At 69.3% G+C, this 56,189-nt stretch carries 54 protein-coding genes, 2 tRNA genes and 2 pseudogenes (2 of these 58 only partly in view); 40 read left to right on the forward strand and 18 right to left on the reverse strand.

Going from position 1 to position 56,189, the window contains the following annotated elements:
* A protein-coding gene (locus tag OQ968_RS21035; protein ID WP_324681205.1) for a PQQ-binding-like beta-propeller repeat protein crosses the window boundary here: on the reverse strand, positions 1 to 212 show its beginning. It extends 1,066 nt beyond the left edge of the window; the window shows 212 of its 1,278 coding nt (coding positions 1-212); the start codon lies at positions 210 to 212; its stop codon lies off the left edge, out of view.
* A gap of 147 nt (positions 213 to 359) precedes the next feature.
* On the opposite strand from OQ968_RS21035, the gene OQ968_RS21040 reads away from it, so the two are divergent.
* On the forward strand, positions 360 to 1,097 hold the full coding sequence (locus OQ968_RS21040) for an acyltransferase (RefSeq protein ID WP_324681207.1): 738 nt from the start codon (positions 360 to 362) through the stop codon (positions 1,095 to 1,097).
* 13 nt (positions 1,098 to 1,110) lie between these two features.
* On the opposite strand, the gene OQ968_RS21045 is transcribed toward OQ968_RS21040, so the two are convergent.
* Positions 1,111 to 1,647 carry a DUF4333 domain-containing protein gene (locus OQ968_RS21045; RefSeq protein WP_324681208.1) on the reverse strand — a complete coding sequence of 179 codons (537 nt, stop codon included), beginning with the start codon at positions 1,645 to 1,647 and terminating at the stop codon, positions 1,111 to 1,113.
* Positions 1,648 to 1,824: 177 nt separating this feature from the next.
* Here OQ968_RS21045 and OQ968_RS21050 point away from each other — a divergent pair, with 177 nt between their 5' ends.
* Complete coding sequence (locus OQ968_RS21050) at positions 1,825 to 2,406, forward strand: hypothetical protein (protein ID WP_324681210.1); 582 nt, start codon at positions 1,825 to 1,827, stop codon at positions 2,404 to 2,406.
* Positions 2,407 to 2,409: 3 nt separating this feature from the next.
* Here OQ968_RS21050 and OQ968_RS21055 read toward each other — a convergent pair whose 3' ends face one another.
* Both OQ968_RS21055 and OQ968_RS21060 read right to left on the reverse strand, forming a co-directional pair.
* On the reverse strand, positions 2,410 to 2,901 hold the full coding sequence (locus OQ968_RS21055) for a TspO/MBR family protein (protein WP_324681212.1): 492 nt from the start codon (positions 2,899 to 2,901) through the stop codon (positions 2,410 to 2,412).
* Positions 2,898 to 5,009, reverse strand: a complete 2,112-nt coding sequence (locus OQ968_RS21060; RefSeq protein WP_324681214.1) for an MMPL family transporter — start codon at positions 5,007 to 5,009, stop codon at positions 2,898 to 2,900. The genes OQ968_RS21055 and OQ968_RS21060 overlap by 4 nt, the downstream gene beginning before the upstream one ends.
* A gap of 49 nt (positions 5,010 to 5,058) precedes the next feature.
* Here OQ968_RS21060 and OQ968_RS21065 point away from each other — a divergent pair, with 49 nt between their 5' ends.
* Complete coding sequence (locus OQ968_RS21065) at positions 5,059 to 5,577, forward strand: MarR family winged helix-turn-helix transcriptional regulator (RefSeq protein ID WP_324681215.1); 519 nt, start codon at positions 5,059 to 5,061, stop codon at positions 5,575 to 5,577.
* Between the two features lie 55 nt (positions 5,578 to 5,632).
* Here the strand turns inward: OQ968_RS21065 and OQ968_RS21070 are convergent, their stop codons facing one another.
* From OQ968_RS21070 to OQ968_RS21080, 3 genes are all read right to left on the reverse strand, one after another.
* Positions 5,633 to 6,877, reverse strand: coding sequence for a glycosyltransferase family 4 protein (locus tag OQ968_RS21070; protein ID WP_324681217.1), 1,245 nt, complete (start codon positions 6,875 to 6,877; stop codon positions 5,633 to 5,635).
* 82 nt (positions 6,878 to 6,959) lie between these two features.
* The gene (locus OQ968_RS21075) at positions 6,960 to 8,519 is read right to left on the reverse strand and encodes a glycoside hydrolase family 57 protein (protein WP_324681300.1); all 1,560 of its coding nucleotides are present in this window, start codon (positions 8,517 to 8,519) and stop codon (positions 6,960 to 6,962) included.
* A gap of 26 nt (positions 8,520 to 8,545) precedes the next feature.
* Positions 8,546 to 9,355 carry a class I SAM-dependent methyltransferase gene (locus tag OQ968_RS21080; protein WP_324681219.1) on the reverse strand — a complete coding sequence of 270 codons (810 nt, stop codon included), beginning with the start codon at positions 9,353 to 9,355 and terminating at the stop codon, positions 8,546 to 8,548.
* 194 nt (positions 9,356 to 9,549) lie between these two features.
* On the opposite strand from OQ968_RS21080, the gene OQ968_RS21085 reads away from it, so the two are divergent.
* From OQ968_RS21085 to mnmA, 6 genes are all read left to right on the forward strand, one after another.
* A complete protein-coding gene (locus OQ968_RS21085; protein WP_324681221.1) occupies positions 9,550 to 10,350 on the forward strand; it encodes an electron transfer flavoprotein subunit beta/FixA family protein in 801 nt (266 codons plus the stop codon).
* Between the two features lie 40 nt (positions 10,351 to 10,390).
* On the forward strand, positions 10,391 to 11,347 hold the full coding sequence (locus OQ968_RS21090; RefSeq protein ID WP_324681223.1) for an electron transfer flavoprotein subunit alpha/FixB family protein: 957 nt from the start codon (positions 10,391 to 10,393) through the stop codon (positions 11,345 to 11,347).
* 162 nt (positions 11,348 to 11,509) lie between these two features.
* Positions 11,510 to 12,355, forward strand: coding sequence for a GNAT family N-acetyltransferase (locus OQ968_RS21095; protein WP_324681225.1), 846 nt, complete (start codon positions 11,510 to 11,512; stop codon positions 12,353 to 12,355).
* Entirely contained in the window at positions 12,352 to 13,170 is an 819-nt protein-coding gene (locus tag OQ968_RS21100; RefSeq protein WP_324681227.1) for a lysophospholipid acyltransferase family protein, read from the forward strand. The genes OQ968_RS21095 and OQ968_RS21100 overlap by 4 nt, the downstream gene beginning before the upstream one ends.
* Before the next feature lie 33 nt (positions 13,171 to 13,203).
* Positions 13,204 to 14,385 (forward strand): cysteine desulfurase family protein, encoded by a 1,182-nt coding sequence (locus tag OQ968_RS21105; protein WP_324681228.1) that lies wholly within the window; start codon positions 13,204 to 13,206, stop codon positions 14,383 to 14,385.
* Positions 14,382 to 15,464 carry a tRNA 2-thiouridine(34) synthase MnmA gene (gene mnmA, locus OQ968_RS21110; protein WP_324681229.1) on the forward strand — a complete coding sequence of 361 codons (1,083 nt, stop codon included), beginning with the start codon at positions 14,382 to 14,384 and terminating at the stop codon, positions 15,462 to 15,464. Before OQ968_RS21105 ends, mnmA begins: the two co-directional genes overlap by 4 nt.
* Here mnmA and OQ968_RS21115 read toward each other — a convergent pair.
* Positions 15,461 to 16,072, reverse strand: coding sequence for a sensor domain-containing protein (locus OQ968_RS21115; RefSeq protein WP_420715971.1), 612 nt, complete (start codon positions 16,070 to 16,072; stop codon positions 15,461 to 15,463). The two genes, mnmA and OQ968_RS21115, sit on opposite strands and share 4 nt — an antisense overlap.
* A gap of 128 nt (positions 16,073 to 16,200) precedes the next feature.
* On the opposite strand from OQ968_RS21115, the gene OQ968_RS21120 reads away from it, so the two are divergent.
* The 12 genes from OQ968_RS21120 (at position 16,201) to OQ968_RS21175 (ending at position 25,975) form a co-directional block, all read left to right on the forward strand.
* The gene (locus OQ968_RS21120) at positions 16,201 to 17,229 is read left to right on the forward strand and encodes a methionine synthase (RefSeq protein WP_324681230.1); all 1,029 of its coding nucleotides are present in this window, start codon (positions 16,201 to 16,203) and stop codon (positions 17,227 to 17,229) included.
* A gap of 64 nt (positions 17,230 to 17,293) precedes the next feature.
* Positions 17,294 to 17,779: an SRPBCC family protein gene (locus tag OQ968_RS21125; RefSeq protein ID WP_324681231.1), complete on the forward strand. Its 486-nt coding sequence runs from the start codon at positions 17,294 to 17,296 to the stop codon at positions 17,777 to 17,779.
* Positions 17,776 to 18,111: a metalloregulator ArsR/SmtB family transcription factor gene (locus OQ968_RS21130; protein WP_324681232.1), complete on the forward strand. Its 336-nt coding sequence runs from the start codon at positions 17,776 to 17,778 to the stop codon at positions 18,109 to 18,111. The genes OQ968_RS21125 and OQ968_RS21130 overlap by 4 nt, the downstream gene beginning before the upstream one ends.
* Positions 18,112 to 18,141: 30 nt before the next feature.
* Positions 18,142 to 20,238 (forward strand): NAD-dependent DNA ligase LigA, encoded by a 2,097-nt coding sequence (gene ligA / locus OQ968_RS21135; protein ID WP_324681233.1) that lies wholly within the window; start codon positions 18,142 to 18,144, stop codon positions 20,236 to 20,238.
* A 37-nt stretch (positions 20,239 to 20,275) separates the two neighbouring features.
* On the forward strand, positions 20,276 to 20,884 hold the full coding sequence (locus OQ968_RS21140) for a TetR/AcrR family transcriptional regulator (protein WP_324681302.1): 609 nt from the start codon (positions 20,276 to 20,278) through the stop codon (positions 20,882 to 20,884).
* A 134-nt stretch (positions 20,885 to 21,018) separates the two neighbouring features.
* Positions 21,019 to 21,465: an MmpS family transport accessory protein gene (locus OQ968_RS21145; protein WP_324681234.1), complete on the forward strand. Its 447-nt coding sequence runs from the start codon at positions 21,019 to 21,021 to the stop codon at positions 21,463 to 21,465.
* A 6-nt stretch (positions 21,466 to 21,471) separates the two neighbouring features.
* Complete coding sequence (locus OQ968_RS21150) at positions 21,472 to 24,378, forward strand: MMPL family transporter (RefSeq protein WP_324681235.1); 2,907 nt, start codon at positions 21,472 to 21,474, stop codon at positions 24,376 to 24,378.
* 53 nt (positions 24,379 to 24,431) lie between these two features.
* A complete protein-coding gene (locus tag OQ968_RS21155) occupies positions 24,432 to 24,665 on the forward strand; it encodes a hypothetical protein (protein WP_324681236.1) in 234 nt (77 codons plus the stop codon).
* Positions 24,659 to 24,916, forward strand: a complete 258-nt coding sequence (locus OQ968_RS21160) for a type II toxin-antitoxin system PemK/MazF family toxin (protein WP_324681237.1) — start codon at positions 24,659 to 24,661, stop codon at positions 24,914 to 24,916. The genes OQ968_RS21155 and OQ968_RS21160 overlap by 7 nt, the downstream gene beginning before the upstream one ends.
* Positions 24,917 to 25,059: 143 nt before the next feature.
* On the forward strand, positions 25,060 to 25,290 hold the full coding sequence (locus OQ968_RS21165; protein WP_324681238.1) for a DUF167 domain-containing protein: 231 nt from the start codon (positions 25,060 to 25,062) through the stop codon (positions 25,288 to 25,290).
* A gap of 111 nt (positions 25,291 to 25,401) precedes the next feature.
* Entirely contained in the window at positions 25,402 to 25,632 is a 231-nt protein-coding gene (locus OQ968_RS21170) for a ribbon-helix-helix domain-containing protein (RefSeq protein WP_324681239.1), read from the forward strand.
* On the forward strand, positions 25,619 to 25,975 hold the full coding sequence (locus OQ968_RS21175; protein ID WP_324681240.1) for a type II toxin-antitoxin system PemK/MazF family toxin: 357 nt from the start codon (positions 25,619 to 25,621) through the stop codon (positions 25,973 to 25,975). Before OQ968_RS21170 ends, OQ968_RS21175 begins: the two co-directional genes overlap by 14 nt.
* Positions 25,976 to 26,005: 30 nt before the next feature.
* Here OQ968_RS21175 and OQ968_RS21180 read toward each other — a convergent pair whose 3' ends face one another.
* A complete protein-coding gene (locus OQ968_RS21180) occupies positions 26,006 to 26,662 on the reverse strand; it encodes an amino acid-binding protein (protein WP_324681241.1) in 657 nt (218 codons plus the stop codon).
* A gap of 73 nt (positions 26,663 to 26,735) precedes the next feature.
* On the opposite strand from OQ968_RS21180, the gene gatC reads away from it, so the two are divergent.
* The 5 genes from gatC to gatB all read left to right on the forward strand — a co-directional run bounded on the left by gatC (position 26,736) and on the right by gatB (position 32,544).
* On the forward strand, positions 26,736 to 27,035 hold the full coding sequence (gene gatC, locus OQ968_RS21185) for an Asp-tRNA(Asn)/Glu-tRNA(Gln) amidotransferase subunit GatC (RefSeq protein WP_324681242.1): 300 nt from the start codon (positions 26,736 to 26,738) through the stop codon (positions 27,033 to 27,035).
* Positions 27,032 to 28,513 carry an Asp-tRNA(Asn)/Glu-tRNA(Gln) amidotransferase subunit GatA gene (gene gatA, locus OQ968_RS21190; protein ID WP_324681243.1) on the forward strand — a complete coding sequence of 494 codons (1,482 nt, stop codon included), beginning with the start codon at positions 27,032 to 27,034 and terminating at the stop codon, positions 28,511 to 28,513. The genes gatC and gatA overlap by 4 nt, the downstream gene beginning before the upstream one ends.
* A gap of 93 nt (positions 28,514 to 28,606) precedes the next feature.
* On the forward strand, positions 28,607 to 29,638 hold the full coding sequence (locus OQ968_RS21195) for an ATP-dependent 6-phosphofructokinase (RefSeq protein WP_324681244.1): 1,032 nt from the start codon (positions 28,607 to 28,609) through the stop codon (positions 29,636 to 29,638).
* Positions 29,639 to 29,784: 146 nt separating this feature from the next.
* Complete coding sequence (locus OQ968_RS21200; protein ID WP_324681245.1) at positions 29,785 to 30,969, forward strand: MinD/ParA family protein; 1,185 nt, start codon at positions 29,785 to 29,787, stop codon at positions 30,967 to 30,969.
* A 45-nt stretch (positions 30,970 to 31,014) separates the two neighbouring features.
* Positions 31,015 to 32,544: an Asp-tRNA(Asn)/Glu-tRNA(Gln) amidotransferase subunit GatB gene (gatB, locus tag OQ968_RS21205; protein WP_324681246.1), complete on the forward strand. Its 1,530-nt coding sequence runs from the start codon at positions 31,015 to 31,017 to the stop codon at positions 32,542 to 32,544.
* Positions 32,545 to 32,549: 5 nt separating this feature from the next.
* Here the strand turns inward: gatB and OQ968_RS21210 are convergent, their stop codons facing one another.
* Entirely contained in the window at positions 32,550 to 33,680 is a 1,131-nt protein-coding gene (locus OQ968_RS21210) for a sorbosone dehydrogenase family protein (protein WP_324681247.1), read from the reverse strand.
* Positions 33,681 to 33,894: 214 nt separating this feature from the next.
* On the opposite strand from OQ968_RS21210, the gene OQ968_RS21215 reads away from it, so the two are divergent.
* Positions 33,895 to 34,734, forward strand: a complete 840-nt coding sequence (locus tag OQ968_RS21215; protein WP_324681248.1) for a DoxX family protein — start codon at positions 33,895 to 33,897, stop codon at positions 34,732 to 34,734.
* Positions 34,735 to 34,743: 9 nt separating this feature from the next.
* On the opposite strand, the gene OQ968_RS21220 is transcribed toward OQ968_RS21215, so the two are convergent.
* On the reverse strand, positions 34,744 to 35,082 hold the full coding sequence (locus OQ968_RS21220; protein ID WP_324681303.1) for a PH domain-containing protein: 339 nt from the start codon (positions 35,080 to 35,082) through the stop codon (positions 34,744 to 34,746).
* 289 nt (positions 35,083 to 35,371) lie between these two features.
* Here OQ968_RS21220 and OQ968_RS21225 point away from each other — a divergent pair, with 289 nt between their 5' ends.
* The 3 genes from OQ968_RS21225 to ilvC are packed head-to-tail and all read left to right on the forward strand — an operon-like array spanning position 35,372 to position 38,766.
* Complete coding sequence (locus tag OQ968_RS21225) at positions 35,372 to 37,222, forward strand: acetolactate synthase large subunit (protein ID WP_324681249.1); 1,851 nt, start codon at positions 35,372 to 35,374, stop codon at positions 37,220 to 37,222.
* Positions 37,219 to 37,731 carry an acetolactate synthase small subunit gene (gene ilvN, locus OQ968_RS21230; RefSeq protein WP_324681250.1) on the forward strand — a complete coding sequence of 171 codons (513 nt, stop codon included), beginning with the start codon at positions 37,219 to 37,221 and terminating at the stop codon, positions 37,729 to 37,731. The genes OQ968_RS21225 and ilvN overlap by 4 nt, the downstream gene beginning before the upstream one ends.
* A 33-nt stretch (positions 37,732 to 37,764) precedes the next feature.
* Positions 37,765 to 38,766 (forward strand): ketol-acid reductoisomerase, encoded by a 1,002-nt coding sequence (gene ilvC, locus OQ968_RS21235; protein ID WP_324681304.1) that lies wholly within the window; start codon positions 37,765 to 37,767, stop codon positions 38,764 to 38,766.
* Between the two features lie 97 nt (positions 38,767 to 38,863).
* Here the strand turns inward: ilvC and OQ968_RS21240 are convergent, their stop codons facing one another.
* The gene (locus OQ968_RS21240; protein WP_324681251.1) at positions 38,864 to 40,306 is read right to left on the reverse strand and encodes an NAD(P)/FAD-dependent oxidoreductase; all 1,443 of its coding nucleotides are present in this window, start codon (positions 40,304 to 40,306) and stop codon (positions 38,864 to 38,866) included.
* Between the two features lie 41 nt (positions 40,307 to 40,347).
* On the opposite strand from OQ968_RS21240, the gene serA reads away from it, so the two are divergent.
* Both serA and OQ968_RS21250 read left to right on the forward strand, forming a co-directional pair.
* Positions 40,348 to 41,934 carry a phosphoglycerate dehydrogenase gene (gene serA / locus OQ968_RS21245; protein WP_324681252.1) on the forward strand — a complete coding sequence of 529 codons (1,587 nt, stop codon included), beginning with the start codon at positions 40,348 to 40,350 and terminating at the stop codon, positions 41,932 to 41,934.
* A complete protein-coding gene (locus OQ968_RS21250; protein ID WP_324681253.1) occupies positions 41,931 to 42,941 on the forward strand; it encodes a 3-isopropylmalate dehydrogenase in 1,011 nt (336 codons plus the stop codon). Before serA ends, OQ968_RS21250 begins: the two co-directional genes overlap by 4 nt.
* A gap of 133 nt (positions 42,942 to 43,074) precedes the next feature.
* Here the strand turns inward: OQ968_RS21250 and OQ968_RS21255 are convergent.
* Positions 43,075 to 44,397, reverse strand: a pseudogene (locus tag OQ968_RS21255) (MFS transporter); the annotation flags it as partial.
* Between OQ968_RS21255 and OQ968_RS24935 the strand changes: the two are divergent.
* The 5 genes and pseudogenes from OQ968_RS24935 (at position 44,330) to OQ968_RS21285 (ending at position 48,196) form a co-directional block, all read left to right on the forward strand.
* Positions 44,330 to 45,561 (forward strand): annotated as a pseudogene (locus OQ968_RS24935) (ISL3 family transposase). The pseudogenes OQ968_RS21255 and OQ968_RS24935 overlap by 68 nt on opposite strands.
* A gap of 53 nt (positions 45,562 to 45,614) precedes the next feature.
* Positions 45,615 to 46,412 carry a fumarylacetoacetate hydrolase family protein gene (locus OQ968_RS21270; RefSeq protein ID WP_324681256.1) on the forward strand — a complete coding sequence of 266 codons (798 nt, stop codon included), beginning with the start codon at positions 45,615 to 45,617 and terminating at the stop codon, positions 46,410 to 46,412.
* A complete protein-coding gene (gltX, locus tag OQ968_RS21275; RefSeq protein WP_324681257.1) occupies positions 46,409 to 47,863 on the forward strand; it encodes a glutamate--tRNA ligase in 1,455 nt (484 codons plus the stop codon). The genes OQ968_RS21270 and gltX overlap by 4 nt, the downstream gene beginning before the upstream one ends.
* 116 nt (positions 47,864 to 47,979) lie before the next feature.
* Positions 47,980 to 48,051, forward strand: a tRNA-Gln gene (locus OQ968_RS21280).
* Positions 48,052 to 48,123: 72 nt separating this feature from the next.
* Positions 48,124 to 48,196, forward strand: a tRNA-Glu gene (locus OQ968_RS21285).
* Between the two features lie 74 nt (positions 48,197 to 48,270).
* On the opposite strand, the gene OQ968_RS21290 is transcribed toward OQ968_RS21285, so the two are convergent.
* Positions 48,271 to 48,774, reverse strand: a complete 504-nt coding sequence (locus OQ968_RS21290) for a PPOX class F420-dependent oxidoreductase (RefSeq protein WP_324681258.1) — start codon at positions 48,772 to 48,774, stop codon at positions 48,271 to 48,273.
* An 86-nt stretch (positions 48,775 to 48,860) separates the two neighbouring features.
* Positions 48,861 to 49,562, reverse strand: a complete 702-nt coding sequence (locus tag OQ968_RS21295; RefSeq protein ID WP_324681259.1) for an IclR family transcriptional regulator — start codon at positions 49,560 to 49,562, stop codon at positions 48,861 to 48,863.
* Positions 49,563 to 49,614: 52 nt separating this feature from the next.
* On the opposite strand from OQ968_RS21295, the gene leuC reads away from it, so the two are divergent.
* The 3 genes from leuC to OQ968_RS21310 all read left to right on the forward strand — a co-directional run bounded on the left by leuC (position 49,615) and on the right by OQ968_RS21310 (position 52,530).
* Positions 49,615 to 51,024: a 3-isopropylmalate dehydratase large subunit gene (gene leuC, locus OQ968_RS21300; protein ID WP_324681260.1), complete on the forward strand. Its 1,410-nt coding sequence runs from the start codon at positions 49,615 to 49,617 to the stop codon at positions 51,022 to 51,024.
* Positions 51,025 to 51,069: 45 nt separating this feature from the next.
* Positions 51,070 to 51,666 (forward strand): 3-isopropylmalate dehydratase small subunit, encoded by a 597-nt coding sequence (gene leuD / locus OQ968_RS21305; protein ID WP_324681261.1) that lies wholly within the window; start codon positions 51,070 to 51,072, stop codon positions 51,664 to 51,666.
* A 213-nt stretch (positions 51,667 to 51,879) separates the two neighbouring features.
* A complete protein-coding gene (locus tag OQ968_RS21310; protein WP_324681262.1) occupies positions 51,880 to 52,530 on the forward strand; it encodes an HU family DNA-binding protein in 651 nt (216 codons plus the stop codon).
* Between the two features lie 68 nt (positions 52,531 to 52,598).
* On the opposite strand, the gene OQ968_RS21315 is transcribed toward OQ968_RS21310, so the two are convergent.
* The 3 genes from OQ968_RS21315 to cofC form a co-directional block, all read right to left on the reverse strand.
* On the reverse strand, positions 52,599 to 53,546 hold the full coding sequence (locus OQ968_RS21315) for a bifunctional NUDIX hydrolase/histidine phosphatase family protein (protein WP_324681305.1): 948 nt from the start codon (positions 53,544 to 53,546) through the stop codon (positions 52,599 to 52,601).
* A gap of 71 nt (positions 53,547 to 53,617) precedes the next feature.
* Positions 53,618 to 55,810, reverse strand: a complete 2,193-nt coding sequence (locus OQ968_RS21320) for an RNA degradosome polyphosphate kinase (RefSeq protein ID WP_324681263.1) — start codon at positions 55,808 to 55,810, stop codon at positions 53,618 to 53,620.
* Positions 55,811 to 55,857: 47 nt separating this feature from the next.
* A protein-coding gene (gene cofC, locus OQ968_RS21325) for a 2-phospho-L-lactate guanylyltransferase (protein WP_324681264.1) crosses the window boundary here: on the reverse strand, positions 55,858 to 56,189 show its 3' portion. Its footprint extends 331 nt past the window's final position; only the last 332 of its 663 coding nucleotides appear in the window; its start codon lies off the right edge, out of view; it ends in the stop codon at positions 55,858 to 55,860.

Raw genomic sequence — 56,189 nt, forward strand, 5'->3', positions numbered from 1 at the left:
CGCGCGCTCAGCGCCGGCCCGGCCGCCAGGCTTCCCTTGACAGAGCGCGTCCACTGCAGCGAGAGCCTCGTGGCGCCGCCGGTGGCGGTGTAGCTGCTGTTGGCCGCGTCGGCGTATTGCGCGGGCCAGCCCTGCGACGGCGAGGCCTGCACCCACGAGTCGGTGTTGCCGCAACCGCCGAGCGCGGGCGTGAGCGCGGCCGCCAGCGCCACCGATGAGCAACGCCGAAGGCCTCGGAGGAGTTGTCGGGCGAGCACCTCGGTTTCCCAAATCCTTCCGCGGCCGTTCGGCTTGTTTCCAGCGCAGCGATCGAGTCCAGGTGAGGGTAACCCGCGGCGGCTCCGATAGGCTTTCCGGCCATGACGAGCATGTGGAATGCTCCGCTGCATCGCCGTTGGCGTGGATCGACGTTGCGCGACCCACGGCAGGCCAGGTTCCTCACGCTGGCCTCGCTGAAGTGGGTGCTGGCCAACCGCGCGTACACCCCGTGGTACCTGGTGCGCTACTGGCGGCTGCTGAAGTTCAAGCTGGCCAACCCGCACATCATCACGCGCGGAATGGTGTTCCTAGGCAAGGACGTCGAGATTCACTGCACGCCGGAGCTGGCGCAAATGGAGATCGGCCGCTGGGTGCACATCGGCGACAAGAACACCATCCGCGCGCACGAGGGCTCGCTGCGGTTCGGCGACAAGGTGGTGCTGGGCCGCGACAACGTCATCAACTGCTACCTCGACATCGAGCTCGGGGACTCGGTGCTGATGTCCGACTGGTGCTACGTCTGCGACTTCGACCACCGCATGGACGACATCACCATGCCGATCAAGGACCAGGGCATCGTCAAGTCGCCGGTCCGGATCGGGCCGGACACCTGGGTCGGGGTGAAGGTGACCGTGCTGCGCGGCACCACCATCGGCCGCGGCTGCGTGCTGGGGTCGCACGCGGTGGTTCGCGGCGTCGTCCCCGACTACTCGATCGCGGTGGGTGCGCCGGCCAAGGTGGTCAAGAACCGGCAGCTGTCCTGGGAGAGCTCGGCCGCGCAGCGCGCGGAGCTGGCGGCCGCGCTGGCCGACATCGAACGCAAAAAGGCGGCCCGCTAACCGATTTCGGGTGCTACGAGGGCTGGTCGTCGACCTTGAAGTTGAAGTTGACATCGCCGGCGTCGACGCTGGTGACGGTCACCGACACCCCGTACTTCTGGCCACCGCTGGTGAGTTGGCACCGCAGCGTCGCGCCCTCGACGCCCTTCAAGTTGTCCGGACATGTCACCGAATCGGGCTTTGTCCCCACCTGCTGAGTCACGTTGTCGCTGATCTGGCTGGCGACCTGGTTCTTGTCGACGGTCTCCACCATGTCGAACTTGACATCACGCCCGTTGACGCTGGTCACCGTCACGTTGACGTTGAAGGTCTGATTCTTGACCTTCATCTCGCAGTTCAGTTGCGCCCCGACCTTCGCCGGCAGGTCGCCCGGACAGTTCACCGAGTCGGGCTTGTTGCCGGCGGCGTCGGTCATCTTCGCCGTGATCTGGCTTGCGACATCTTTTTTGCCGACGGTTGACGTTCCGGTCGAGCACGAACACGCGCCGACGAGGGCCAGCAGGCTGGCCGCGGCCCCCGACATCACTAGCGTCCGAACGATCCGAGCCATGGCGCCTCCCGAGGGCTGACGGTGAATCGGCTGATGATCGCACGCCGGACGGCCACGGGTGGGCGGTTTTGGTAAACATGCGTCAAACAGCGATCTTGAACCCTCGGCTTTGCTGGCGCGGCCGCGCGGCGGTTCGTTACCGTACCTGGGACACAACAGCACTGGGGGGTGCCGCGGATGACGACCCGGACGATCGCGGTTGTGGTGCTCGCCGGCACGGTCGTCGCGGCGTGCGGCTCTACGTCCATCACGGCCTCGCCTTCCGGTATAACGTCGGGCACTCCGACGTCTGCGGCTCCCACCGACTACACCGGTCTGTTGCTTCAGGGCGGCGACGTCAGCTCGGAGCCGCCGAACGTTTTCACGCCGGCGGACCCGCCGGTCCAGAATCCCAACGCGGCGCCCGGGGCGGCGGTGGTGTTCAAGAACTCCGACGACAGCAGCCGGATCGGCGACACGGTCCTGGTGCTGACCGACGCGGGGGCCGCGACGAACGCGATGAGCGCGTCGGTCGCGTCGCTGGGCAACACGGTGACCGACGGTGACGCACAGCCGATTTCGGTGGGCGATGGCGGCACGATGGTGTCGGGCACGTCGCCGGACAAGACGCAGGGCGTGACCGTGCTGCTGTTCACCGAGGGCAGGGCGTTCGTCACGCTGGAATTCGACGGCGCGCCGGGCGATGTCGTGCCCGCCGACTACGCGCTCGGGGTCGCGCGGCGACAGGACGGCGCGGTCAAGGCCAGGCTGCCCGGCTGAGATTCAGCCGGTGTCGCGCCGGTTGAGCCACCAGATGTGGGCGGACAGAACGGTGGCGAAGCCGCACCACACCGCGTATGGCGAAAGCGCCAGTCCCGCCCGCGGTTTGGCCTGAGCGGCCCGACGGGCGAGGTCGGCGCTGCTGGCCGTCAGCGCGGCCGCGCCCAGCGCGGATGCTCCGAGCCTGTGACACCGGAAGAAAAGCCAACTCCATCCGGCGTTCAGCAGCAGGTTGACGCTCAACGCGGCCGCGTAGCGGCGCGCCTCATCGTCCCGCCCCGCCCGGCGGAACCCGTCGATCGCCGCCGCCGACGTGGCGGCGATGTCGCCGTAGAGGGCGGTCCAGACGACGGGAAAGGCGACACCGGGCGGCTGGTACGGCGGTTTGCGAAGCCGGGAATACCAGGCGGGGACGCGCCTTGGGCTGGCGATGCTTCCCGCGCCGGCCGCCGCGGCTACGGCCAGGGTCGTCGCGGCCAATGTCGATCTGCTCAAAGTGCGCTCCGTTCGTGTTCAGCCGGGTCCGCTTGCTGCTCAACGGGTTTGGCGTTGGTCGCGGGCCACCAGATGCGGTCGCCGATCAGGGCGAACAGCGCGGGGATGACGAGCGTGCGCACGACGAAGGTGTCGAGCAGGATGCCGAGGCCGACGATGATGCCCAGTTGGGTCAGCACGATCAGCGGCAACACCCCGAGCACGCAGAAGACCGCGGCCAAAACGATTCCGGCGCTGGTGATTACCCCACCGGTGGCCGACACCGCGCGGATCATGCCGGCGCGCGCGCCGCGCCGCGCCGCTTCTTCACGGGCGCGGGTGACCAGGAAGATGGTGTAGTCCACGCCCAGGGCCGCCAGGAACAGGAAGGCGAACAGGGGCGTGCTGTCGTCGAGGGCCGGGAAACCGAAGACGTGCATGCCGGCCCACCCGCCGAGGCCCAGTGCCGCCAGCGCGCCCAGAATGGTCGCCGCCAACAGCGTGGGCGGCGCGAGCGCCGACCGCAGCAACGCGTAGAGGACGACCAGGATCACCGCCAGGATCGACGGGATCAGCACCAGCCGGTCATGCGCGGCGCCGTCACGAACGTCGACCGCCTGCGCGTCGGGCCCACCCACCAGCACTCCGGCGATCGTGCTGACCGAATGCCGCAGCGCCGCAATCGTTTTGAAGGCACCGTCGGATGAGGGGCTGGCGTCCAGCACCACCGACCACTGCGTCAGGCCGGACGGGGATTGCTTGTCCTCGGTCGCCGAGACCACACCGGGGGTGGCGCGGATCGCCCGCTGCACCTGGGGCGCCGGGGCCGTGGGGGCGACGACCAGGGTGGGGTTGGTCAGCCCCGCCGGAAAATGCGCGGCCACAACGCGGTAACCCGACACCGAATCGGCCTGCACCCGGAACTGCTCGGTCTGCGTCAGGCCGATTCGGGTGCCCAGCAGTCCGGTGGCGAGGACCGCCAGAACCGCGATCGCGGCCGCCGCGACCACCGCCGGCCGGCGCGCCACCCGCTCGGCGACCCGGTGCCAGGCGCCGGAATCGAGGGGGGCCCCGGCGTCGGGCCGGGGGACGAAGGGCCAGAACAACCGTCGGCCGCACAGCGCCAACAGCGGCGGCAGCACCAGCAAAACCGATACCGCGGCGACGACCAGCCCGCACGCCGCCAGGGCGCCGAGGCTGCGCGTGCTCGGCGTCGAAGCGCACAGCAGGGTGAGCAATGCCAGGACCACGGTCGCGTTGCTGGCGACGATGGTGGGCCCGGCCATCCGCACGGCGCGGCGCAGGGCGTCGCGGTGTTCGCGCTGGCTCCGAAGTTCTTGCCGGTAGCGCGAGATCAGCAGCAGCGCGTAGTTGGTGCCCGCCCCGAACACCAGCACGCTGGTGATGCCGGAGGTGGCGCCGTCGAAGCTCAGCCCGGTCAGCGACGCCACCGCGGTGCCCGCCGCCGCCGCGACCCGATCGGCGAACCCGATCACCAGCAGCGGCACCAGCCACAACACCGGCGAGCGGTAGGTGGCGATCAGCAGCAGCGCCACCACCGACGCCGTCACCGCGAGCAGGGTGACGTTGGCGTGGGTGAACGCGCTGGCGATGTCGGCGCCGAACGCCGGGCCCCCGGTGACGTGGGCCTGCAGTCCCGCGGGCAAGCCGGTCGTCGCGGCGGCGCGCAGCGCGGTGACCCCGTCGCTCAGCGCCAACCCCGACAGGTCGGACCTGATGAGAACCGCGCCGATGGCCGCCTTGCCATCGGCCGACACCATCGGCGGGCCCGGCCCGATCGCGCCGAACGGATGGGTGAGCGCCCGCATGCGGTCGCCGGCCGCCTGGGCGGCGCTGACATCGGCGGGGCCCAGCCCGGCGCCGTCGACGCGGCTGACCACCAGGATGAGCGCGACCCGGTCGCCCCCGGGGAATTGCCGGGCCAGGTCCTGCACCTTGGCGGAGTCCGAGCCGGTGGGCACGGTCAGCGGCGCCTGGCCCGCCGACGCGTTGCCACCGATCAAGACCGTGAGGCCGAGGCCCAACGCGACGAGGCCCAGCGCCAGCAGCCACGAACGCCGGTCCGTCACGGCGCGAGCCAGCCCCTGCCACACCACGGCCGCCAGCATTTCAGCGAATTAAACATTAATCAACTGAAATGAAGGGCCGGATGCGGATATGCTGCACAGCGCTATGGACGCTCTGGACTCTGGCGAGCCGCCCGTCGGCCGGGAGGCGCTGGAGTCGCTGATGTCGGCCGACCTGCGGGAGATGTCGACCGAATCCGACCAGATCGGCCGGTTGTTCGCGGTGTCACAGCGGCTGCGGCCCACCGATTTCCGCGCGTTGCTGCACATCATGGTCGCCGAAACCGCGGGCAAGCCGATGACGTCGGGTGAGCTGACCGAGCGGATGGGCCTGTCCGGGGCCGGGATCACCTATCTGGTGGACCGCCTGATCGAATCCGGCCACATCCGCCGCGATTCGCACCCGGACGACCGGCGCAAGGTCATCCTGCGCTACTCGGACCCGGGACTCGGCACCGCCCGCTCGTTCTTCAACCCGCTTGGAGCGCATACCCGCGACGCGATGAGCGACCTGCCCGACGCCGACCTGGCGGCCGCGCACCGCGTCTTCACCGCGCTGATCGCCGCCATGCGGCGCTTCCAGGGCGAGCTGGGCGCCGTCCCGCACTGACGTGTTTGCTTACCGACACGCGGCCAGGGACACCGGCAACGCTTGGGCATGCCCGCTATCGGTCGGGCAGGGCGTGCTCGACGATCGGCAGCCGCGGCTGCGGTTGCCGCTCACGGCGTTTGGCCGCCAGATACACCTGGGCCGTCTCGTTGGCCACGGTCCGCCAGTCGAAGTCGGAGGTGAGCCGTTCGCGGGCGGCGCGGGCGCGCCGCTGGGCGCCGTGCGGGTCGTCCAGCACCGTGCGCACCGCCGCGGCCAGCCCGGCCACATCGCGGGGCGGGCACGACACGCCGGTCTGGCCGTCGATCACCGCTTCGCCGAGACCGCCGATGTTCGACGTCACCAGCGGGGTGCCGGCCGCGGCGGCCTCGAGGGCGGCGAGGCCGAAGGGCTCGTAGTGGCTGGGCAGCACCGCGGCGTCGGCCCGGTGCAGCAGCGCGAGCAGTTGGTCGTGATCGCAATGCCCGACGAACCGAGTTGCCTTGAGCACCCGGTGTTTCCGGGCCCGCTCGACGAGCCAGTCCTGCTGGGTGCCGTCGCCGGCGACGGTCAGCGTGGTGCCCGGATGCGTGCGCCTGATCCGCGGCAGCGCGGCGATCACGTCGTGCACACCCTTCTCGTACTCCAGGCGCCCGACATACAGCAGCTCGGCGGGTCCGGTGCGCGGGCGGCGTGGCGCGAAAGGCCAGCGCGCGGCGTCTATGCCGTTGCGGATCACCGTCGTCTCTGCCAAACCGGGACCGAACAACTCGGTGATCTCGTCGGCCATCGACGCCGAACAGGTGATCAGCGAATCGGATTCACGCACCAGCCACGACTCGACCGCGTGCACCTGGCGGCTGATCGATCCGGAAACCCAGCCCGAATGGCGCCCGGCCTCCGTCGCGTGGATCGTGGAAACCATTGGCACGTCGTAGTGTTCGGCGAGCGCGATGGCGGGATGGGCGACCAGCCAGTCGTGGGCGTGCACCACGTCGGGCCGCCAGGGCCGGTCGGTGCCGTATTTCTTCAACCGCAGGCCGGCGCGGACCATCGCGTGGCCCATCGCCAGGGTCCAGGCCATCATGTCGGCGCCGAAGCTGAACTCGTGCGGATCCTGTGCGGCCGCGATGACCCGGACGCCCTCGCTGAATTCGTCGGACGACGGGTGCGTGCTGGGATCGGTGCCGGACGGCCGCCGCGACAGCACGACGACGTCGTGACCGGCCGCGGCCAGCGCGGTCGACAGGTGATGCACGTGCCGGCCCAGCCCGCCGATCACCACCGGCGGGTACTCCCACGACACCATCAGGACCTTCATTTGCGGGCCCGCCAGTGTCCCCAAAATGCCGCGAATACAGGCGTTTCGACGTACATATGAGGACGCTCGCGGAAACGAAGCCTCATCTCGGCAGCCGCCGGGCATCCAGGGCGCCGAACAGGCCGTCGGCGCGGTTCCAGCCGTCGGCCAGCCGCTCGGCGGTCTCGCGCCGGCCCGACGCCATAGCCCCGGCGATCTCGCGGGTGGCGTGCGCGTGCAGGTGGGCGCGGTAACGGGCATAGTCGGCGGCCGAGTCCTTGCTCACCATGAACGGCCAGTCGCTGGACACGGTGAGCAGGGTCTCGCGCAGGATCTGATCGGCGACGCGATCGCGGGGCAGCGGCCCGTCCAGCGACGCCGTCTGGGATAGCGCCTTGTCCACGGTGCTCAGCGCGGTGTCGACCACCTCGGTATTGAGCTGGACCAGGTCGGCCACCTTCTCCCCGGCCCACACCTGCCAGTCCTTGCCCGAGCCCCACGAGCTCGGCGGCAGGGCGACCGGATCGCCGACGAACCCGCCGGCCAGCGCGTCGCGCAGCGTACCCACCCGAACCCCGGCGGCGGGCAGGGCGCGCAGCACCCGCTGCAGCCACGTCGGGCCCTCGTACCACCAGTGGCCGAACAGCTCGGTGTCGAACGCGGCGACCACGTGGGCGGGCCGCCCGATGCGCTCGGACTCGGATAGCAGCCGGTTGCGGACCACATCGACGAAGTCGGCGACGTGGACGTCGACGGCGCGGTCGGCCCGCTCGGGGTCGTACGGCGCCTTGGCCTCCGAGGACACGTTGCGGCCGGTGACCCGGGCCGGCTTGAGCCCGGTGAGGTGGTCGTAGGTGTGGAAGTCGCGGTAGGCGGCGTGGCCGGGGTAGCCGGACTTCGGCGACCACACCCGGTAGCTGACCTGCAGGTCGCGCCCGAACGCGACCACGCCGGTGTCGCCGACGGGCCGGCCCAGCGCGGTGTCGCCGTGCAGCGACGGGCCGTCGACCATGAAGTGGGAAATGCCGGCAGCCGCGTACTCGGTTTCCAGGCCCGGGGCGTAGGCGCATTCGGGCGCCCAGATGCCGCCCGGGGTGTGGGCCAGCCGCAGGGCCGCGTCGGCCAGGCCCTCGCGCAGCGCGAACTCGCGCAGCCGCGGCGCGAGCAGCGGCTGGAACGGGTGGGCCAGCGGCCCGCCGAGCAGCTCGACGGTGCCGGCGTCGAGCAGGCCGCGCAGCAGCGGGCTGCCGCCGTGCCGCCACAGTGTGGCGAAATCGTCCAGCGCCCGGTCGGCCTCGGCGCATTCGCGAATCCCGAAGGCCCGCAACGCCTCCGGCGCGCAGGACTGGTAGCCGGCCGACTTGGACCGGGGAGCGGAGCGCACGCTGGCCGCCTCGGCCGCCCGCAGCCGCCAGTTGGCCAGCCAGTGGTGCATGCCGTCCAGGCAGTACGGGTCGTCGAGCTGCGCGTTGACCACCGGGGTGACGCCCAGGGTGAGCAGGTTGTGCCGATCCTCGTCGGCCAGCGTGCGCAGCACCCGCAGCAGCGGGAGGTAGGACGCGGCCCAGGACTGGTAGAGCCATTCCTCGCCGACCGGCCAGCGCCCGTGGTGCGCCAGCCACGGCAGGTGGGTGTGCAGCACCAGGGTGAACAGCCCGGGCACCCGGTCGCCCCCGGAAGTCGCAGCGGTCACGGGCGCACCGCGATCGCGATGAGATCGAGGCTGTCGTCGATGTCGCGGTCGCCCGCCGCGATCAGGTCGAAGTCGTCGGTGGTGACGGCGGCGACGTCGGCGGCCAGCCCGGGCGGCCAGGGCGCGTCGGCCACCGCGCGGGCGATCTGCGCGTCGATGATCGAGCCGCCGTGTCTTGTGTCCATCTCGCACAGCCGCGGGCCGTGGAACAGCCCGTACGTGACCACGTCGGCGAAACCGCCGTCGACCAGCAACTCGGTCATCTCGTCGGCGTTCAGTTCGCGGGTGTGAAACGGGTTGACCGGGGTGTCGCGGCCCGGGGAGAAGGTGATTCGGTTGGGCGTCGACATCATCAACCGCCCGGACGGCCGCAGCACCCGTGCGCATTCGGCCACGAACCGGGGCTGGTCCCACAGGTGCTCGATCACCTGGAGGTTCACCACGACGTCCACCGACGCGTCGGGCAACGGCAGCTCGGCCAGGTTTGCCCGCATGACTTCCACCCCGGGGTAGCGGCCGCGGACGTGCGCCACGGCGGCCTCGTCGTAGTCGACCGCGACGACCCGGCGGGCGACGCCGGCGATCAGGTCGGCGCCGTAACCTTCGCCACATCCGGCCTCGAGCACGTCGCGGCCCGCGCACCGCGGGGCCAGCCACCGGTACACCACCTCGTGCCGGCGAAACCAATAGTTCTCGATGTCCAGACCGGGGATGGTGCGCTCGCCTGTCAGCGTCAATACCACGTCGACCGCCGGCGAGGTGTCGCCGGGGAGGCGTTGCGGGACGTCGGGGACGAATGCGCTCATTGCATAGGCAGGCTAACGCGAAGTGTCCGTTTCGCGAACCGGGCCGAGGGAACCTGCACTACGACCCGCTATGGTGTGAGAGCAGACCGCACAAACTTGCCGGGTAGTAGTACCGCCGTGCGTTGCTAAGACGCTACCGAGTTCTCGCAGTCGCGCACTGCGGGGGCTCCCTTCGAGGAGGACGAACCACACTCATGACGAACATCGTGGTCCTGATCAAGCAGGTCCCAGACACCTGGTCGGAGCGCAAGCTCACCGACGGCGATTTCACGCTGGACCGCGAGGCCGCCGACGCGGTGCTGGACGAGATCAACGAGCGCGCCGTCGAGGAGGCGCTGCAGATCCGGGAGAAGGAGGCCGCCGACGGCGTCGAGGGGTCGGTGACCGTGCTGACCGCGGGGCCCGAGCGCGCCACCGAGGCGATCCGCAAGGCCCTGTCCATGGGCGCCGACAAGGCCGTCCACCTCAAGGACGACGGCATGCACGGGTCGGACGTGATCCAGACCGGGTGGGCGCTGGCGCGCGCGCTGGGCACCATCGAGGGCACCGAGCTGGTCATCGCCGGTAACGAGGCCACCGACGGCGTCGGCGGCGCGGTGCCGGCCATCATCGCCGAGTACCTCGGCCTGCCGCAGCTCACCCACCTGCGCAAGCTCTCGCTCGAGGGCGGCAAGGTGATCGGCGAGCGCGAGACCGATGACGGCGTGTTCACCCTGGAGGCCTCGCTGCCCGCGGTGGTGAGCGTCAACGAGAAGATCAACGAGCCGCGCTTCCCGTCGTTCAAGGGCATCATGGCCGCCAAGAAGAAGGAAGTCACGGTGCTGACCCTGGCCGACATCGGGGTGGAGAGCGACGAGGTCGGGCTGGCCAACGCCGGGTCGACGGTGCTGTCGTCCACGCCGAAGCCGCCCAAGACCGCGGGTGAAAAGGTCACCGACGAGGGCGAGGGCGGCAACCAGGTCGCCCAGTACCTGGTCGCCCAGAAGATCATCTAGCCGTCCCATCACGAGACTCACGAGAAGAGCGACATAACCCATGGCTGAAGTACTGGTGCTCGTCGAGCACGCCGAAGGCGCCCTGAAAAAGGTGACCGCCGAACTGATCACCGCCGCCCGCGTGCTGGGCGAGCCGGCCGCCGTCGTGGTCGGCACGCCGGGCACGGCCGCGCCGCTGGTCGACGGGCTGAAGGAGGCCGGCGCCGCCAAGATCTACGTCGCCGAGTCCGACGTCGTCGACAAGTACCTGATCACCCCCGCCGTCGACGTGCTGGCCGCGCTGGCCGAGTCCAACGCGCCCGCCGCCGTGCTGCTGGCCGCCAACGCCGACGGCAAGGAGATCGCCGGCCGGCTGGCCGCCCGGATCGGCTCCGGGCTGCTCGTCGACGTGGTCGAGGTGAAGGAGGGCGCCAAGGCGACGCACTCCATCTTCGGTGGCGCGTTCACCGTCGAGGCGCAGGCCAACGGCGACACCCCGGTGATCACGGTGCGGGCCGGCGCCATCGACGCCGAGCCGGTCGCGGGCGCCGGTGAGCAGGTCACCGTCGAGGTGCCCGCCCCCGCCGAGAACGCCACCAAGGTCACGTCCCGCGAGCCCGCGGTCGCCGGTGACCGCCCGGAGCTGACCGAGGCCACCATCGTGGTCTCCGGCGGCCGGGGCGTCGGCAGCGCGGAGAACTTCAGCGTGGTCGAGGCGCTGGCCGACTCGCTGGGTGCGGCCGTGGGCGCGTCGCGCGCCGCCGTCGACTCGGGCTACTACCCGGGCCAGTTCCAGGTCGGCCAGACCGGCAAGACGGTGTCGCCGCAGCTCTACATCGCGCTGGGCATCTCCGGCGCGATCCAGCACCGCGCGGGCATGCAGACCTCGAAGACGATCGTCGCGGTCAACAAGGACGAAGAGGCGCCCATCTTCGAGATCGCCGACTACGGCGTGGTGGGCGACCTGTTCAAGGTCGCTCCCCAACTCACCGACGCGATCAAGGCCCGCAAGGGCTGAGTTCCCGCGGTTCCCGCGCGAACAGACGTAAAGGCCCCCACCGCCTCGGCGTGTCGGGGGCTTTTGCGTCTGCTGGGCCGAACGTATCTCGTCATCTGACGTGCACCGACATGTCACGGCGGCGATGCCGACTCGCTGATCGGCTGCGCCACGTTGGATGGCATGAGCATCGCTTCCGTCCTGATACCCAGCGACAAGCCAGAGGCGATCGGTCCGCCCGGACCGCGCTATTCGCTGTTGCTGTCCACCGATCCGACCCTGATCGAGGCGGCGCAGCGGCTCCGGCACGAGGTGTTCAGCGGCACCCCCGGCTTCGCCCCGCCGGGGGACGCCGACGGCCTCGACCGGGACCGGTTCGACGAGTACTGCGACCACCTGCTGGTCCGCGACGACGACACCGGCGAGCTGGTGGGGTGCTACCGGATGCTGGCCCCGGCGGGCGCCATCGCCGCCGGGGGACTGTATACGGCGACGGAGTTCGACGTCCGCGCGTTCGATCCGCTGCGGCCGTCGCTGGTGGAGATGGGGCGCGCCGTGGTGCGCGACGGCCACCGCAACGGCGGCGTCGTGCTGCTGATGTGGGCGGGTATCCTGGCCTACCTGGACCGCTACGGCTACGACCACGTGACCGGGTGCGTGTCGGTGCCGATCGGCGAATCGGGACCCGAACCGCCGGGCAGCCTGCTGCGCGGGGTCCGGGACTTCATCCTGAGCCGGCACGCCGCGCCCCCGGCGTACCGGGTGCGCCCCCACCTCCCGGTGCGGGTCGGCGGGCGGTCCCTCGACGAGATCCCGCCGCCGCCGCGGCCCACGGTTCCGCCGCTGCTGCGCGGCTACCTGAGGCTCGGCGCGCAGGTCTGCGGCGAGCCCGCGCACGACCCGGACTTTGGGGTCGGCGACTTCTGCGTGCTGCTGAACAAGCAACGGGCCGATACCCGCTACCTCAGACGGCTGCGGTCGGTGTCGGCGGCCTCCCGAATGGCCGGCGCGATGGCGGGCGGCCGATGACCGCCGCCGGGCACTCCTGGCTGCCCCGCGCGACGTGCGACGGTGGCTGCGTCGGTGTCGGCCCCGCGTCCTCGCGGTGGCGGGTGGTGCTGCGGGTGACGCTTCGCGTCATGTTCGCGCTGCTGCTGGCGCCGGGCGCGCCGCTGCTGGCGGTGCCGGTGCCGGGGCAGGTGCGGGTGCAGCGCTTCTATTGCCGCGCGGTGCTGCGCTGCTTCGGTGTGCGTATCACGGTGTCGGGCAACCCGATTCGGAACTTGCCCGGCGTCCTGGTGGTCGGCCCGCACACGTCCTGGCTGGATGCCTTCGCCATCGGGTCGGTGTTGCCCGGGGCGTTCGTCGCCCGGGCCGACCTGTTCGCCGGGCCGCTCGGGCGCCTGCTCAGGGTCATCCCCATCGAGCGGGCCAGCCTGCGGCGGTTGCCGGGCGTGGTGGACATCGTCGCCCGCCGGCTGCGGGCCGGCCAGACCGTGGTGTGCTTCCCGGAGGGCACCACCTGGTGCGGCGTGGCGCGCGGTTCCTTCTACCCCGCGATGTTCCAGGCCGCGATCGATGCCGGCCGCCCGGTGCAGCCGCTTCGGCTGACCTACCACCACGTCGACGGCAGCGTCTCGACCGCCCCGGCGTTTGTGGGCGACGACACATTGCTGCGCTCGATCGGCCGGCTGCTCACCGTGCGTCGCACGCTGGCGCACGTTCGCGTGGAATCCCTGCAGCTGCCGGGCGTCGACCGGCGATCGCTGGCGCGGCGCTGCCAGTCGGCCGTGGGCGCCGGCGCGCCGCAGCGTCCGGGCCGGCGCCACGTGCTGGTGGCCTGAGCCCCCGGACCTGCCGGTATCGTGGGGCGCGTCATGGTCTACCTGGATCACGCCGCCACCACCCCGATGCACCCCGCCGCCATCGAGGCGATGACGGCCGCGCTGGGCACCGTCGGCAACGCCTCCTCGCTGCACACCAGCGGCCGCGCGGCGCGGCGGCGCATCGAGGAATCGCGGGAGCTGATCGCCGAGAAGCTGGGCGCGCGTCCCTCGGAGGTGATCTTCACCGCGGGCGGCACCGAGAGCGACAACCTGGCCGTCAAGGGGATCTACTGGGCGCGCCGCGACGCCGAGCCGCGCCACCGCCGCATCGTGACCAGCGAGGTGGAACACCACGCGGTGCTGGACTCGGTGAACTGGCTCGCCGAACACGAGGGCGCGCAGGTGACCTGGCTGCCCACCGCGGCCGACGGGTCGGTGTCGGCGGCCGCGCTGCGCGAGGTGCTGACCCGCCACGACGACGTCGCGCTGGTGTCGGTGATGTGGGCCAACAACGAAGTCGGCACGGTGCTGCCGGTCGCCGAATTGGCAGCCGTCGCAGCCGAATTCGGTGTTCCCATGCACAGCGACGCCATCCAGGCGGTGGGGCAGCTGCCCGTCGACTTCACCGCCAGCGGGCTGTCGGCGATGAGCGTGGCCGCGCACAAGTTCGGCGGCCCGCCGGCCGTGGGGGCGCTGCTGCTGCGCCGCGACGTCGCGTGCGCGCCGCTGTCGCACGGCGGCGGGCAGGAGCGCGACATCCGCTCCGGCACACCCGATGTCGCCGGCGCCGTCGGAATGGCGGCGGCGGCGCGGGTCGCGGTGGACGGGCTTGCGGCCAACGGCGCGCGGCTGCGGGCGTTGCGCGACCGCCTGGTCGAGGGCGTGCTCACCGGCATCGACGACGTCATCCTCAACGGCGCCGCCGACCCGCTGCGGCTTCCCGGCAACGCGCACTTCACCTTCCGCGGCTGCGAGGGCGACGCGCTGCTGATGTTGTTGGACGCCAACGGAATCGAGTGCTCCACTGGGTCGGCCTGCACCGCCGGCGTGGCGCAGCCGTCGCACGTGCTGATCGCGATGGGCGTCGACCCGGCCAGCGCCCGCGGATCGCTGCGGCTTTCCCTGGGCCACACCAGCGTTGACGCCGACATCGACGCCGTGCTGGAGGTGCTGCCCGGCGCGGTGGAGCGCGCCCGGCGCGCGGCCCTGGCCGCGGCGGGAGCGGCCCGGTGAGGGTCCTCGCTGCGATGAGCGGTGGCGTCGACTCGTCGGTCGCCGCCGCCCGGATGGTCGACGCCGGCCACGACGTGGTCGGCGTCCACCTGGCGCTGTCGAGTGCGCCCGGCGCGCTGCGCACCGGCTCGCGGGGCTGTTGCTCCAAGGAGGACGCGTCCGACGCCCGCCGCGTCGCCGACGTGCTCGGAATCCCGTTCTACGTCTGGGATTTCGCAGAGCGCTTCAAAGAAGACGTGATCGACGATTTCGTATCGTCCTACGCCCGTGGGGAAACCCCCAACCCCTGCGTGCGGTGCAATCAGCGCATCAAGTTCGCGGCGCTGTCGGCGAGGGCGCTCGCGCTGGGCTTCGACACGGTGGCCACCGGGCACTACGCCCGGTTGTCCGCCGGGCGGCTGCGCCGCGCCGTCGACCGGGACAAGGACCAGTCCTACGTGCTGGCCGTGTTGACCGCAGAGCAGTTGCGCCACGCCGCATTCCCGATCGGGGACACCCGCAAGCTGCAGATCCGCGCCGAGGCCGCCCGCCGCGGCCTGGCGGTGGCCGCGAAGCCGGACAGCCACGACATCTGCTTCATCCCGTCCGGCAACACCCGCGCGTTTCTGGGTGAGCGCATCGGTGTGCGCCGGGGCGCGGTGGTCGACGCGCACGGCGCGGTGCTGGCCACCCACGACGGGGTGCACGGCTTCACCGTCGGGCAGCGCAAGGGGCTTGGCATCGCCGGGCCGGGGCCCGATGGCCGCCCCCGCTACGTGACGGCGATCGACGCCGACACCGCGACCGTGCACGTGGGCGAGGCGGCAGATCTCGACGTGTTCGCGCTGCGGGGGCGGGCGCCGGTCTTCACCGCGGGGGCTGCGTTCTCGGGTCCCGTCGAGTGCGAGGTTCAGGTCCGCGCGCACGGTGAAACCGCCAGTGCGGTGGCCGAATTGGTCGGCGACGAGCTCGACGTGCGGTTGCGCAGCCCGCTGCGCGGGGTGGCGCCCGGCCAGACGCTGGTGTTGTATCGCCCGGACGCCGACGGCGACGAGGTGTTGGGCAGCGCCACCATCGCCCGCACCGGCCGCCGGCGCTAGCCCGGCACGTTGGCGACGATGTTCGTCATCACGATGTCGGACACCGTTTGCGGGAAGCCGCAGAACGTGACCTCCAGCAGGGCCACCGACAGCACCCGGTAGTCGCGGCCGCAGCCGCCGGGCCGCATGTGCAGCGAACTTCCGTCGGCCTTCCAATCGCCGACGAACAGCTGGCCGTCCGAGCCGTCCGCGCAGGTCCCGACGGTGCTCACCAGCGCGCCGAAGGCGCGCCGCGCGGTTGCCGCATCCGGATAGGCTGCGGCGCCCTCGGAGATCAGCGCGCCGTCGGGCGGGTCTTGAAAGGTGGTCTTGTGGAACTCCGCGACGTCGGGCCCGAACGTCGCCGTCTCGGCGAACAGGAACCGGCACTCCCGCGGGGTGTGATCCGCCAGCGCGTCGACGTCCACCGGCCTGGTGTCGTCCATCGTGGGGATGATCGTCAGGTGCTGGCCGGCGCCGGTGATGGCCTGCATCCGCGGCTGGTCCAGCAGGATCGCGTCGACGTTGACCCCCTGCACGCCCCGGTGGGCCCCGCCGAACGCCGGGACCGCCGCGCCGCCCACCACCCGGGTGCACGCCGCCGCCAGCAGCGCCGCGCCGCACAACATCAGCGGCCGCGCCAGTCTCCCCGTCAGCGACACGTTTGCACCCTTCTCGGCTCGAACCTACCCGCCCGACCCCGCGGCAGACACCCCTGGCGAGCGTTGCGCGGCGGGAGGTCGAATACGGTTGCCCGGTGAGTGTTTTCGCCAACGTCTTCGCGACGGCCAGCGGCGTCGGGTCGTGGCCCGGCACCGCCCCGCGGCGGGCCGCCGAGGTCGTCGTCGGCGAGCTGGCGGACGCGCTGGCGCACATCGTCGAGCTGCCGGCCCGGGGCGTCGGCGCCGACCTGCTCGGCCGCGCGGGCGCATTGCTGATCGACGTGGCCATCGACACGGTGCCGCGCGGCTATCGCGTCGCCGCCCGGCCCGGCGCGGTGACGCGCAGGGCGGTCAGCCTGCTCGACGAGGACTGCGACGCCCTGGAGGAGGCCTGGGAGTCGGCGGGCCTGCGCGGCGCTGGTCGCGTGGTCAAGGTGCAGGCGCCCGGGCCGATCACGCTGGCCGCCGGGCTCGAGCTGGCCAACGGCCACCGGGCGATCACCGATTCCGGCGCGGCGCGCGACCTGGCGGCCTCGCTCGCCGAGGGGGTCGCCGCGCATCGCGCGGCGCTGGCCCGCCGGCTCGACACCACGGTGGTGGTCCAGTTCGACGAGCCGTCGCTGCCGGCCGCCCTGGGCGGGGAGCTGACCGGGGTGACCGCGCTGAGCCCGGTCGCCGCGCTCGACGAGGCGGTGGCCGGCGCGCTGCTCGACACCTGCGTCGCGGCGGCGGGCGCCGAGGTGCTGGTGCACAGCTGCGCCCCGGGTTTGCCGTGGGATCTGTTGCGGCGCAGCGCTATTAGTGGGGTATCGGTGGACGCCGGCGCGCTGTGCGCGGCGGACCTGGATGGTGTGGCGGCGTTCGTCGAGTCCGGCCGCGCCGTCGTGCTCGGCGTGGTGCCCCCGAGCGCCCCGGACAAGACGCCGTCGGCGGAGGAGGTGGCCGGCGCGGTCGTCGCGGTGACCGACCGGCTCGGGTTCGGCCGCTCGGCGCTGCGCGGTCGCATCGGCGTCACCCCGGCGTGCGGCCTGGCGACGGCCACGCCGCAGTGGGCCCGCGCCGCGATCGGGCTCGCGCGGCGGGCCGCCGACGCGTTCGCCGACGACCCGGACGCCATCACATAGGCAACCAATTGGTTGCATATCGCGCGATGGCGTGCTTGGCTGAAAGGCAACCAGGAGGTTGCATATGAGTACTGATCGCATCGAGAAGCAAGCACTGTTGCGCGCCCCGCTGGACCGGGTGTGGCGGGCCATCAGCGACGCCGAGGAGTTCGGCCGCTGGTTCGGTGTCCGCTTCGACGGGCCCTTCGTCGAGGGTGCCTCCGTCGGCGCGGTGATCACCCCGACCACCGTCGACGACGAGGTCGCCAAGCGGCAGGAGCCGCACGCCGGGGTGCGCAGCACCTGGCAGATCGTCGCGATCGAACCGCGGCGGCGCTTCGCCTACCGCTGGCATCCGTGCGCGGGCGAGCCGGACGTCGACCAGGAGCCCACCACGCTGGTCGAGTTCACCCTGGCGGAGGCCGACGACGGGGTGCTGCTCACCATCACCGAATCCGGTTTCGACGCCATCCCGGCGGCGCGCCGCGCTTCCGCGTTCGACGCCAACAGCGAGGGCTGGGCCATCCAGGCCGACCTCGTGCGCCGCTACGTCGAGGGCGCCCGGGTGTGAGCGCGGCCGGCGCGGTCGGTGCGCCGCTGTTCGACGCGCTCGGCGACCCCAACCGGCTGCGCATCATCGTGCGCCTGTGCGACGCCGGGCCGTGCTCGACGTCGCAGGTCACCGCCGTCGTCCCGGTCACCCGGCAGGCGGCCAGCAAGCACCTGCAGCAGCTGCAGGCCGCGGGTCTGGTCACCAGCAGCCGGCGCGGGCGGGAACGCATCTGGACGGTGCGGACCGAACCGCTGGCCCGGGCCAGCGACTACCTGACCCAGTTGTCGCGGCGGTGGGACGCCGCGGTGGAGCGGTTGCGGGCTTTTGTAGAAGAAGATGTCGAGCAGTGAGGTGTCGGCGTCCTTCGATAGCCTGCGAAGGTGAGTTCGCCAGAGGATGATCCCGTCCCGGCCGAGGTGCGGCGCCGGTGGCGGGAGCTGGCCGACGAGGTGCGCGAACACCAGTTCCGCTACTACGTGCGCGACGCGCCGATCATCTCCGACGCCGAATTCGACGAGCTGCTGCGGCAACTCGGCGAGCTCGAGGAGCAGCATCCCGAGCTGCGCACGCCCGACTCGCCCACCCAGCTCGTCGGCGGTGCGGGCTTCGCGACGGACTTCATGCCGGCCGAGCACCTGGAACGGATGCTGTCCCTGGACAACGTGTTCAGCACCGAGGAGTTGGACCAGTGGGCCGCGCGGGTGCGCGCCGAGGTCGGGAAGGACGTGCCGTACCTGTGTGAGCTCAAGATCGACGGGGTCGCCCTGTCACTGGTGTATCGCGACGGGCGCCTCGTCCGGGCGGCCACCCGCGGCGACGGGCGCACCGGCGAGGACGTCACGCTGAACGCGCGCACCATCGACGACGTCCCGGAGCGGCTGACCGCCGGCGACGGCTACCCGATACCCGATGTCCTCGAGGTGCGCGGCGAGGTGTTCTTCCGGCTCGCCGATTTCGAGGCGCTGAACGCCGCGCTGGTCGAGGACGGCAAGACGCCATTCGCCAACCCGCGCAACAGCGCCGCGGGCTCACTGCGCCAAAAGGACCCCGCGGTGACCGCGCGCCGCAAGCTGCGGATGATCTGCCACGGGGTGGGCCACGCCGAGGGATTCCGGCCCGCCACCCTGCACGACGCGTACCTCGCGCTGGGGGTCTGGGGACTGCCCGTCTCCGAACACACCACCCGGGTGGAAAACGTGGCCGGCGTGCACGAGCGCATCGCCTACTGGGGCGAGCACCGCCACGACGTGGATCACGAAATCGACGGTGTGGTAGTCAAAGTCGACGATGTGACGCTGCAGCGCAGGCTCGGGTCCACGTCGCGGGCGCCGCGGTGGGCGATCGCCTACAAGTACCCGCCGCAGGAGGTGCAGACCAAGCTGCTCGACATCCGGGTCAACGTCGGGCGCACCGGGCGCGTCACGCCGTTCGCGTTCATGACGCCGGTGAAGGTCGCCGGATCCACGGTGGGGCTGGCCACGCTGCACAACGCCAGTGAGGTCAAGCGCAAGGGCGTGCTGATCGGCGACACCGTGATGATCCGCAAGGCCGGCGACGTCATTCCCGAGGTGCTGGGCCCCATCGTCGACCTGCGCGACGGCTCCGAACGCGAATTCGTGATGCCCACCAAGTGTCCCGAGTGCGGCACCAAGTTGGCCCCCGCCAAGGAGGGTGACGCCGACATCCGTTGCCCCAACGCGCGCTCCTGCCCGGCGCAGTTGCGGGAGCGGGTTTTTCACGTCGCCGGCCGCGGCGCGTTCGACATCGAGGGGCTGGGTTACGAGGCCGCCATCGCGCTGTTGCAGGCTCAGGTGATCGGCGACGAGGGGGATCTGTTCTCGCTCACCGAGGACGACCTGTTGCGCACCGAGCTGTTCACCACCAAGAGCGGTGCGGTGTCGGCCAACGGCAAGCGGCTGCTGGCCAACCTCGACAAGGCCAAGGAGGTGCCGCTGTGGCGGGTGCTGGTGGCGTTGTCCATCCGGCACGTCGGCCCCACCGCGGCCCGCGCGCTGGCGACCGAGTTCGGCAGCCTGGACGCCATCACCTCGGCGTCCACCGAACAGCTGGCCGCGGTGGAGGGCGTGGGCCCGACGATCGCCGAGTCGCTCGCCGAGTGGTTCACCGTGGACTGGCATCGCGCGATCGTCGACAAGTGGCGGGCCGCCGGGGTGCGGATGGCCGACGAGCGCGACGAAATCGTGCCGCGCACCCTGTCCGGGCTGACCATCGTGGTCACCGGCTCGCTGGCGGGCTTCTCGCGTGACGACGCCAAGGAGGCGATCGTGGCGCGCGGCGGCAAGGCCGCCGGTTCGGTGTCGAAGAAGACCGACTACGTCGTCGCCGGCGACTCGCCGGGATCCAAGTACGACAAGGCCGTCGAGCTGGGCGTGCCGATCCTCGACGAGGACGGGTTTCGTCGGCTGCTCGAGGAGGGACCGCCCGACGACGCGGACGCCGCCGAATCGGCGGAATGACGAGTACGGTACTGGACCGTACAGCCCCGCCGGGCCTATTGTGTGCGCTATGACCCAGACTGCCGATCGGTGTGGGGAGGCATCACCGTGGTCGCCCCGCGAAGCCGAGTTGCTGGCGGTGACTCTGCGGCTGCTGCAGGAACACGGCTATGACCGGTTGACTGTGGACGAGGTGGCCAGCGCCGCCCGCGCCAGCAAGGCAACCGTGTACCGGCGCTGGCCCTCGAAGGCCGAACTGGTGTTGGCCGCCTTCATCGAGGGCATCCGTCAGGTCGCGGTCGCGCCGGAGACCGGCACATTGCGGGGCGACTTGCTACGGCTGGGCGAGGTCTGCTGTCAGGAGACACGCCAGCTCGCCAGCACGATCCGCGCGGTGATGGTCGAGGTGTCGCGCAACCCGGCACTCAACGAGGTGATGCAACGTCAATTCATCGATCAGCGCAAGGCTCTCATACGGCACGTGCTGCAACAGGCCGTTGCTCGTGGCGAGATCAACCAGGAGGACATCACCGACGAACTCTGGGACCTGCTGCCCGGCTATCTCATCTTCCGGTCCATCATCCCGGGCCGGCCGCCCACCCGTCGCACCGTGCAGGTTCTCGTCGACGACGTCATCATCCCCGGCCTCACCCGATCCCGACGATGAATGTGTACGCTCGCGTCTCTTGTGCAGTACGGTTCAGTACCGTACTGTCAGACCAAGCGATCAACCGCTGAAGCGCCGGCAGCCGCCCTCCCATCGAGGTTGACCGCATCGCCCGATGATCGAAAGGCTAGCGGGTGAAGGGGATTTCGATTGCGACCATCGTCCGACGAGGCTGGATGGTGCTGGTCGCGGCGCTGGTGATCGCCCTTGTGGGATTCGCGATCGATCGCCTGCACGGAATCTTCGGCTCGCATTACAACACGTCGGCCAATAGCGGGCTTGCCAACGAGATCGTCCCGTTCAATCCCAAGCAGGTGGTTCTGGAGGTCTTCGGCTCGCCGGGCGCGGTGGCCACCATCAACTACCTTGATGTCAACGCCCAGCCGCAGGAAGTCAAGAACGCGCCGCTGCCATGGTCGTACACGATCACCACGACCGAGCCCGCGGTCGTGGGCAACGTTGTGGCACAGGGAAATGGCGACACCCTCGGGTGCCGCATCACCGTCAACGGCGAGGTCAAAGCCGAACGCACGGTCAACAAAGTCGATGCCTACACCTTCTGCCTGGATAAGTCTGGATAAGTCTGGATGAGCAACCATCAACAGTCGCGGCCCCGGGTGCCGCACACTATCCGCCGGCTCGCGCTGCCGATCCTGTTGTTCTGGGTGGCGCTGGCCGCCATCACGAACGTTGCGGTGCCGCAGCTGGAAGACGTTGGCAAAACACACAATGTGGCGCTGAACTCGCCCGACGCGCCATCACTGAAGGCGATCAAGCGCATCGGCCAAGCGTTCCACGAGTTCGACACCGACAGCTCGGCGATGATCGTCCTGGAAGGCGACAAGCCGCTCGGCGCGGACGCCCACCAGTTCTATGACGCGATGATCCGCAAGCTCGAGCGAGACCGCAAGCACGTCGAGCACGTCCAGGACTTCTGGGGAGACACCCTGACCGCGGCCGGATCCCAGAGCACGGACGGCAAGGCCGCCTACGTCCAGCTGTTTCTCGCGGGCAACCAAGGCTCGGCATTGGCCAATGAGGGCGTGGGCGCGGTTCGCGACATCGTCGAGCACATGCAACCACCGCCGGGCGTCAAAGCCTATGTCACCGGCGCGGCGCCACTGATCTCCGATCAGTTCGACGTCGGCAGCAAGGGCACCGCAAAGGTCACCGCGATCACCATCGGGGTGATCGCGCTGATGCTGTTCTTCGTATATCGCTCCGTCCTCACGACGCTCCTCGTTCTCTTCACCGTCCTCATCGAGATGTCCGCGGCCCGCGGGCTCGTCGCGTTCCTCGGGAATGAGGGAATAATCGGGCTGTCGACATACGCGACGAATCTGCTGACGTTGCTGGTGATCGCCGCCGGAACGGATTACGCGATCTTCTTCGTCGGCCGCTACCAAGAAGCGCGCGGGTCAGGCGAGGACAAGGAAACCGCGTACCACACGATGTATCGCGGAACGGCCCACATCGTCTTGGGTTCGGGCCTGACCGTCGCCGGCGCCGTGTTTTGCCTCAGCTTCACCCGGCTGCCCTATTTCCAAAGTCTGGGAATCCCGGCTGCGCTGGGCATCCTCGTCGCGCTCGTCGCCTCGCTTACCCTCGGACCGGCCGTACTCACCCTGGGCGCCCTGGTGGGCATCTTCGAGCCGAAGCGCGCGATGAGAACCCGGGGATGGCGGCGGATCGGCACCGCCATCGTTCGGTGGCCCGCTCCCGTCCTCACAGCGGCGTGCGCGCTGGCCCTGGTGGGTCTGCTCGCGTTGCCTGGATACAAGACGAGTTACGACACCCGCCCCTACATGCCCCAAAGCGCACCGGCCAATGTCGGTTACACCGCCGCCGAGCGGCATTTTTCGCGCGCTCGGCTGGAGCCCGAATTGCTCATGGTCGAAACGGATCATGACATGCGTAACCCGGCCGACATGCTCATCCTGGACCGGGTGGCCAAGGCGGTGTTCCACGTGCCCGGCGTCGCGCAGGTCCAGACCATCACCCGGCCGTTGGGGACGCCGATCGACCATAGCTCGCTCGCCTTCGTGGTCAGCAATCAGAGCGCGGCCCAGCGGCAAAACCTGACGTACCAGCGAGAGCGAGCGGACGACCTACTCAAGCAGGCCGGTGAATTATCGAAGACGATCAGCATTTTGAGGCAGCAGTACGTGCTGCAGCAGCAGCTGGCCGCCGCCACCCACAGCGAAACGCAAAGCTTTCACGACACGGTCGACACGATCAGGGACCTGCGCGACAAGATCGCCGATTTCGACGACTTCTTCAGGCCGATCCGTAGCTATTTCTATTGGGAAAAGCATTGCTTCGACATCCCCGCGTGCTGGGCGATCAGGTCCGTTCTGGACGCCCTGGACGGCATCGACCAGCTCACCGAAAAATTCGAAAATCTCACGGCCACTTTGGATAAGCTCGACGAGCTGCAGCCTAAACTAGTGGCGCTCATTCCGCCTCAGATCGATAGCCAGGAGACCAATCGCGCATTGACCTTGGCGAGCCACGCCACCCAGTCGGGTATCAACGCCCAGACGCAGGAAGCGATCGACAACGCGACGGCGCTGGGGCGCGCGTTCGATGCCGCAAAGAACGATGACAGCTTCTACCTGCCTCCCGAGGTATTCGATAATCCCGACTTCAAGCGTGGCCTGAAACTGTTCCTGTCGCCCGACGGCAAGGCCGCCCGCATGATCGTCACCCATGACGGCGACCCCGCGACGCCGGAAGGCATCTCACACATCGACCCGATCACCAAGGCCGCGCACGAGGCCCTGAAGGGCACGCCCATGGCCGCCGCGAAGATCTACGTGGGCGGAACCGCGGCCACGTACAAGGACATCCAGGACGGCGCCAAGTACGACCTGATGATCGTGGCCCTCGCGGCCCTGAGCCTGATCCTGCTGATCATGATGATCATCACGCGGAGCCTGGTTGCGGCGCTGGTCATTGTCGGCACGGTTGCGCTTTCGCTGGGCGCCTCCTTCGGGCTTTCGGTGCTGGTGTGGCAGTACATCTTTGGGGTCCAGCTGTATTGGGTGGTGCTCGCGCTGGCCGTGATCCTGTTGCTGGCAGTCGGATCCGACTACAACCTGCTGTTGATCTCGCGATTCAAGGAGGAGATCCATGCCGGATTGAAGACCGGGATCATCCGGGCGATGGCGGGCTCGGGGTCGGTGGTCACTTCGGCCGGCATCGTTTTCGCCGTCACCATGTGCGCGTTCGTGTTCAGCGGCTTTCAGGTCCTCGGTCAGATCGGGACCACGATCGGCCTCGGCCTTTTGTTCGACACATTGATCGTGCGTTCCTTCATGACGCCCTCCGTCGCAACGCTTTTGGGTCGGTGGTTCTGGTGGCCGCAGCGGGTGCGCCCGCGGCCGGCCAGCACGATGCTGCGGCCCTACGGCCCGCGCGCGGCGGTGCGTCAGTTGCTGCTGTGGGAGGACGGCGACCCAGCGGCTCCCAAATCACGCTCGGCCGCTGGGTGATCTGGCATCGTTGCGCGAATTCGCTGCCTCGCAGTCTGTCGCACAATGGCGTCATGGCTGACACCATCACCTTTCGGCCCGATGAGGATGCATCGCGGGCGCTTGCGGTCCTGACCAGGGACGGGACATCGATATCAGCGGCGGTTCGGGCGGCGCTCGTCGACGCCGCACGCCGAAAGGCCGCCGCAGCGATTCGCGCCGAGGCGGAGGAGCTCGCCGCTGACGAGGCGGACCGCGCCGAGGCGATTCGTGTGCTTCGCGACATGGCAACGCTGCGTGCGTGGTGACGTCTTCACGCTCCGTCGTGGTTCAATCCGACGACCTGCCGCAATCGACACGGCTCGTCGCGCCCACATCCACCTCAGCCAGGCCCGCCAGCCTTCGGCCCGAGGTCGAGATCGACGGCCGCATGACGCGCGTGGTGGCTGAACAAGCCGCGGCAGTGGATCCCAGCCGGCTAGGCAACAGTGCGGGTTATCTCAGTCTCGAAGAGATGCGCCGCGTTGATGCCGCCTTGCGGCTTGTGCTGGACCTGTAGCAAAGCGGGGTCCAATTCACATAATCCTGTTGGGGCACAAGGCAGTAGGGGCCATACATACTGGTTTGCGTCGTCCTCGCAGTCCGCATGGGGGCGCGGGCTGAGGAGACAGCGAGCGAGTCCGGACGGTAGCCTTGCACGGCATGATCGACTCCGTCGTCGTCGCCGTAAAGCCCGGCAGTCGCAAAGGGCCCCTTGTCGAGGTCGGTCCCAACGGAGAGTTGACGATCTACGTCCGCGAGCGACCGGTTGACGGCAAGGCCAACGACGCGGTCGCTCGGCTACTGGCGGCCCACCTTCAATTGCCAAGAAGCCGAGTCGAATTGGTATCCGGAGGCGGATCGCGGATCAAGCGTTTTCGCGTGAACCGTTGAGGCTGCAGTCCGGGACCCATTGCAGCCCAATAAACATGCGGAACGTCGGCAAAGCTGCCTAGACAGACTCCGATCAGTACTACCAAGGTAGCATTGTGGTAGCATTACCTCGTGAAGCTGAGCGTAAGTCTGTCGCAGGAAGAAGTCGCGCTGCTCGACGAATACGTCGAGCGAGCGGGCCTGCCGTCGCGCTCCGCTGGCGTACAGCGAGCGATTCGCATGCTGCCCTATCCGTCGCTGGAAGACGACTACGCCGACGCCTGGTCGGAGTGGTCGGCAGGCGGCGAGGAGGCAACTTGGGAGGCGACGGTCGGCGACGGATTCGGCGATGCTGCGCGGTGAGATCTGGCACGTCGACCTCGATCCCGCCCGGGGCAACGAAGCGAACAAGCAGCGGCCGGCGGTGGTGGTCAGTAATGACCGCGCCAACGCAACGGCAACGCGTCTTGGGCGAGGAGTCGTGACGGTAGTACCCGTAACAAGCAACATCGCCAAGGTCTACGCGTTTCAGGTTCTGTTGCCCGCTGCGGCGACGGGTCTCGCCGTCGATTCAAAGGCGCAGGTTGAGCAAATCAGATCGGTGGCAACCGAGCGATTACTCAGCCGGATCGGACGAGTCCCTGGGGCCTTTATGCGAGAGATCGATGAGGCGTTGAGGCTGCATCTCGAACTATGGTCTCCCTAGACGGTGGGGGTAGACCTCTAGTCGCTGCGGTCAGCGCAACATGGTGGCCACGATCCCCGCCAGATAACCCAGCCGCGCCACCTCCGACGGCCGGAATTCCGGGCCCGGGCGGCCCAGCACCACCGCCGTGTGCGCATCGCCCAACGGCGCGGCGACCATCGTGATGTCCATGTTGCGCCAAGCCTGCGGCACCCACTCGGCGGAACCGTCCAGCGCGACGGCCTGCTCGATCGGCAGCCACGGCGCCGAGTCCGCCTTGGTTTCCGGGGCGCCCGGGCTGGCGGCCAGGCGGTGCAGCTCCCCGCCCGAGCCGCGCAGCACCGCACACCAGCTCACCCGCAGCACCCGCGGCGCCTCGTCGACCAGGACCCGCAGCCGCGACGCGTTGTCGTCGGCCGCCGCGACATGGTCGAGCAGCTCCAGCTCGCGGTGCGCCTCCAGCAGCCCGGTGTGCGGACGCACGCTGTCCACCCGGACCCCGTGCAGCGATTCGGCGGCGGTGATCAACGTGTCGGGCATCGCCCCCGGCGGCAGGTCGATCACGAGATCGTCGGTCGCATAACCGGAGCGGCGCTCCACCACGTCGAGCGACAGGATGTCGGCGCCCACCGAACCGAGCGCGACCGCCAGCGAGCCCAGGCTTCCCGGGCGGTCCAGCAGCTCGATGCGCAACAGATACGACGGCACGCGCCCACTGTTGCACAGCGGGGCGTCCCCGGCATTTCGGCCGCACACCAGCCCGTGGGTAGGCTTTTCGCTCGTGTCCCAGATCTCCCGCGACGAGGTGGCGCACCTCGCCAGGCTGGCCCGGCTGGCGTTGACCGACGCCGAGCTGGACAGCTTCGCCGGCCAACTCGACGCCATCCTGACCCACGTCAGCCAGGTCCAGGCGGTCGACGTCACCGGCGTCGAGCCGACCGACAACCCGCTCAAGGACGTCAACGTCACCCGGCCCGACGAGACGACGCCGTGCCTGACGCAGGCCGAGGCGCTGGCCGCCGCGCCCGAGGCCGTCGACGGCCGCTTCGCCGTCCCCCAGATCCTGGGGGACGAGGAGTGACCGAAATCATCCGGTCCGACGCCGCGACGCTGGCGGCCAAGATCGCCGCCGGGGAGCTGTCGTCGGTCGAGGTCACGCGGGCTTGCCTGCAGCAGATCGAGGACACCGACGATCGCTACCACGCGTTCCTGCATGTGGCGGCCGACCAGGCGCTGAGCGCCGCGGCGGCCGTCGACAAGGCGCTGGCCGCGGGCGATCGGCCGCCGTCGGCGCTGGCCGGGGTGCCGCTGGCGCTCAAGGACGTGTTCACCACCACCGACATGCCCACGACCTGCGGGTCCAAGATCCTCGAGGGCTGGCGCTCGCCGTATGACGCCACCCTCACCGCCCGGTTGCGCGCCGCCGGCATCCCGATCCTGGGCAAGACCAACATGGACGAGTTCGCGATGGGCTCCTCGACCGAGAACTCCGCCTACGGCCCGACGCGCAATCCCTGGAACGTCGAGCGGGTGCCCGGCGGCTCCGGCGGCGGCAGCGCGGCGGCGCTGGCGGCGTTCCAGGCGCCGCTGGCCATCGGATCCGACACTGGCGGCTCGATCCGCCAGCCGGCCGCGCTGACAGCGACGGTCGGTGTCAAACCCACCTACGGCACGGTGTCCCGCTACGGCCTGGTGGCCTGCGCGTCGTCGCTCGACCAGGGCGGCCCGTGCGCGCGCACCGTGCTCGACACCGCGCTGCTGCACCGGGTGATCGCCGGGCACGACGCCCGCGACTCGACATCCGTCGACGCCGAGGTGCCCGACGTCGTCGGCGCCGCCAGGGCCGGTGCGGACGGCGACCTGCGCGGCGTGCGCGTCGGCGTGGTCAAGCAGCTGCGCGGCGAGGGCTACCAGCCGGGCGTGCTGTCGTCGTTCGAGGGTGCCGTGAAGCAGTTGACCGCCCTGGGCGCCGAGGTCAGCGAGGTCGACTGCCCGCACTTCGATCACGCGCTGGCGGCCTACTACCTGATCCTGCCGTCGGAGGTGTCCAGCAACCTGGCGCGGTTCGATGCGATGCGTTACGGGCTGCGGGTCGGCGACGACGGCACGCACAGCGCCGAGGAGGTGATGGCGCTGACGAGGGCGGCCGGTTTCGGCCCGGAGGTCAAGCGGCGCATCATGATCGGCACCTACGCGCTCTCGGCCGGATACTACGACGCCTACTACAACCAGGCGCAGAAGGTGCGCACGCTGATCGCCCGCGACCTGGACGAGGCCTACCGGTCCGTCGATGTCCTGGTGTCGCCGGCGACGCCGACGACCGCGTTCGGCCTGGGCGAAAAGGTCGACGACCCGCTGGCCATGTACCTGTTCGACCTGTGCACGCTGCCGCTGAACCTGGCCGGGCACTGCGGCATGTCGGTGCCGTCGGGACTGTCCGAAGACGACGGCCTGCCGGTGGGGCTGCAGATCATGGCGCCCGCGCTGGCCGACGATCGGCTGTACAAGGTGGGCGCGGCCTACGAGGCGGCCCGCGGCCCCCTGCCGTCGGCAATTTAGCGCCGAGCAGACACAAAAGCACCCAAAACGGCCCGTTTTGGGTGCTTTTGCGTCTGCTCGCGCCACTAACTGGCGGCAGGGCAAGATAAGGGCATGCGGATCGGAATTCTCACCGGGGGCGGCGACTGCCCGGGCCTCAACGCCGTCATCCGGGCGGTGGTGCGCACCTGCGACTCCCGATACGGCTCGTCGGTGGTGGGATTTCAGGACGGGTGGCGCGGGTTGCTGGAGAACCGGCGCATGCAGCTGGCCAACGACGACCGCAACGACCGGCTGCTGGCCAAGGGCGGGACGATGCTGGGCACCGCCCGCGTGCACCCCGACAAGCTGCGGGCCGGGCTGAACCAGATCAAACAGACCCTGGACGACAACGGCATCGACGTGCTCATCCCCATCGGCGGTGAGGGCACGCTGACCGCCGCGCACTGGCTGTCCGAGGAGAACGTGCCAGTCGTCGGCGTGCCGAAAACCATCGACAACGACATCGATTGCACCGACGTGACTTTCGGCCACGACACCGCCCTGACGGTGGCCACCGAAGCGATCGACCGGTTGCACAGCACCGCGGAATCGCACCAGCGCGTGATGCTGGTGGAGGTGATGGGCCGGCACGCCGGATGGATCGCGCTCAACTCCGGGCTGGCCTCCGGCGCGCACATGACGCTGATCCCCGAACAGCCCTTCGACGTCGAGGAGGTGTGCCGGCTCGTCAAAAGGCGCTTCCAGCGCGGGGATTCGCACTTCATCTGCGTGGTCGCCGAGGGCGCCAAGCCGATCCCCGGCTCGATCTCGTTGCGCGAGGGCGGAATTGACGAGTTCGGCCACGAGCGTTTCACCGGCGTGGCCGCCCAGCTGGGCGCCGAGGTGGAGAAGCGGATCAACAAGGAGGTCCGGGTGACCGTGCTGGGCCACGTCCAGCGGGGCGGCACCCCGACGGCCTACGACCGGGTGCTGGCCACCCGGTTCGGCGTGAACGCCGCCGACGCGGCGCACGCCGGCGAGTACGGCCAGATGGTGTCGCTGCGGGGCCAGGACATCGGCCGGGTGCCGCTGGCCGACGCCGTGCGCCAGCTCAAGCTGGTGCCCGAGAGCCGCTACGACGACGCCGCCGCGTTCTTCGGGTGATGGTCGGTTGAGCGAGCTGGATCGGGCAAACATCGGGTAGCACCGGCCTGACGATTGGCTGAATTTGCCCGCCGAAGTGCCCGGTCCCGGTGGCCGGGCACATTTTCGTGGTTTAACCGCGGGTCCCAAGGGGCTATACCGGGGCTATGAGCAACCGCGGTTCGGTTCGCGGAATGGTTCAGCAATCCGCCGGACCGGCGGGGGGAGCGGGCCCGCGAGGGCGCCCGTCACCTGCAGCTTCCAGGCGCGCCGACGCCGACCCGACGGCGGTCACCGCGCCGGAACCCTACCGTCGCGGCGCGGCCGAGCGCCGACAGCTATCCGGACCGGCCCAGCCGGCGCCGCCGACCGCGCCCGCCCCGCCGCGGCGGGTGCCCCCGCCGTGGTTTCGCCCCGAGCTGCTGCGCGGCGGGACCGCGCTCGACGGCCTCAACCGGCTTGACGAAGCGGATTCGGCCGGGTTCAGCTGGCGAGACCTGATCCGCCGCGTCACCGGAATCGATCTGGGTCCGGGCAAGGCGACGACGTACGAGCACGAGCTGGAGGAGCGCATCCGGCGCACGGTGCTGGGCGGGGTGTTTCCCATCGCGGTCCTCAACTTCAAGGGCGGCGTCGGCAAGACCGCGGTGGTCGAGGCGCTCGGCTCGACGTTCGCCCGGGTGCGCGACGACCGGGTGATCGCCGTCGACCTCGACGGCGGGGACCTGGCCGACCGGCATGGCCGGCGGAACCCGCTCAGCATGGCCGACCTGCTGCTGGACGATTCGCCAACGCAGTACCGGGACATCCGGGCGCACACCCACATGAACAGCTTCGGGCTGGAAGTGCTCGGGCTGCCGGACTATGCGCGCACCGACTGGCGACTGGATCGCCCCGACGTGGTCAAGGCGTTCTCGATTCTGCGCAACCAGTATTCGGTGATGCTGATCGACTGCGTCAAGGCGGTCAACTCGGCCGTGATGGACGCCGTGCTGCCGGAGTCGCGGGCGCTGGTGCTGGTCACCAGCACCTCCATCGACGCCGTGCGCAAGACCCGGACGACGCTGGAGTGGTTGTGCCACAACGGATATCCGCGGCTGATGAAGTCGACGGTGCTCGCGATCAACCACATCGAGCCGGCCAAGCCGGATGCGGTGGCGTTCAAGGAACTCGAGGAGTTGTCCGCCCGGGTCGCCACCACCGTGGAGTTGCCGTTCGATCGGCACGTGCACGAGGGCAAGGAGATCGGGCTGGACCGGTTGAGCAGGGAAAGCCGGCGTGCCTACCTGGAGCTGGCGGCCGCGCTGGCCGGCATGGCCCCGGGCAGGCGCATCGAGCGGGCCCGCGGATAGCCGCCCGGCCCTGCCGCCCTCGCGATCACCACTAGGATCGACCCCATGACTGTTGCCGCCGGCGCGCCCCGGGCTTCGGGCGCTGACCTGCTGGATTACGACGACGTCGTCGCGCGCTTCGACCCGGTGCTGGGCCTCGAGGTGCACGTCGAGCTGTCCACCGCGACCAAGATGTTCTGCGGCTGCGCCACCACATTCGGCGCCGAGCCCAACACGCAGGTGTGCCCGGTGTGCCTGGGCCTGCCCGGTTCGCTGCCGGTGCTCAACCAGGCCGCGGTGGAGTCGGCGATCCGGATCGGGCTCGCGCTCAACTGCGAGATCGTGCCCTGGTGCCGCTTCGCCCGGAAGAACTACTTCTATCCGGACATGCCGAAGAACTACCAGATTTCGCAGTACGACGAGCCGATCGCCATCGACGGCCACCTCGACGCGCCCCTGGAAGACGGCAGCACCTGGCGGGTGGAAATCGAGCGCGCCCACATGGAGGAGGACACCGGCAAGCTCACCCACATCGGCAGCGAGACGGGCCGCATCCACGGCGCGACGACGTCGCTGATCGACTACAACCGGGCCGGGGTGCCGCTGATCGAGATCGTCACCAAGCCCATCGTCGGGGCCGGGGCGCGGGCCCCGCAGATCGCCCGCTCCTATGTGACGGCGCTGCGAGACCTGTTGCGCGCGTTGGGCGTTTCCGATGTCCGGATGGACCAGGGCTCGATGCGATGCGACGCCAACGTGTCGCTGAAGCCGGTCGGGACGGCCGAGTTCGGCACCCGGACCGAGACCAAGAACGTCAACTCGCTGAAGAGTGTCGAGGTCGCCGTGCGTTACGAGATGCAGCGCCAGGGCGCCGTTTTGGCGTCGGGTGGCCGAATCATCCAGGAAACCAGGCACTTTCACGAGTCCGGCTACACCAGCCCGGGCCGCGTCAAGGAGACCGCCGAGGATTACCGCTATTTCCCCGAGCCCGACCTGGAGCCCGTCGCGCCCAGCCGCGAGCTCGTCGAGCGGCTGCGGCAGACCATTCCCGAGCTACCATGGTTGAGCCGCAAGCGGATTCAGCAGGAGTGGGGCGTATCCGACGAGGTGATGCGCGACCTGGTCAACGCGGGCGCCGTCGAACTGGTCGCCGCGACCGTTGCGCAGGGCGCGTCCAGCAAGGAGGCCCGCTCCTGGTGGGGAAACTTCTTGGTGCAGAAGGCCAATGAGGCCAACATCGCGTTGGACGAACTGCCCATCACCCCGGCCCAGGTCGCGAAGGTGATCGCACTGGTCGACGAGGGGAAGCTGTCCAACAAGCTGGCCCGCGAGGTGGTGGAGGGCGTGCTGGCGGGGGAGGGCGAGCCCGAGCAGGTGGTGACCGCGCGCGGCCTGGAGCTGGTGCGCGACGACTCGGTGACCCAGGCCGCCGTCGACGAGGCGCTGGCCGCCAATCCCGATGTGGCGGAGAAGATTCGCGGCGGCAAGGTCGCCGCGGCGGGCGCGATCGTCGGTGCGGTGATGAAGGCCACCCGCGGGCAGGCCGACGCGGCGCGGGTGCGCGAGCTGGTCCTGTCGGCCTGCGGTCAGGGCTAGCGCGACTAGGTCTTGTCGTCGTTGTTGCGCGGGAAGCCGCCGCCCTGCGGGAACAACGGGAACACGACGTCGTCGAGCTTCTCGGCGTCGCCGGCGGTCTTGTTGACGGTGGCGCCCCAGACGTTGCCGTCCGGCGACATCCGCAGCGCCCACGCGTGGGCGTGGGTGTCCTTGCGGACGACGTCGGGCTCACCGGTCACCGCGCCCGTGTTCGGCGCCAGCCGCACCGCGACCGTCAGCTTGGTGTTGATCAGGTTGACCAGCACCGTCCCGTCCATGGCCGCGCACCCGGCCACGCCGGGCTTGTCCGGCCACGTCCACACCGTGGAGACCTCGGAGGTCTTGGTGATGCGCTGCAACCGGTCGGCGGTGGGGGTGCGGTCGGCGACATACAGCGAGCCGTCGACGGGGTCGGTGCACAGGCCGCCGCCGGCGCCGACGCCGGACAGCGCCGTCGTCGGCGGTGCCTGGCCGATGGTGGTGGGCTGCTCGATGCGCAGCACCTTGCCGGCCAGCGACTTGGGGTCGGCGGCCATGGCCGGGTTGCCCGCGTCGCCGGTCAGCACCACCAGCGTGGTCGGGCTGGTGAAGATCAGGGCCCCGGTGTTTCCGGTGGCGCCCTTGGGAATCCCGGTCAGGATGTCCTTCGGGATGTCGCCGTCGGCGATGCGGATCACCCGGTTGTCCGATGGCGTGCTGATGTAGGCGTACATCAGCCGGTCCTGCTGGTAGGTGGGCGACTGCACGATGTCCATCAGGCCGCCGTCGCCGGACGGGTCGACCGGGATCACCATCTTGACCTTCGGCTCGGCGTTGACGGCGATCTCCTTGACCGCCCCGGTGGTGCGCTCGGCGACCAGGGCGGTTTTGCTGTCGGGCCCCATGATGAGGCCGCTGGTGCTCTCCAGGCAGCCCTGCATCACCCCGGGCGCGGGGCACGCCTTGGGGAACGGTGTGGGCGGCAGCGGCGGCGGCGGGGGAGGCGTCGAGCTGGGCTGGGGCTTGAGCTCGGGGTTGGTGGTGAACGGCTGCGACTGGGCGTCGTTGAACTTTGCGCAGCCGCTCGAAACCAGGATCACCGCGGACAGCGCGGCGAGCCCGCACCGAACCGCCCGCCGTGATCGCCCCACTCGCATGATCGACAGGCTACGGACATTGCGGGCTTGAACGCCACACGCCGCCACGGACGTGCCCGCCGGGGCCGGCTCGGGCGGGAGTTCACCGTTTCGGAACGGCGCCGAGACCGATTGGTGACAAACCGGGCCGATTTGGCACGGTTTGCGCCGATTCCTCGGCGAAAGCGCCGCTCAAATCCCCAATTCGGGGGCAACTGCCCTTACCCTGACACCCGTGACCAGTCAACCTGATGACGGACATTGGGAACGGCCCGACGAAGGCCAAGAGCCGATCCCGGCGCGCCCCGCCACGGCGCGGGTGGTCGACCCGGAAGACGACCTGACCCCGGTCGGCTACCCGGGCGACTTCGGAACCACCACCGTGATCCCCTACCAGGACCCGGGCCCGGCGGGCGGCTCGTCGTATCACCTGCTCGACCAGCAGGAACCGCTGCCTTACGTGCAGCCGCAGCCGGCGTCGGGCAGCGCGGCGGCCGAGCCCGCCGAGATCGATGCGGCCGAGGACGACGAGCGGCACCCGGTGGTCGGCAAGCGTGGCACCCAGCATCTCGGTTTGCTGGTGTTGCGGGTCGGGCTCGGAGTGGTGTTGGGCGCCCACGCGCTGCAGAAGCTGTTCGGGTGGTGGGGCGGCTCGGGGGTGACCGGGTTCAAGAACTCGCTGTCCGACGCCGGCTACCAGCACGCCGACATCCTGGCCTACGCCAGTGCCGGCGGCGAGCTCGTCGCGGCCGCGCTGCTGGTGCTGGGGCTGTTCACCCCGATCGCCGCGGCCGGCGCGCTGGCGTTCTTGATCAACGGCCTGCTCGCCACCATCTCGGCGAAGCCGCGTTCGCACGCGTTCTCCTACTTCCTGCCGGACGGCCACGAGTACCAGATCACCCTGATCGTCCTCGCGGTCGCGGTGATCCTGACCGGCCCGGGCCGCTACGGCCTCGACGCCCGCCGGGGCTGGGCGCATCGACCCTTCATCGGGTCGTTCGTGGCCCTGCTCGCCGGCATCGCCGGCGGTGTCGCCGTGTGGGTGATGCTCAACGGGGTCAACCCGCTGGCCTGAGACGATCCGTTACCGGTAGGGGTTGGGCACCCGTCCCGAGCTGGCCTGGGTCAGCAGCGGCAGCGTCGCGAACGTGACCGCGGGCAGCCGCAGCTCCGCCCCGCTCTTGAGGCGGGCTCGCGCCCAGGATCCCCGGTGAAAGCGCAGCCCGTCGATGTCGTCCCAGGGCACGGCCCGGCTGCCCAGCAGGGTCCGCACCGTCACGCCCCGGTCGTCGGCGACCGTCCGCAGCCGGAAGACCATCGCCGACAACACCACCGGGATGGCGAGCAGCGGCGCGGACGGCGGCCAGGCCAGGACCGGGATCAACAACCCGAGGGTCAAGAACCCGACGGCGATGTGCGCCATCGGTGAAATCTTGATCACGACGGGCGGGGGTGCCGGGGGCTGCGAACCGGTGGCCACCCGAGCATCATTTCACGCACCGGATTTGACGGCTGAGCAGTGCGAAGGCTACCGTCGGACGCTATGGATACCGGGATGCTCGTAGTAATCAGTCGGCGCGTTGGTGGCTGACTAGTACTTCGGCATTTGAAGCGATCCAGCACCAACGCACCCTCGTACAGCGGCCGAGCTGACGGGGGTTTTTTGTTGCCCAGGGCGAGACATCCGATGAACGAGGATTAAGAGGACGAGAGTGAGCGCACCCACGAGGCCACACGCCGGGTCGCAGGAAGCGGCCAACGGCGCGCCGAAACCACCCGCAAAAGCCGCGCAGTCGAAGCGCGTCGCACCGGAGCAGATGACCGGCGCCCAGTCGGTGATCCGGTCGCTGGAGGAGCTCGACGTCGACGTCATCTTCGGCATTCCGGGCGGCGCGGTGCTGCCCGTCTACGACCCGCTGTTCGACTCGAAGAAGCTGCGCCACGTGCTGGTGCGCCACGAGCAGGGCGCCGGCCACGCCGCCAGCGGTTACGCGCACGCGACCGGGCGGGTCGGGGTCTGCATGGCCACGTCGGGTCCGGGGGCCACCAACCTGGTGACCGCGCTGGCCGACGCGCAGATGGACTCGATTCCCGTCGTCGCCATCACCGGGCAGGTCGGTCGCGGGCTGATCGGCACCGACGCGTTCCAGGAGGCCGACATCTCGGGCATCACGATGCCGATCACCAAGCACAACTTCCTGGTCCGCTCCGGCGACGACATTCCCCGGGTGCTGGCCGAGGCGTTCCACATCGCGTCCTCGGGGCGCCCGGGCGCCGTGCTCGTCGACATCCCCAAGGACGTGCTGCAGGGGCAGTGCACGTTCAGCTGGCCGCCGCGCATGGACCTGCCCGGCTACAAGCCCAACACCAAACCGCACAGCCGGCAGATCCGCGAGGCCGCGAAGCTGATCGGCGCCGCGAGCAAGCCGGTGCTCTACGTCGGCGGCGGTGTGATCCGCGGCGAGGCGACCGAGCAGCTGCGGGACCTGGCCGAGCTGACCGGCATTCCCGTCGTCACCACGCTGATGGCGCGCGGCGCCTTCCCGGACAGCCATCGGCAGAACCTGGGCATGCCCGGCATGCACGGCACCGTCGCCGCGGTGGCCGCGCTGCAGCGCAGCGACCTGCTGATCGCGCTGGGCACCCGCTTCGACGATCGGGTCACCGGAAAGCTCGACTCGTTCGCGCCCGAGGCCAAGGTCATCCACGCCGACATCGACCCGGCCGAGATCGGCAAGAACCGGCACGCCGACGTGCCGATCGTCGGCGACGTCAAGGCCGTCATCACCGAGCTCATCGCGATGCTGCGGCACTACGAGATTCCCGGCAAGCTCGACATGACCGACTGGTGGCGATACCTGCAGGAGGTGCAGTCCACCTATCCGCTGAGCTACGGGCCGCAGAGCGACGGCAGCCTGAGCCCGGAGTACGTCATCGAGAAGCTGGGCGAGATCGCCGGTCCGGACGCCGTCTACGTCGCCGGCGTCGGGCAGCACCAGATGTGGGCCGCCCAGTTCATCCGCTACGAAAAGCCGCGCACCTGGCTCAATTCCGGCGGCCTGGGCACCATGGGGTTCGCGATCCCGGCGGCCATGGGCGCCAAGATCGCCCGCCCCGACGCGGAGGTCTGGGCGATCGACGGCGACGGCTGCTTCCAGATGACCAACCAGGAGTTGGCCACCTGCGCGATCGAGGGCGCGCCGATCAAGGTGGCGCTGATCAACAACGGCAACCTGGGCATGGTGCGGCAGTGGCAGAGCCTGTTCTACGAGGAGCGCTACTCGCAAACCGATTTGGCGACGCACTCGCATCGCATTCCGGACTTCGTGAAGCTGGCCGAGGCGCTGGGGTGTGTCGGATTGCGTTGCGAGCGTTCCGAAGACGTCGTCGACGTGATCAACCAGGCGCGCGCGATCAACGACCGCCCGGTGGTGATCGACTTCATCGTGGGCGCCGATGCGCAGGTGTGGCCGATGGTGGCCGCCGGCACCAGCAACGACGAGATCCAGGCGGCCCGGGGCATCCGGCCGCTGTTCGACGACGAAAGCGAAGGGCACGCATGAGTGGCGTGTCGAAGACGCACACGTTGTCGGTGCTGGTCGAGGACAAACCCGGTGCGCTCGCGAGGGTGGCGGCGCTGTTCTCGCGGCGCGGGTTCAACATCGAGTCGTTGGCGGTCGGGGCCACCGAGCAGAAGGACATGTCGCGGATGACCATCGTGGTCTCCGCCGAGGAGACCCCGCTCGAGCAGGTCACCAAGCAGCTCAACAAGCTGATCAACGTGATCAAGATCATCGAGCAGGACGAGCAGAACTCGGTGTCCCGGGAGCTGGCATTGATCAAGGTGCGCGCCGACGCCGGCACCCGCAGTCAGGTGATCGAGGCCGTAAACCTGTTCCGCGCCAAGGTGGTTGACGTGTCACCGGAGGCGCTGACCATCGAGGCCACCGGCGATCGCGGCAAGATCGACGCGCTGTTGGGGGTCCTGGAACCATTCGGCATCCGTGAAATCGTGCAGTCCGGGATGGTCTCGATGTCGCGCGGTTCGCGCGGCATCGGGTCCGCCAAATAGCAGACAAGGAGAAGTCCAGCAGTGGCATTAGAGATGTTTTACGACGACGACGCAGACCTGTCGATCATCCAGGGCCGCAAGGTCGGCGTCATCGGATACGGCAGCCAGGGGCACGCGCACTCGCTGAGCCTGCGCGACTCGGGCGTGCAGGTGCGCGTAGGGCTGAAGGAGGGCTCGAAGTCGCGGGCCAAGGTGTCCGAGCAGGGCCTGGACGTCGACACCCCCGCCGAGGTCGCCAAGTGGGCCGACGTGATCATGCTGCTGGCGCCCGACACCGCGCAGGCCGACATCTTCAAGAACGACATCGAGCCCAACCTGAAGGCCGGCGACGCACTGTTTTTCGGCCACGGGCTCAACATCCACTTCGGCTTGATCAAGCCGCCCGCCGACGTCACGATCGCGATGGTCGCCCCCAAGGGCCCCGGGCACCTGGTGCGCCGCCAGTTCGTCGACGGCAAGGGCGTGCCCTGCCTGATCGCCGTCGAGCAGGACCCCACCGGCAACGGCCAGGCGCTGGCGTTGTCCTACGCCAAGGCCATCGGCGGCACCCGGGCCGGGGTCATCAAGACCACGTTCAAGGACGAGACCGAGACCGACCTGTTCGGTGAGCAGGCCGTACTGTGCGGTGGCACAGAGGAATTGGTGAAGGCGGGCTTCGACGTGATGGTCGAGGCCGGCTACCCGCCGGAGATGGCGTACTTCGAGGTGCTGCACGAGCTCAAGCTGATTGTCGACCTGATGTACGAGGGCGGCATCGCCCGGATGAACTACTCGGTGTCCGACACCGCCGAGTTCGGCGGCTACCTGTCGGGGCCGCGCGTCATCGACGCCGGCACCAAGGAGCGGATGCGGGAGATCCTGCGCGACATCCAGGACGGCAGCTTCGTCAAGAAGCTGGTCGCCAACGTCGACGGCGGCAACAAGCAACTCGAAGCGCTGCGCAAGGAGAACGCCGAGCATCCCATCGAGGTCACCGGCAAGAAGCTGCGCGACCTGATGAGCTGGGTGGACCGCCCGATCACCGAAACGGCCTAACCCCGTTATCCCCTTTGCGCCTTCGCCTCTTCGCGCCGAGCGTGAAGCTGTTGCGAATCTTTCGGCCAGATCTCGAAACAGTTTCACTTTCGGCGGATTAGGTGGGCCCCAACGGCGGCATCCCCAAGCCGAATTCACGGCGCAACAACGTGCGCGCGGCGTAGTAGCCGGCCATGCCGTGCACGCCGCCGCCGGGCGGGGTGGCCGCGGAACACAGGTACACCTTGGGAATCGGTGTGCGCCAAGGGTTCAGCCGCGGCGTGGGGCCGGCGATCGCGCGCCACGCCGAATTTCCGCCCATCCCGATGTCACCGCCGACGTAGTTGGCGTTGTGCTCCGACATCCGCGCGGCGGGCACCGCACGCGCCGCCAGCACGATGTCGCGGAAGCCGGGCGCGAACCGCTCGACCACTTCGGTCACGGCCTCGGTCGCATCGACGGTGGAGCCCGCCGGCACGTGGGCGTACGTCCAGAACGGGCGCCGGCCCCGGCCGTCGATGCGGCCCGGGTCGGCGACGTGCGGCGAGGCGGCCAGCACCATCGGCCACTGGGCGTGGCGACCGGCGGCGATCTCGGCCTCGGCCCGTGCCATCTGCTCGCGGGTGCCGCCGAGATGAAGCGTCGGCGCGTCCCGCAGCCGCGGGTCCGACCACGGGATCTCGTCGCCGAGCACGAAGTCGACCTTGGCCACGCCCGGCCCAAAGCTGTAGCGGTGCAACGCCTTAGCGTACCGAGCGGGCAGCGCGTCACCGTATATCCGCAGCAGCGCGGTCGGCGCCGTGTCGAACGCGACGACACCGGTTGGCGGAGAAGTGACTTCAGCGCCGACGGTCAGCTCGCCGCCGTGCGCGCGCAGGTCGGCGATCAGCGCATCGCTGATCGCCTGGCTGCCGCCCACCGGAATCGGCCAGCCGACCGAATGGGCGAGCGTCGCGAGCATCAACCCCGCGGCGGCCGCCGTCATCGAGGGCATCCGCGAAATCACATGGGCCGCAACGCCGGTGAACAACGTGCGGGCGTCCTCTCCGGTCAGAAACCCGGCCCGCGACCCCCACGCCGGGGTGCCCTGGGCCAGCATCCGCAGGCCCAGGCGCAACGCCGCCGGCGGCGAGGACGGGACCGAACGCTTGTCGCCGAGCAGCAATCCGACCACGGCGGACGAGTCGGCCACCAACGGCCCGAGCAGGCGCCGCCACGACGCGCCGTCGGTCAACTCGGCGCAGGTGCGCTCCAGGTCGCGGTAGGCGATCACCGCGGGCCGGCCCGGCAGCGGGTTGGCGTACGCGATCTCGGGCACCGCCAGCCGCACGCCGCGGCCGGGCAGGTCGAACTCACCGAAAAACGGCGACGCCAGAGCCAGCGGGTGAACCGCCGAGCAGATGTCGTGTGAGACTCCGGGAAATTCCGGGTCGGCCGCGGTGCGCGCGCCCCCGCCAGTGGTCGGCTGGGCCTCGACGACCTGCACCTTGAGCCCCGCGCGGGCGCAGATCACGGCCGCTGTCAGCCCGTTGGGCCCGCTGCCGACGACGGTGACGTCCACCGGTCAATTAGAGCCGATACCCCGGCCTATAGCCTGGGCGGGTGAACTTGCCTGTTGTATTGATCGCCGACAAACTCGCCCAGTCAACCGTCGTCGCCCTGGGGGACCAGGTCGAGGTGCGCTGGGTCGACGGTCCCGACCGGGAGAAGCTGCTGGCCGCGGTGCGCGAGGCCGACGCGCTGCTGGTGCGGTCGGCCACCACCGTCGACGCCGAGGTGCTCGCCGCGGCGCCCAAGCTCAAGATCGTCGCCCGCGCCGGCGTCGGGCTGGACAACGTCGACGTGGACGCCGCCACCGAGCGCGGCGTGCTGGTCGTCAACGCCCCGACCTCGAACATCCACAGCGCCGCCGAGCACGCGATCGCGCTGCTGCTGGCCGCGGCCCGACAGATCGCGGCGGCCGACGCCACGCTGCGCGAACACACCTGGAAGCGCTCGTCGTTCTCGGGCACCGAGATCTTCGGCAAGACCGTCGGCGTGGTCGGGCTGGGCCGGATCGGCCAGCTGGTCGCCCAGCGGATCGCGGCCTTCGGCACCCACGTCATCGCCTACGACCCGTACGTGGCGCCGGCGCGCGCCGCGCAGCTCGGCATCGAACTGCTCGACCTCGACGACGTGCTGGCCCGCGCCGACTTCATCTCGGTGCACCTGCCCAAGACGCCCGAGACGGCCGGCCTGATCGACAAGGAGGCGCTGGCCAAGACCAAGCCGGGTGTCATCATCGTCAACGCCGCGCGCGGCGGCCTGGTGGACGAGGCGGCGCTGGCCGAGGCGGTGAGCAGCGGGCACGTCCGCGCCGCCGGCCTGGACGTGTTCTCCACCGAGCCCTGCACCGACAGCCCGCTTTTCGAGCTTCCGCAGGTGGTCGTGACCCCGCACCTGGGGGCCTCCACCGCCGAGGCGCAGGACCGCGCCGGCACCGACGTGGCCGAAAGCGTGCGGCTGGCGCTGGCCGGGGAGTTCGTTCCCGATGCGGTCAATGTCGGCGGCGGCGTGGTCAACGAGGAGGTGGCGCCCTGGCTGGATCTGGCGCGCAAGCTCGGGGTGCTGGTCGCGACGCTGTCCGACGCGCCGCCGGTGTCGTTGTCGGTGGAGGTGCGCGGCGAGCTGGCCTCCGAAGATGTTGAGGTGCTGAAGCTTTCGGCGCTGCGCGGGTTGTTCTCGGCGGTCATCGACGGTCCGGTCACGTTCGTCAACGCGCCTTCCCTGGCCGCCGAACGCGGCGTCACCACCGAACTGACCACCGCCTCGGAAAGCCCCAACTATCGCAGCGTCGTCGACGTACGGGCGGTCGGATCCGACGGTTCGTCCGTCAACGTCGCCGGCACGCTGGCCGGGCCGCTGCAGGTGCACAAGATCGTGCAGATCAACGGCCGCCACTTCGACCTGCGCGCCGAGGGCACCAACCTGATCGTCCATTACGTCGACCAGCCCGGAGCGTTGGGCAAGATCGGCACGTTACTGGGCGGCGCCGGGGTGAACATCCACGCGGCGCAGCTGTCCGAGGATGTCGAGGGCCCGTTCGCGATGATCCTGTTGCGGCTCGACCAGGACGTGCCCGGCGACGTCCGGTCGGCGATCGCGGAGGCGGTGGGCGCCAACAAGCTCGAAGTCGTTGACCTGTCGTGAAACTGGCGGTGATCGGCGGCGACGGCATCGGCCCCGAGGTGGTGGCCGAGGCGGTCAAAGTCCTCGACGCGGTGCTGCCGGGCGTGCAGAAGACGGACTACGACCTGGGTGCGCGCCGCTTCCACGCCACCGGTGAACTCCTGCCGGACTCCGTGCTGGCCGAGCTGCGCGAGCACGACGCCATCCTGCTCGGCGCGGTGGGGGATCCGTCGGTGCCCAGCGGCGTGCTGGAGCGAGGCCTGTTGTTACGCCTGCGTTTTGAGCTCGATCACCACATCAACCTGCGACCCGGCCGGCTGTATCCGGGGGTGAGCAGCCCGCTCGCCGGGAACCCCGACATCGACTTCGTGGTGGTGCGCGAGGGCACCGAGGGCCCCTACACCGGCACCGGCGGGGCGATCCGCGCGGGCACGCCCAACGAAGTGGCCACGGAGGTCAGCGTCAACACCGCGTTCGGTGTGCGCCGGGTGGTGCGCTACGCGTTCGAGCGGGCGATGCTGCGCCGCAAACACCTGACGCTGGTGCACAAGAACAATGTGCTGACGTTCGCGGGCAAGCTGTGGTCGCGGATCGTCGCGGAGGTCGGTGAGGAATACCCCGAGGTCGAGGTGGCCTATCAGCACGTCGACGCCGCGACCATCTTCATGGTCACCGACCCGGGACGCTTCGACGTGATCGTCACCGACAACCTGTTCGGCGACATCATCACCGACCTGGCCGCGGCGGTGTGCGGCGGAATTGGCTTGGCCGCCAGTGGAAATATCGATGCCACCCGGACCAACCCTTCGATGTTCGAGCCCGTGCACGGCAGCGCGCCCGACATCGCCGGCCAGGGCGTCGCGGATCCGACCGCGGCGATCATGTCGGTGGCGCTGCTGCTCGCCCATCTCGGCCACGACGACGCCGCCGGCCGGGTGGACCGGGCGGTCGCGGCCTACCTGGCGAATCGCCCGCAAGGACGCCTCTCCACCAGCGAAGTCGGCGAACGGATCGCAGCCGCGCTGTAGTTTCCAGCCCGGGCGGGAGCACCCGCGTCGGCACCAGCGGGATCGCCAGCAACGGGAACAACCCGCAAAGCGCCCACGCGGTCGGGTATTTGGCCGCCGCGATCAACGCACCGAAGAGCGGCGGGCCCGCCGCGGCCATCAGCCGTTGCGTGGTGTTCTGCACGCCGAGCGCGCGGCCGCTCCAGAACGGCCCGGCGAATTCGGTTATCGCGGTTGCCTCCAGGCCGTTGTCGAGCACCGCGATCACCGAGATGGCGATCATGAGGGGCACGTCGAATCGCGAATTCACCCGGTCGCTGAGCGCGAGCAGGAACAGGGTGACGGCCGCGGCGGCGGCGATGACGAGCACCGGCCACATTCGCGAGCCGACCCGGTCCGACCAGCGTCCGACCGCGACGCGGCCCAGCGCGCCGAGCAGCTGCGCCAGCGTCACCAAAACGCCGGCGGCCCCGACCGACCAGCCGTGGTGGTTCATCAGCCACACCAGCATGAACGTCACGGTCACCGTCTGCGGCATCATCAGCAGGCCCGCCACCGCGTGAATTCGCCACAGCACCAACGACCCCCGATACGGGTTGGCCAGCTCCGCCACGGTGGCCGTCTTCCGGGACTTCCCCGGCGGGTTGACGACGCCGACCGCGCTGGCCACCGTCGCCACCGTGCACACCAGGGCCGGCAACATCAGCCCGGCACGCGGACCGCGTTCGGCCAACTCGGGTATCACCAGCGCCCCCAACGCGATTCCCAGCGGTTGCGCCGTCTGCCGGATGCCCATCGCCAGGCCGCGTTGCTTCGGCGGGAACCAGCCGGACACCAGCCTGCCGCCGGCGGTGTTGCAACTCGCCGCGGCCATGCCGCCGAGGAACAGGTAGACCCCGACCCACACCATCGACTGCACCGACGCCGCCGCATACGCCGCCGCCGCGGTGAGCGCCGAGCCCGCGGTCATCACGATGCGCTCGCCGACGCGATCCAGCACGTAGCCCCATCCGATGAGCGTGACGACCATGCCCCAACTCGGCATCGACGACAACAGGCCGGCCTCGGCCAGCGGGATGCCGCGCCTGGACTGCAGCGAGGGGATCAAGAAGGCGACGCCGTTGATGAAGAGGAAGGAACTTGCCGTCACCCCCAGCGAGACGACCATGATCGACCAGCGCGCCCCGGTGCTGAGTTGGCCCGCCGCGTTCGGGTCGGTCGGCATTCGCCCATGCTCGCACACCGGTGGCGCTCCACGGGTTTTCGTGGGCGCCTTTGTGCTGGTCAGGGCCGTTTTTGATTGTGGCCCAACGTCATCGGTGTTTCGCGGGTGAAATGAGGGACGCGCACGGGATCTGGCTCTAGGTTTCGGGGTTACCACACCAACCTCAACCCGGAGGACGATCCGCGTGCGCGTCTCTACTGCATTTAACCGTCTATTGCAGATCCCCGGGGCGTGGGTGGCCGATGTGGCCATCGCGGAGGGCGACGTCGAGGTCACCCTGCGTCCCAAAGCCCGGCTGCTGCACTGCCCGTGCGGGATGGTGTGCTCCGCGGTCTATGACCGGCGGCGGCGCCCCTGGCGACACCTGGACTTGGGTCGATGCCGGCTGTGGCTGGTCTATGAGATTCGCCGGGTGGAGTGCCCGGACTGTGGGGTGCGCACCGAGGAGCTGCCCTGGGCGCGCCCGGCGGCGCGGCATACCCGCGATTTCGAAGACATGGTGCTGTGGCTGGCTCAGCGCACCGACCGCACTTCGGTGGCCACCCTGATGCGTTGCGGCTGGGAAACCGTCACCGCGATCATCAACCGCGGAGTGGCCGAGCTGCTCGATGCGCGTCGTCTTGAGACGCTGTATCGGATCGGTGTCGATGAGGTGTGCTATCGCCACCCCAACCCCCCCACCGCTATCTAACCGTCGTCGGTGATCACGACACCGGCACCGTCATCGACATCCAGCCCGGACGCAGCGAGCAGTCACTAGCGAATTTCTATGAAAGCCAACCGGATTCGATCGTATCGGGCATCGAGGTGGTCAGCATGGACGTCTCCAAGGCCTACACCGGCGCCACCCGCGCCCATGCCCCGCAGGCCACCATCTGTTATGACCCGTTCCACATCATGCAATGGGTCAACCGCGCCCTGGACCGGGTCTATGCCGAGGCCGCCACCGGGCCGGGACGGGCCGCGATGAGCACCCCAGACTGGAAGGCCACCCGCTGGGCGCTGCGCACCGGGGAAAACAAGCTCACCGACGACAAACGCGCACTAGTCAACCAGATCTCCCGCACCAACCGACGCATCGGCCGAGCCTGGACGCTCAAAGAACAGCTGCGCGACATCTACCGCCTCGACCATCCACCCGGCGGCGCTCCACAGTATCTGCGCCGGTGGATCACCGCGGCCAAACGCAGCCGCATCAACGCCTTCGTTCACCTCGCCAAGCGGCTGCAGGTCTACTTCCACGAAGCCATCACCGCGATCGAGCTAGGCATCTCCAACGCACTCATCGAAGGCATCAACGCCAAGATCCGACTCATCAATGCCCGCGGCTACGGCCACCACTCCGCCCAAACACTGACCTCGATGATCTACCTCTGCCTCGGCGGACTGCAGGTCAAACTACCCACAACAACCTGAGGAGCCGCACACCGGTTCGAGGGGTCAGTTGCCATTTCACTAGGCTGACCCGAATGCGCCTTGGACGAATCGCCAGCCCGGACGGGGTCGCCTTCGTCAGCATCGAGGGCGAGCTGGACGATCCCACCGCGATGGTCGCCCGCGAGATCGCCGAGCACCCGTTCGGCACGCCGACCTTCACCGGCCGATCGTGGCCGGTGCCCGACATCAGACTGCTGGCCCCGATGCTGGCCGGCAAGGTGGTCTGCGTCGGGAAGAACTACGCCGACCACATCGCGGAGATGGGCGGCCAAACGGGCCCGGCACCGGAAGGTCCGGTGATATTCCTCAAGCCCAACACCGCCATCATCGGCCCCAACGTGCCGATTCGGTTGCCCGCCAACGCCTCACCGGTCCACTTCGAGGGCGAGCTGGCGGTGGTGATCGGCCGTCCGTGCAAGGACGTCCCGGCCGCGCAGGCCGCCGCCAACATTCTCGGCTACACCATCGCCAACGATGTGTCGGCGCGCGACCAGCAGCGGGCCGACGGCCAATGGACCCGGGCCAAGGGCCACGACACCTTCTGCCCGGTCGGCCCCTGGATCGTCACCGACCTGGACCCGAGCGACCTCGAACTGCGCACCGAGGTCGACGGCCAGGTCAAGCAGCGCAGCCGGACCTCGCTGATGATCCACGACGTCGGCGCCATCGTGGAATTCATCTCGGCCGTGATGACGCTGCTGCCGGGCGACCTGATCCTGACGGGAACGCCGGCCGGTGTCGGCCCCATCGAGCACGGCGACATCGTCTCGGTCAGCGTCGAGGGAATCGGCACCCTCACCAATCCCGTAGTCCGCAAAGGAAAGCCGTGACAGTACGAGTCCGGTTCTGCCCGTCGCCCACCGGCACGCCGCACGTCGGCATGGTGCGCACCGCGCTGTTCAACTGGGCCTACGCGCGGCACACCGGCGGCACCTTCGTCTTTCGCATCGAGGACACCGACGCCGCCCGCGACACCGAGGAAAGCTATCTGGCGCTGCTCGACGCGCTGCGCTGGCTCGGCCTGGACTGGGACGAGGGGCCCGAGGTCGGCGGGCCGTACGGCCCGTACCGGCAGTCGCAGCGCGGCGACATCTACCAGGAGGTGGTGGCCAAGCTGCTCGCGTCCGGCGAGGCCTACCATGCCTTTTCGACGCCGGAGGAGGTCGAGGCCCGTCACATCGCCGCCGGCCGCAACCCGAAGCTGGGCTACGACAACTTCGACCGCGAGCTGACCGAGGCGCAGCGCTCGGCGTTCCTCGCCGAGGGCCGCAAGCCGGTGGTGCGGCTGCGGATGCCCGACGACGACCTCCACTGGGACGACCTGGTGCGCGGGCCGACCACGTTCACGGCGGGCAGCGTGCCCGACTTCGCGTTGACCCGGGCGAGCGGAGATCCCTTATACACCTTGGTCAACCCGTGCGACGACGCGCTGATGAGGATCACGCATGTGCTGCGCGGCGAGGACCTGCTGCCGTCGACCCCGCGTCAGCTGGCGCTGTACCGGGCGCTGATCCGGATCGGGGTCGCCGAGCGCATCCCCGAATTCGCCCACCTGCCAACGGTATTGGGCGAGGGCACCAAGAAGCTTTCCAAGCGGGACCCGCAGTCGAATCTGTTCGCCCACCGCGACCGGGGCTTCATCCCCGAGGGACTGCTGAATTATCTCGCGTTGCTCGGCTGGGCGATCGCCGGTGACCGCGACGTGTTCAGCACCGACGAGATGGTCGCGGCGTTCGACGTCCGTGACGTCAACCCCAACCCCGCCCGGTTCGACCAGAAGAAGGCCGACGCGATCAACGCCGAGCACATCCGGATGCTCGGCGCCGACGACTTCACCGCCCGACTGCGCGGGTACTTCGACGCGCACGGCCATCGCGTCGGGCTGGACGACGCCGCGTTCGCCGCCGCCGCCGCGCTGGTGCAGACGCGCATCGTGGTGCTCGGGGACGCGTGGGAGCTGCTGAGGTTTCTCAACGACGACGAGTACGCGATCGACCCGAAGGCCGCCGCCAAGGAGCTCGGCCCGGCGGGGGCGCCGGTGCTGGACGCGGCGCTGGCCGCGCTGGACGGCGTGACGGAGTGGACCGCGGAGCGGATCGAGGCCGCGCTGAAGGCCGCGCTCGTCGACGGTCTGGCGCTCAAACCTCGCAAGGCGTTCGGCCCGATCCGCGTCGCCGCGACGGGAACAACGGTCAGCCCGCCGCTGTTCGAATCGCTGGAACTGCTGGGCCGCGACCGCAGCCTGCGGCGGCTGCGGGCCGCCCGCGACGGCGCGGCCTAGAGTTTTTGGTAGTCTGCACAGCGGTTTGCAAAGGCCGACGACGGCTGCCGACGGCGGTCCGGGGACACGCGTTTGTTCCGCGGAATGCGCTCTGACCAGCGGTTATAGGCAGCCAATGGGGTATGGTGTAATTGGCAACACAGCTGATTCTGGTTCAGCCATTCTAGGTTCGAGTCCTGGTACCCCAGCAAAATCTGTCCACCACAAGCGATTAGGTGGCGGTATGCCGGTGAGCTATGCTGGCAGCTCGGATCGGTTCAGGCCCCGTCGTCTAGCGGCCTAGGACGCCGCCCTCTCACGGCGGTAGCGTGGGTTCGAATCCCATCGGGGCTACTTTTTACTGGCGAGCAGACGCAAAAGCACCCAATTTCGTACCGAAATGGGTGCCTTTGCGTCTGCTCGCGCGTCTAACCGAGCACAGCCGGCGCGGTCGATCCGCCCACCGGCATGTGCGGCAGGCCGAGCTTGCGGTGATCCCAGGAACGCGCGCGCCGCGCCACGATGCGCACGCAGACCCGCTTGTTCATCATCTGCTCGACGATCGGTTTCATCTCGTCGCTGTAGGGGCCGGTGTAGCGCTCGAACACGCTGACCCCGACCCGGTGCGAGACGTCGGGATCGTCGACGATCTCCGCGACGCCCTCGAAGGACACCCCGCGCAGCGTGTCGTAGGTGTCGCCGTCCTCGATCAGAAAGCTCACCCGCGGATCCCGCTTGAGGTTGACCGCCTTCTGCGACTTGGCCTTGGTCTCCAGCCAGATCTCGCCGTCGACCACGGCGTACCACATGGCGGTCAGGTGCGGCTGCCCGTCGGGGCCGACGGTGGCCAACGTCCCGGTGCGACTCTTGACGACGAACTCGGCGATCTCGTCCTCGGACATGACGATGCTCGCGCGCTGATTGGTTCCCATGGCGACAGTGTGTCAAGCCACCCGCGAGCAGACGCAAAAGGCCCTCATTTCGGCTCGGAATGGGGACTTTTGCGTCTGCTCGCGGTTCACAGCCGACGGGTGAGCGCGTCGGCCGCGGACAACAGATCGGCGGCCCAGCGCGCCCCCGGGCGCCGCCCGATCCGGTCGATCGGCCCGGACACCGAGATCGCGGCGATGACGACCCCGCGGCCGTCGCGCACCGGCGCCGACACGCTGGCCACCCCCGGCTCGCGCTCGGCCACGCTTTGCGCCCAACCGCGCCGGCGCACCTCGGCCAGTGCGCGTTCGGTGAATTTCGCCGCGGGCAGCACGGCCTTCTGGGTGGCGGCGTCACTGTGGGCCAGCAGCACCTTGGCCCCCGAGCCCGCGGTCATCGGCAGGCGCGCCCCGACGGGAACCGTATCGCGAAGGCCCGCAGCCGGTTCCAGGGCGGCCACGCAGACCCGCGACGTGCCCTCGCGGCGGTAGAGCTGCACGCTTTCGCCGGTGGTTTCGCGCAGCTGCGGCAGCACCGCCGCGCCGGCGGCCAGCAGCGGATCGTTGACGCGGGCCGCGAGTTCGGTGAGCGCGGGTCCGAGCCGCCAACGCCCATCGTCGTCGCGCGCCAGCAGGCGATGCAGCTCGAGGGCCGCCGCCAGCCGGTACGCCGTGGCCCGCGGCAACCCGGTCCGCTCGCACAGTTCGGCCAATCCGCAGGGAGATTCCGCGACCGTGTGCAGCAGCCCCACGCTTTTGTCGAGGACGCCGATTCCGCTATGCTGTCTCATATCAAGATATTAACGTCTCATATTCTGAGATAGCATCCAGCGAGAGAAACAGATGTCGAACCCGCGCACACTGGCCGAAAAGGTTTGGGACGACCACGTTGTGGTCTCCGGAGGTGGTGATTCGCCCGACCTGATCTACATCGATCTGCATCTGGTGCACGAGGTCACCAGCCCGCAGGCGTTCGACGGCCTGCGCCTGGCCGGGCGCCCGGCGCGCCGGCCCGACCTGACGCTGGCCACCGAGGATCACAACGTGCCCACCATCGACATCGACAAGCCGATCGCCGACCCGGTCTCGCGCACCCAGGTCGAGACGTTGCGGCGAAACTGCGCCGAGTTCGGTGTCCGGCTTTATCCAATGGGCGACATCGAGCAGGGCATCGTGCATGTCGTCGGGCCGCAGCTGGGGCTGACGCAGCCGGGGATGACGATCGTTTGTGGCGACAGTCACACGTCCACGCATGGCGCGTTCGGCGCGCTGGCGATGGGCATCGGCACTTCCGAGGTCGAGCATGTGCTGGCGACGCAGACGTTGCCGCTGCGGCCGTTCAAGACGATGGCGGTCAACGTCGACGGGCAATTGCCCGCCGGCGTGACGGCCAAGGACATCATCCTCGCGTTGATCGCCAAGATCGGGACCGGCGGCGGGCAGGGCCACGTCATCGAATACCGGGGCAGCGCCATCGAATCGCTGTCCATGGAGGGGCGCATGACGATCTGCAACATGAGCATCGAAGCGGGCGCGCGGGCCGGCATGGTGGCGCCGGACGAGACCACGTACGAGTTTTTGCGCGATCGTCCGCACGCGCCGCGCGGCGCGCAGTGGGACGCCGCGATGCGATATTGGCAGCAGCTGCGCACCGACCCTGGTGCCGTGTTCGACACCGAGGTCTACCTCGACGCGACGTCGCTGAGTCCCTTCGTCACCTGGGGAACGAATCCCGGGCAGGGCGTGCCGTTGGCCGCGAGCGTTCCGGATCCCGAGCTGATGACCGACGAGGGCGAGCGGCAGGCCGCCGAGAAAGCCTTGGCGTACATGGACCTTCGACCGGGCATGCCGATGCGCGACATCGCCGTCGACGCCGTGTTCGTCGGCTCCTGTACCAACGGCCGCATCGAAGACCTACGGGCGGTGGCCGAGATATTGCGCGGCCGCAAGGTGGCCCCCGGCGTGCGGATGCTCGTTGTCCCGGGCTCGATGCGGGTGCGCGCTCAGGCCGAAGCCGAGGGACTCGGCGAGGTGTTCACCGCCGCGGGTGCCGAATGGCGACAGGCGGGCTGCTCGATGTGCCTGGGCATGAATCCCGATCAGCTCGCGCCGGGGGAGCGCTGCGCGGCGACGTCGAACCGCAACTTCGAAGGGCGGCAGGGCAAAGGCGGCCGCACGCATCTTGTATCGCCGGCGGTTGCCGCGGCAACCGCGGTCCGCGGCACGCTGTGCGCGCCGGCCGACCTGAACTGAATTCAACTTCAAACAGAGGAAGACCGAGGAAGACCGAGTAAGACCATGGAAGCCTTTCACACCCACACCGGCATCGGGGTGCCGCTGCGACGCTCCAATGTCGACACCGATCAGATCATTCCCGCGGTGTATTTGAAGCGCGTCACCCGAACCGGTTTCGAGGATGGCTTGTTCGCGACGTGGCGGTCGGATCCGTCATTCGTGCTAAACCTCAGCCCCTTTGACCGAGGCTCGGTTCTGGTCGCGGGACCCGATTTCGGCACTGGGTCGTCGCGCGAGCACGCGGTGTGGGCGCTCATGGACTACGGGTTCCGAGTGGTCATCTCGTCTCGATTCGGTGACATTTTTCGGGGCAACGCGGGCAAGGCGGGCCTGCTTGCGGCCGAAGTCAGCCAGGACGGCGTGGAACTTCTTTGGAAGCTCATCGAGGCAAGCCCGGGCTTGGAAATCACTGCCAATCTTCAAGATCGAAATATCACCGCGGGAACGACGGTGCTGCCGTTCAAGATTGACGATCACACCGCTTGGCGACTGCTCGAAGGACTCGACGATATAGCCCTCACGCTGCGGAAACTTCAGGAAATCGAATCCTTTGAGACCGCCCGGCCGGAGTGGAAACCGCGCACACTGCCCACCTCCTGACGGGGCGATCGGGAGCGCAATTTCCTCTCGCTCGCCTAACTATCCGGGCCGAATTCGGGGGCGCGCCACCGGTCAAGGGCGGCAACCGGATTGCGAAAATCTCTATCGCCGGGCCTTGAAATTGCGCGTGGCGCTTGGAAATTTGCCAGGTGAGGGTTTACCGTGTTCGCTAGTTGGTTCACAAACGAGGACCACTGGCTTCGGAGGGTTTGGATGAACAAAGCAGAGCTCATTGACGTGCTCACGCAGAAATTGGGCTCGGACCGTCGGCAAGCGACTGCTGCTGTCGAGAATGTTGTCGACACCATTGTGCGCGCGGTGCACAAGGGCGACAGCGTAACCATTACCGGCTTCGGTGTGTTCGAACAGCGCCGCCGCGCAGCGCGCGTGGCACGCAATCCGCGCACCGGCGAGACGGTGAAGGTCAAGCCGACGTCTGTTCCGGCGTTTCGTCCGGGTGCTCAATTCAAAGCGGTTGTCTCTGGCGCACAGCGCCTCCCAGCGGAAGGACCAGCAGTGAAGCGTGGTGTAGTGGCGGGTGCGGCCAAGAAGGCCGCCAAGAAGGCTCCGGCCAAGAAGACCGCGGCCAAGAAGGCTGCAAAGAAGGCTCCGGCCAAGAAGGCCGCCGCCAAGAAGGCGACCAAGAGGGCGCCGGCCAAGAAGGCCGCAACCAAGCGGACGGTGGCCAAGAAGGCCGCGACCAAGCGGACCGCAGCCAAGAAGGCGACCAAGCGGACGGTGGCCAAGAAGGCCGCGACCAAGCGGACGGTTGCCAAGAAGGCCGCGACCAAGAGGGCGCCGGCCAAGAAAGCCGCCAAGAGGGCTCCGGCCAAGAAGGCCACCGCGCGGCGCGGCCGCCGGTAAGCCCCAAACCCAATTTCCGACGCAGATACCCTTTGGGGGCAGCGGTGCCCCCAAAGGGTATTCGCGTGTCAGGCCCGCACGTTGGCGGACAACGAGCCGCCGATGTGGTTGGCCGCCACTAGCCTGCCGTCCGCCAGCGACAGCACCCACGTGCTGCCCTTGTGGTTGCGCGACTTGTCCGGGCGCACCCCGTCGCGTTCGCACCACCAAGCGATCAGGTCCGGAATCACCTTGCCCTGCGTGCAGATCACCGGCGTGCCGCCCCGCGCGGCGATGTCCATCACCCGGCGCCGGCCGCGCTTGGGGTTCTTTGCGTAGGACTCCTCGGTGAGGGCGGGCTCGTTTTTGATCGCCACACCGAGCTCGGCCGCGAGCGGTTCCACCGTCTGGTGGCAGCGCAGCCGGTCGGCCGCGTAGACGTCGGTGGCCCCGAAGGCCATCAGCTGGGGAACGAGTGCCTCGGCCTGCGCGCGCCCCCGCTTGTCCAGCGGGCGCTTGGTGTCGTCTCCGGAGAACCGGGATTTGCGGCCGGCCGTGCCGTGCCGGACCACCAATACCGTGTGCGTGTCCGCCGGCTGTTTTGCAAAGCGGCGCAATACTTTTCGATCCTGCGGGTAGCCGAGTTTCTTCATCGCGGCGGCGACGGGCAGCCAGATCAGCTCGTCGACCTCGCTGCCCGCGCAGAATTCCCCGCCGGTGGCGCGGGCCGCCCAGTAGTACACCTTTTTGACGCCCGCCTCGATCGGGTAACTCACGGTGGCCAGCCGCCTGCCGAGGACGCAGCGGTATCCGGTCTCCTCGAGAACTTCCCGCGCCGCGGCGACGGGCGCCGTCTCGCCGGGGTCCACCTTGCCCTTGGGCAGCGACCAGTCGTCGTAGCGAGGGCGGTGGATGACGGCGATCTGCAATTCCGGCTTGGCCGAATCGGCGCCGACTTGGCGCCACAACACCGCGCCGGCGGCGTAGACGATCCGGGTCCCCGAGCCCCGGCCGGCGGACGAGTTCTGGTCCGACACCTCACTCCTGCAGGTCAATTCGGCCAAGCTCGCTCCGGCCTCGGGCGTGACGTGGAAACGTACCACATGCATCAGGGGCTACGGTGCAGCTCCATCAGCGACTCCTGGTGATCGCGCACGCTGTGACCCTCGTGCGGCGACGCCGTCCACTGCCCGTCGGAGCCGAGCTCCCAACAGCGGGTGGACGGGTCCAGCGCGGACTCGAACAAGTCGTCCAGATATGCGGTGAGCCTGGGGTCCTTGACCTGAACCATCACCTCGACGCGCCGGTCGAGATTGCGGTGCATCATGTCGGCGCTGCCGATCCAGAACTCGTTGACGCGATCGAAGTGGATGATCCGCGAGTGTTCCAGGAATCGGCCCAGAATCGAGCGGACCGAAATGTTTTCCGAGAAACCTTCCGCCGCGGGGCGCAGCGCGCAGATGCCGCGCACCACGACCTCGACGCGCACCCCCGCCCGCGACGCGCGATAGAGCGCGTCGATGACCTGTTCGTCGACGAGAGCGTTCATCTTGAGCCGGATGCGCCCACCGCCGCTTTCGCGGTGCGCTTCGATTTCGCGCTCGACGCGTTCGATGATGCCGGTGCGGATGCTGTGCGGCGACACCAGCAGGTTGCGGTAGGAGACCTTGCGCGAGTAGCCGGTGAGCGAATTGAACAAGTCGGTCAGGTCGGCGCCGATCTCGGGGGAGGCCGTGAGCAGACCGACATCCTCATACAGCCGCGCCGTCTTGCCGTTGTAGTTGCCGGTTCCCACATGGCAATAGCGCCGGATCGTCGACCCCTCGCGGCGCACCACCAAACACGTCTTGCAGTGCGTCTTGAGCCCGACGAACCCGTAGACCACGTGCACGCCCGCCTGCTCGAGCGTGCGCGCCCAGCGGATGTTGGCCTGCTCGTCGAAGCGCGCCTTGATCTCCACCATTGCCACCACTTGCTTTCCGGCCTCGGCGGCGGCGATGAGCGCCCGCACGATCGGCGAATCACCGGACGTGCGGTACAGCGTCTGCTTGATCGCCAGCACGTTGGGGTCGGCGGCGGCCTGCTCGATGAATCGCTGCACGCTGGTGGAGAACGAGTCGTACGGATGATGAACCAGCACATCGCCTTCGCGCAGCGTCGCGAAGATGCTGCGCGGCGTCTCGCGATCGGCGAAGGCGGGATGGGTGGCCGGAACGAACGTCCGGTCCTTCAGCGCCGGCCGGTCGATGCCGTAGATCTGCCACAACGACGACAGGTCGAGCAGCCCGGGCACCTCGATGACATCGCTGGGATTGACGTCGAGTTCGCGCAGCAGCAGCTCCAGCATGCTCTCGGTCATGTCGTCGGCGATCTCGAGCCGCACCGGCGAACCGAACCGCCTGCGCGCCAATTCCCGCTCCAGCGCCTGCAGCAGGTCCTCGTCGCGGTCCTCCTCGACCTCGAAGTCGGCGTTGCGGGTGATGCGGAACGCGTGATGTTCGACGACCTCCATCCCCGGGAACAGCACCGGGAGAAAGGCCGCGATCAGTTCCTCCATCGGCAGATACCGGATCATGGCGTGCCTGTCGCCGTCGGCGCCGTCGCGGCTTTTGAGTTCGACGAAGCGATCGACGTTGTCGGGCACCTTGACTCGGGCGAAGTGCTGGCCACCGTCCTCGGGTTGTTTGACCGTGACGGCCAGATTCAGGCTGAGTCCGCTGACGAACGGGAACGGGTGCGCGGGGTCGACGGCGAGCGGCGTCAGGACGGGGAAGACCTGCTCGTTGAAATACGTCGACAACTCGTCGCGCTCGGCCTGATCGAGATCGGACCACGTGACGATGTAGATGCCCTCCTCGGCCAGCGCCGGTCGCACCGAGTCGAGGAACACCCGGGCGTGCCGCGTCGCGATCCGCTGCGTCTGCTCGCCGATGCGGGCCAGCTGCTCACGCGGGGTCAGGCCGTCCGCGGAGCGAACGGACAGCCCCATCTCGTCGCGGCGCTTGAGGCCGGCCACCCGGACCATGTAGAACTCGTCGAGATTCGACGCGAAGATCGCCAGGAACTTGGCCCGCTCCAGCAGCGGCAGGGAGTTGTCGTCGGCCAGCGCGAGCACGCGCGCGTTGAAGTCCAGCCAGCTCAGCTCCCGGTTGAGGTAACGGTCCTCCGGCAGCGCGTCGGTGATCGCCGCGGGGGTCGCGGCCGGCGGCGCCGCCAGCGCCGAGCCATCCGGTTGCCATCCCGTTTGTTCGACGCGAGCCTCGGCTTCGGTTTCGGTCACCCTGCGATCATCCCGCATCACCGGCCGATGCTGCCAGCGCCCGACCCGGATTGCTCAATGCCGCTTGCTCAATGCCGCGCGATGGCCCGGGCGGTCGCGGCGCCGACGCCGAGGCGCCGGGCGGCCGCCAGGTCGGCGGGGGTGTCGACGTCGCAGCGCAGGCCGGGCCACGCGCCGGTCAACTCGATCGCACCCGAACGGCGGTGCCGCGCGCAGGAATCCGGCCCGAACTGCGGCTCGAGGAAGGTGCCGAACGCGCAGAGCGCCGCCGTCCCGGTGGCCAGCCGGTCGGCGACGAAGCTGCGCCGGTACTGGCGTGCGGCGGCGATCGCCTCCGCCAGCTCCTGGGTCTGCAACGCGGGCAGATCGCCTTGCAGCACAACGACATTCGGGAACGACT

Origin of the sequence: Mycobacterium sp. 663a-19 (genome assembly GCF_035616495.1) — a bacterium.
Lineage (GTDB): Bacteria > Actinomycetota > Actinomycetes > Mycobacteriales > Mycobacteriaceae > Mycobacterium.

What these genes read in the sequence shown, in the direction of transcription:
- OQ968_RS21125 (WP_324681231.1), top strand. Translation starts at nt 17,294, where the DNA reads ATGAGTACTGATCGCATCGAGAAGCAAGCACTGTTGCGCGCCCCGCTG.
- OQ968_RS21175 (WP_324681240.1), top strand. Translation starts at nt 25,619, where the DNA reads ATGCTGCGCGGTGAGATCTGGCACGTCGACCTCGATCCCGCCCGGGGC.
- gatB (WP_324681246.1), top strand. Translation starts at nt 31,015, where the DNA reads ATGACTGTTGCCGCCGGCGCGCCCCGGGCTTCGGGCGCTGACCTGCTG.
- OQ968_RS21150 (WP_324681235.1), top strand. Translation starts at nt 21,472, where the DNA reads ATGAGCAACCATCAACAGTCGCGGCCCCGGGTGCCGCACACTATCCGC.
- OQ968_RS21095 (WP_324681225.1), top strand. Translation starts at nt 11,510, where the DNA reads ATGAGCATCGCTTCCGTCCTGATACCCAGCGACAAGCCAGAGGCGATC.
- leuC (WP_324681260.1), top strand. Translation starts at nt 49,615, where the DNA reads ATGTCGAACCCGCGCACACTGGCCGAAAAGGTTTGGGACGACCACGTT.
- OQ968_RS21105 (WP_324681228.1), top strand. Translation starts at nt 13,204, where the DNA reads ATGGTCTACCTGGATCACGCCGCCACCACCCCGATGCACCCCGCCGCC.
- OQ968_RS21290 (WP_324681258.1), bottom strand. Translation starts at nt 48,774, where the DNA reads ATGGGAACCAATCAGCGCGCGAGCATCGTCATGTCCGAGGACGAGATC.
- ilvC (WP_324681304.1), top strand. Translation starts at nt 37,765, where the DNA reads ATGTTTTACGACGACGACGCAGACCTGTCGATCATCCAGGGCCGCAAG.
- leuD (WP_324681261.1), top strand. Translation starts at nt 51,070, where the DNA reads ATGGAAGCCTTTCACACCCACACCGGCATCGGGGTGCCGCTGCGACGC.
- OQ968_RS21270 (WP_324681256.1), top strand. Translation starts at nt 45,615, where the DNA reads ATGCGCCTTGGACGAATCGCCAGCCCGGACGGGGTCGCCTTCGTCAGC.
- OQ968_RS21155 (WP_324681236.1), top strand. Translation starts at nt 24,432, where the DNA reads ATGGCTGACACCATCACCTTTCGGCCCGATGAGGATGCATCGCGGGCG.
- OQ968_RS21080 (WP_324681219.1), bottom strand. Translation starts at nt 9,355, where the DNA reads ATGAGCGCATTCGTCCCCGACGTCCCGCAACGCCTCCCCGGCGACACC.
- ilvN (WP_324681250.1), top strand. Translation starts at nt 37,219, where the DNA reads ATGAGTGGCGTGTCGAAGACGCACACGTTGTCGGTGCTGGTCGAGGAC.
- OQ968_RS21090 (WP_324681223.1), top strand. Translation starts at nt 10,391, where the DNA reads ATGGCTGAAGTACTGGTGCTCGTCGAGCACGCCGAAGGCGCCCTGAAA.
- OQ968_RS21045 (WP_324681208.1), bottom strand. Translation starts at nt 1,647, where the DNA reads ATGGCTCGGATCGTTCGGACGCTAGTGATGTCGGGGGCCGCGGCCAGC.
- OQ968_RS21295 (WP_324681259.1), bottom strand. Translation starts at nt 49,562, where the DNA reads ATGAGACAGCATAGCGGAATCGGCGTCCTCGACAAAAGCGTGGGGCTG.
- OQ968_RS21040 (WP_324681207.1), top strand. Translation starts at nt 360, where the DNA reads ATGACGAGCATGTGGAATGCTCCGCTGCATCGCCGTTGGCGTGGATCG.
- OQ968_RS21210 (WP_324681247.1), bottom strand. Translation starts at nt 33,680, where the DNA reads ATGCGAGTGGGGCGATCACGGCGGGCGGTTCGGTGCGGGCTCGCCGCG.
- OQ968_RS21085 (WP_324681221.1), top strand. Translation starts at nt 9,550, where the DNA reads ATGACGAACATCGTGGTCCTGATCAAGCAGGTCCCAGACACCTGGTCG.
- OQ968_RS21050 (WP_324681210.1), top strand. Translation starts at nt 1,825, where the DNA reads ATGACGACCCGGACGATCGCGGTTGTGGTGCTCGCCGGCACGGTCGTC.
- OQ968_RS21060 (WP_324681214.1), bottom strand. Translation starts at nt 5,009, where the DNA reads ATGCTGGCGGCCGTGGTGTGGCAGGGGCTGGCTCGCGCCGTGACGGAC.
- OQ968_RS21200 (WP_324681245.1), top strand. Translation starts at nt 29,785, where the DNA reads ATGAGCAACCGCGGTTCGGTTCGCGGAATGGTTCAGCAATCCGCCGGA.
- OQ968_RS21115 (WP_420715971.1), bottom strand. Translation starts at nt 16,072, where the DNA reads ATGTTGTGCGGCGCGGCGCTGCTGGCGGCGGCGTGCACCCGGGTGGTG.
- OQ968_RS21310 (WP_324681262.1), top strand. Translation starts at nt 51,880, where the DNA reads ATGAACAAAGCAGAGCTCATTGACGTGCTCACGCAGAAATTGGGCTCG.
- OQ968_RS21195 (WP_324681244.1), top strand. Translation starts at nt 28,607, where the DNA reads ATGCGGATCGGAATTCTCACCGGGGGCGGCGACTGCCCGGGCCTCAAC.
- OQ968_RS21220 (WP_324681303.1), bottom strand. Translation starts at nt 35,082, where the DNA reads ATGGCGCACATCGCCGTCGGGTTCTTGACCCTCGGGTTGTTGATCCCG.
- OQ968_RS21165 (WP_324681238.1), top strand. Translation starts at nt 25,060, where the DNA reads ATGATCGACTCCGTCGTCGTCGCCGTAAAGCCCGGCAGTCGCAAAGGG.
- OQ968_RS21065 (WP_324681215.1), top strand. Translation starts at nt 5,059, where the DNA reads ATGCTGCACAGCGCTATGGACGCTCTGGACTCTGGCGAGCCGCCCGTC.
- OQ968_RS21070 (WP_324681217.1), bottom strand. Translation starts at nt 6,877, where the DNA reads ATGAAGGTCCTGATGGTGTCGTGGGAGTACCCGCCGGTGGTGATCGGC.
- OQ968_RS21100 (WP_324681227.1), top strand. Translation starts at nt 12,352, where the DNA reads ATGACCGCCGCCGGGCACTCCTGGCTGCCCCGCGCGACGTGCGACGGT.